The organism is Pseudalkalibacillus decolorationis (assembly GCF_024609785.1).
In the GTDB taxonomy this organism is placed as follows: domain Bacteria; phylum Bacillota; class Bacilli; order Bacillales; family Fictibacillaceae; genus Pseudalkalibacillus; species Pseudalkalibacillus decolorationis.
Window position 1 is genome coordinate 1 of the sequence record NZ_JANHJQ010000008.1, and the last position, 55,690, is coordinate 55,690.

Genomic DNA, 55,690 nt, shown 5'->3' on the forward strand with positions numbered 1-55,690 from the left:
AGTTTTCGGGGCTCCATCCCTTCAGCCATTTGGTTTTCGGCCCACTGTCTTGCTGTCTACGCTTAAAGATAGGAGTTACCTCCAACCCTCCAAGACTCGCTACAGGTGAATGGCTAGTTCTTACCTGATGGGGTTCCCACCCATTATGGAATATCACCTATGCTCGGACGCTCTATACTTTCTTAACGTGTAAAGAAAACTTGGCAAAGCCAAGCCTTTGGCGCCGGCTGAGCTTTAGTTGCGCTTATACTATAGAAAATATTTTTATACTTTCTTAACGTGTAAAAAGAGACTGACTCCACGTACGAATCAGTCTCCTAAACGTATTTGAAATAGTTTATCAATCGTTCCGTCAGATCATCCCTTTTCAAATAGAAAGACTTAATCGGAACATTTCACAATTGGTGCCCCTTTCATACTCATCTACTTTTCTTCATATCCGTCCTTTACGAGGTCAAGTTTACCGGTTTCTGGTGAAATAACGAGACCATGAACAGGGACATCTGCTGGCATTAATGGGTGCCGTCGAACGACATCCACACTGTTTTGCACACTCTCCTCCACACTGTCAAAGCCTTCTAACCACTTTTCGATTTGGATACCTGAGTATTTTATCGTATCAATCGTGTCTTCAGAGATTCCTCTTTCCTTGAACTTATCAATTAATCTTATTGGATCTACATTGCTCATTCCACATTGGTAGTGTCCAATAACGAAAACTTCATCTGCCTGCAATTCATACACGGCAACCAAAATACTTCTCATCACACTTCCGAACGGGTGAGAAATGACTGCCCCAGCATTTTTAATTAATTTAAAATCGCCATTGCGCAGGTTCATCGCTCTAGGCAATAATTCTACCAACCGTGTATCCATACAAGATACGACAACCATCCTCTTATCTGGGAATTTTGTTGTTTGATATACCTCATAACTCTTTTCCTCAACAAAAGTGTTATTAAAGTTCAGAATTTCGTTTAATAGTTGCATGCTCTGATTCCTCCATTTAAAAAGTGTACACATTCTTACTATAGCAAATCATCCTTAAGTTTGATATACTTCAGCCTCGAAAAGAATTCTTTAGAAAAGATTTAATTGGGATGTGCAACCGAAATGTAGATTTACGTTAAAGAAAACTTGGCAAAGCCAAGCCTTTGGCGCAGGCTGAGCCTTAGTTGCCCTTATACTATAGAAAGTATTTTTATTCTTTCTTAACGTGTAAAATAGAAACCAAGGAGGGAAACGATTTGAAAAAGATACAAGCTTCCATCTTAACAATGGTCATCGTCTATGATACAGACAAAGAACAAATTCTACTCTTAAATCGCCCAAAAGAAAATGGATTTCCAGGCTATTTGGGTCCTGGTGGTAAAATTGAATTTGGTGAAAGCTTTTCAGAAGGTGCTGTACGGGAGCTTTATGAAGAGACCGGAATTGTGGTTAAACCAGAGGATTTGAGCTATAAAGGTGTCGATGAATACATACTGAAGGATGATAATTACCGCTATATGGTGTTCAATTATATAACAACTACATTCAGCGGTAAGTTATTAGAAAATCCTCCAGAAGGTGAATTGCGCTGGGTGACATTGGATGAAGCATTTGAACTCCCAATGCAGTCTTGGTTTAAACGTCGATTGCCATTTTTCTTTGAAGACGGTACATTTGAAATCTCGATTCACTTAAAAGATTCCGAGAGCGAACCGTTTAAGGAAATCATTCGAAAAGTCGGTTAATATTCGTCAGCTATTTTTACCGGACTTTTTAAACAATCTCTTTCAACTATATGTAAATTCTCTCACTTAAAATATAGAACAGAACAGGGAGGCTTTTTATGAAAAAGTTCCAGCGAATTTGTGTCTTTTGCGGCTCCAGTTTCGGAGTGAATGATGCCTATAAAAAGAACGTTAAAGAACTTGGAACATTACTTGCGAAAAATCAGATCGAACTCGTGTATGGCGGTGGTAATTCCGGATTAATGGGAGAACTAGCACATGCCGTAATGAGTAATAATGGGAAAGCAACCGGAATAATCCCTCATAAAATTAATGACAGTGTTGAGCATTTAGAGTTAACTGATCTGATTGTCGTTGATACGATGCATGAACGCAAATCCAAAATGTATGAATTGGCTGATGCCTTTATTGCTCTACCCGGTGGAATTGGAACAATGGAAGAAATGTTTGAGGTAATGACATGGAATCAATTAGGCTATCACACTAAACCTCTCGGGTTGTTTAATATCGAACATTATTACGATCCTTTATTTGAACTGCTGCATCATATGCACCAGGAAGGATTTGTACGAAAAGAACACCTCGAACAAACAGTCATCGAAGATAACGCCGATCACCTGGTACAGCAATTGAATAGTCTCGAAATGAAAACATTCGATAAATGGTCCCGTTGAGCGTACTGACATTGCATTATGCAAAAGAGTTAAACTTAAATAAAACTCGGGGTGATTGCCGATCAAAAGAGGTAGACTCAAAAGTATCCGAATTATACGACTAACGTTGTTTTTTGCAATATCTAGGTTTAATAACATTAAAATGTTGTATTTCGGGTGCCTGACTTCTCTATTTTGCAATCATCCCCCAAGTTGATTGGTCCATATTTTATGAAACAATTACAAAGCACTGTAAAGCCTCCCTAAAACCGTATAAATCATTTTTTTCCGCTCCTTCACCAAAAAACGTAGCCGCGAAAAGGTAGTTTGCCGCGGAACCGAGGTGATTTGCCGCGATAAAATGGGTTTTGCCGCGGAACCCAGGTAACTTGCCGCGATAAAGTGGATTTTGCCGCGGAACTCAGATATATGCCTCGGAGATGGTTTTTGCCATAAAACGTCACCACCCAGTTTAGTGAAAAGACTTTTTCTTCTTAATAAGGACTGGAACCATCTAACCTAAAAAGCCGCTGACTCAAAAAAGTTTGTTGCGAACTATTGAGACAGCCGCTCATCACCGCTTATTTTTCAAGCATCATTTTTAGAACAAGCTTATCGGTTTCCTTGGTACCTTCGTTTCCAAGTCTGCAAAAGTTCTCTATACTTTTCTCAACATCATCATGAATGAAGCCATCAGTAGACTGGATCTCTTGGTTGTTCAATGCAAGGATGGCGGATTGCACTGCAGCATTCGTACATGTCGAAACCTTCATCGCACATCCTGCCTTAGCTCCATCACAAATCATTCCTGATACATTACCAATCGTATTTTGAACTGCCGCCTTTATTTGTGATACATCCCCGTCAAGAAGATAGGTAATTGCACCACTTGCGCCCATTCCTGCAGCAGTAACCCCACACAATGCAGAAAGCCGACCGAACTTTTCTTTGATGTGAATGGTTATGAGGTGGCTCAGCGCTACCGCACGCAGCATTTTCTCGTTATCAACACCAAGCTTTAGACCGACTGCCACAACTGGCAATGTAACCGCGATTCCTTGATTTCCACTACCCGAATTCGCCATTACTGGACTGAGTGAGCCAGCCATCCTTGCATCTGACCCTGCTGAGGCAAGGGACATTGCATAACTGACAAGATCATCAGAAAGAATCCCTTTTTTTACATTTTCTTGAATGGTTTTCCCAACATTGAGGCCGACATTGCCCTTTAGCCCTTCCTCTCCAATGGCTAGATTCAAGTCAATACTTTTCTGAACAAGGGCCAATTTGCTGACATCGACCTCTTTTACGAAGTCATAAATCGCATCAATTGTAAGGTGCTTTTCAAGTGTTGTATCTGAATCATTATCTGTTTTCTCAACCTGGTTTTGTTCATGAACACAATGATTATTAACCTCAATTAAACTTATATTTGTGTGGTCGTTAGAGATTACCACTCTAGAAGATTCGTTTTCACTTTGGAGCTTAATTTCGATGTATAGCTTGATGCTTGTTTGCGCAAGGTGAACTGCCACTTCTTTTTCCGAAATGAGGCGTAATGCATTCTCCTCGTCTTTTTGTTTCGCATTCGCCAAAACTTCAAGCTGCTTGGTTGGATCCCCTGCAACAATCCCGAGAGCCGCAGCAAAATCTAACCCTGTCGATTTTGTCCCCGGTATACCAACAGACTTAGCATTTTTGATTACATTTCCACTCGCAAACACTTCAACCTTTTGAATGTCTTCCTTCAAATAACTTTTTGCAGTTGCAGCTGCCAGTGCGATCGCAACAGGTTCGGTGCAACCAACGGCTACAACAAGCTCTTTTTGCAATAACCCCATAATGTACTGCTTATCCATGATGACACGTCCCTTCCACAAGATATCCTGTTCAAATTTTAACATAAATTTGAACAGGATTTTGAAATTGATTTGCTTTTCACAATAATTGTTTGTCGTTACCTTTTAGTTAACCCAAATTAATTTAAAGTTGACATATATTCATAGTTTTCGATATTCTTTTTATAGACGACAAGGATTGGAGGTTAACCAATTTGAAGTTGAAAGCAATTGACATTACACTTGCCGCCGTTTTTGCTGCGCTCATGGCTATTGGTGCAAACCTCACTTCTTTACTCGTAATTGGTAGTGTACCGATTACATTACAGACGTTTTTTAGTGTGTTGGCAGGACTTATTCTTGGAAGTCGTCTCGGAGCGATATCAATGACCGTATATATGTTTATTGGTTTAGCTGGAGCGCCTGTTTTTGCACAATTTTCAGGTGGATTAGGGTACACATTTAAACCTACATTTGGCTTTATATTATCATTTATTCTTGTTGCGTATGTTTGTGGAAAAATCATCGAGTCGAGGTCCAGCAAGAAAATGTTCCTAGTTGCTGCATTATTCGGTATGGCGATTAACTACATAGCAGGAACGAATTGGATGTACATGGCAATGAATGTCTGGGTTGAAGCACCTGAAGGATTCAGTTACGGAATGGCTTGGGCATGGATGTTAGCTCCACTACCAAAGGACATCATCCTCTCTATATGTGCAGGACTGATCGCCCCACGAGTAGTTCGAAGTTTAAGAAGAACTTCAAGTACACTGGATAACAAGTCAGTAGTGTGATTAGAAGTTATATTACATAAGAGGAGTGATCGAATGACTACAAAGTGGAATGAACTTGCAGAAAAAGTGATTGCTGGATACGAGCTTACGGATCATGAGGCTCTGTCCATCTTAAATGCACCTGATGAGGAACTTCTTCTTCTACTTCATGGTGCGTATCAAATCCGAAAAACGTATTATGGAAACAGTGTAAAGCTCAATATGATCATGAATGCAAAATCTGGATTATGCCCAGAAAACTGCGGTTACTGTTCACAATCAATCATATCGAAAGCACCGATCGAATCTTACAAAATGGTCGATAAAGATACATTGATGAAAGGTGCCGAACAAGCTCATAAATTAAATGTTGGAACTTACTGTATTGTAGCAAGTGGAAGAGGTCCCACGAATCGAGATGTTGATACGGTTGTATCAGCGGTTGAGGAAATCAAACAAAATTACGACTTGAAAATTTGTGCTTGCCTTGGGATCTTAAAGCCAGAACAAGCGACCCGATTGAAAGAAGCTGGTGTCGATCGCTATAATCATAATTTAAATACGTCAAAGTCGAACCATGACAACATTACGACCTCACATACATACGAAGATCGCGTTTCCACAGTCAACATGGCTAAGGATGCTGGAATTTCTCCATGCTCAGGTGTCATCGTTGGAATGAAGGAAACGAAAGAAGAAGTTGTCGATATGGCTCGAAGCTTAAAGGCACTTGATGCAGATTCAATACCGGTGAATTTTTTACATGCAATTGACGGAACACCTCTTGAGGGAACACATGAATTAGATCCTCGCTATTGTTTAAAAGTCTTAGCCTTGTTCCGTTATATCAATCCGACAAAAGAAATTCGAATTTCGGGTGGGAGAGAAGTAAATTTGAAGAGTTTACAACCACTCGGATTATATGCAGCTAACTCTATCTTTGTCGGAGACTATCTAACAACAGCAGGTCAAGAAAGTACGAAGGATCATGAAATGCTCAATGATTTAGGTTTCGATATCGACTATGTAAAAGTACCGGAAGAACCGGCAGAAATCTAATAAAGAAAACTTTTTATTCATTCTTACCTTATTATGAAAAGAAGGAGCATTTTCCGTGGCTCCTTCTTTTTGTATCATTTAAAAGTTTGTATGATCTGTCCTCCCCCTTTTTTATAGGAAACCTCTGCGAATGAACCATTAATGAATGTCAGCTGCGGTGGAATGTGTCCTAAATCTACATCATATAGAATAGGGACAGCCAAGTCATCGAGTGGCTTTTTGAACGCATCGATTAAGGTAAAGCCCCCTACATCCTCATAACCTTCTAACCTTCCAAATAAGAATCCATTACAATATTCGAACCATCCATTCATTCTCATCTGCCAGAGTGTTCGGTATAAATCAGTGGCATTCATATCACAGCTTTCAAAGTACCAAATGAATCCGTCCTCTTTATATTGTTCAATAAATTCAGTAACTGGTGCAAAGGGAGTTCCAACTAATTTACAAATTGTATCCAAACACCCGCCTAACAATCTACCAGTAAATAAAGATTCATTCTCTTCTTTCGAAAGCGATTTCCAATCTACTTTTTCAGTTAAATTATATGGAGGAAAGGACGTATCAGTTACCTTTAACCATTCCTTTTGATAGAATTCCATGTTTGTTTGATGGAAATGGGTACCTGATTTCGTTGCTAATCCTTGTAGGGCTTGCAGAACAGAAGCCTCAATAGGTGTATTTCCAAAATCCATAAAATTAGGACCGTGAGCAGTAGCGGTATTTGTCTTTAAAGTTAAAGGTAACAGCAACGTACTCGTATCTGAAAAGCCTAATATCCACTTAGGTTTAACGTTACCCAACTCTTCAAAATTAAGGTATGGGAGAATATCCATTAAGAACTGTCCTCCCCATGGTGGAATGATCGCCTTTACTTCATCATTTTTATATAAATTTAAAAACTCTTCAGCTCTTTGTTTTCGAGAAGTACTGGTTAATTTTATGTTGGATCGAACAGAGGGGGTTTCCAAACATTTATAGCCCAATGACTCAACTTGCCTAATCGCATTGTCCAGCTTTTTTTGAAAAACACCCGTTACTCCTGAAGATGTTGCCACAATACCAATAGTGTCACCTTTAAATAATGGTTCTGGATATATCAATATCAATCACCCTTTCAGTTAACAACTTTTCATTAATCTGACCCTTAAACTGGACTTGTTGATCTCTCCAATGAATCGTTTAACAAAGATTTCTATAAACAATACAATAGTTTCCATGTTTTCACAATAGGAATCATACTTTTATTGACTTCTATCATTTTTCCACCAATCTCCTACTCTACTTGTCCACACCATAACAATGTACAAGCATATATATAACTATCACCTTAAAAAGGGGGTGACTTTAGATGGGTCCGAAACACCATAAGAAAAAGAAGCATCATCACCATGATTGCGATAAAAGCTCAGGTAAGAAAGATTATGATTGCGGTTGCGATAAGAAAAAGAAAGATGATCATGACTGCGATAAATGCTCCAGAGAAAAGAAAAAAGATCATGACTGTGACAAGTGCTCCTGTAAAAAGGAAAAAGATCGTGATTGTGACAAATGTTCTTGGAAAAAGAAAGATGATTATAACTATAGTTACTATCATGAAAAGAAAAAGAAATACAGTTATGACTATGATTACGACCACAAGAAAAAAGACTGTGATTGCAGCTGGAAAAAGAAGAAGAAAGACTGTGATTGCCACTGTGACTACTGCTGTTGCAAAAAGAAAGACTACGACGATGGCTGGTTTACTTCTTGGTAGTATGTAAGGTCATTCTAGAATTCAAAGTATTGAGATACTACAACTGACCCATGGTTCACTATTAAACAAATGAAGATGATCTCACATGGGATCATCCTCATTTAAATTCTAGATATGGAGGTTTTCAATTGGATAAAAATGCTGCAGTAAATTATGGCGGTAATTCAGAAGTGGACGTACATGTTAATGTCGATACAACTGCTCTAGCGTATGCATATGCATGTTTCATGCACTCATCAGGACAAATGAATGATGAACAATTTGAAGAAATGTTAATCAAGCTAGACAAAATACTCGGTGATAAACGTGGCGTAAATTATCTAACAAACGAAGCAGAGGCTCACCAAATTCATCCACAACTTAATGAGAAAGTACGGGTATTCAGACCTAATCATCGTTTTTAAGCTTAAGAGCCTTCTTTAAACCATATATGGGGGAATATCTTCACCAAAAAAGTGACCGTAATGAGGTAGTTTTCCGCGGAATGAGATATTTTTCCGATAAAAAGTAATTTACGCGGAGCCTGAACACCAAGTATTGTGAGGTAACTTTTATCAAACAAATTTTAGATTTTCGAGCTGCTATTTATCTCATCATCTACGGATGAATCCATAGTTTCCTCAAGTCAACATGCCCAAAGGATTCAAATCGAATGTCCTTTATCATCGGGTGGAAGGATCGTCGTTTCACGGGATGATACATAAATAGGAACAGGTTGTTACGACGTATATATTCTTCAATCGTATCAATCCATTTATCTCTTCCGCTATAGTTTTCCTCCTTTTCCATTGCATCCAAATATTTCTCGATTTGTTCAAGATCTGTACATTTTAGAAATCTCCTAAATATTAAGGCCTCACTTTTGAATGCTCCTAAAAAGGATAGATGTAGATCCGTAGATGCTACTTCCCCCGAAAATAGTAAATCTGCATTTTTATCAACTATATCTGAATAGAAATCTTTAATGGAATAACTTTTGTAATCAAATGAAATTCCATATAATCTCGCCTTCTTAATAAACCATTCGGCTTCTTCCATCGCATTAGGATAATCCAATGAGTAAAGTGTTAACGTCTCCCCTTCATAACCTGATTCCTGTAACAAATCATTAATCCGTCCAGCATCCTTCTTTTGTGACATTGATTTCCACGGAAAATAACTGGTTGCTTCATGGATTGGTTCTCTTCCTAATTCTCGACTCATCTTTCGGATATCCAATATGTGAAAAATGGCTTCTCTAAATGATGGATGATGGACAATCGAATGCCGATGGAAATTGAAAGCAAGAAAACGGAAGCCAACTTCTATCTCCTCTTTTTCCTGAACGATTTCACTGTCTTCTTTCCCGCCAACTTGAAAAGTAGCCTTCTGTACTTGATCAAATGGAACATGCCAAAATTCAATATCATCAAGGAGCGGTCGCTCTAGAAAGTATTGATCAAAAGCTTCCAAGACTATCTTTCGATCAGATCGTTCTTTCAACTTAAAAGGACCCGTTCCAATCCACTGCTCTTCATCAAACGGCACATCTGCGGGTAAGACTGCAAGATAATTGGAACTTACGTATCGAATAAATAATGAATTCGATTTTTTCAAGTGAAAACGAATCACAGTAGAAGATGGGCATTCGATTCTTTTGATATCTTTTACAAGCCATTTATGTGGTGAGGTTTGTTGAAACCGTTGAAATGAAAATCGAATATCCTCACTTGATAACACCCTCTGATGATGAAAGCGAACTCCTTTCCTTAGATAAAACGTCCATGTTCTGAAATTATTCTCCACAAGCCAATGATGAGCAAGGTGCGGCTTAATCTTATCCTCCTTTTTATCGTAGCGGACTAGAGAATCACCTAATTGGTGAACAAGATAACTTTCAAAGGTAATGGATGCTATTGCTGGATCAAGCGTAGTCAACGGACGTGTAATAATTGAACGTAACACATCCTTAGAACTATTTGGAGATTGCAAACCAAACAACGCCTGGACGTCTTCTGAAACATTCGCAATCCAGGACTTTGGGATCGGTAACTGTAATAGCTGCATCAAGGATTCCATCTGCTCATCTCGTACATAATCGGAAACTGCGTCCTCGACTTCCTGTTGGAATCCCCGTGTAAAGAACAGCTTAGACGAGTGCCCTCTCCCCCTTCCTGGTTGATATGTATAATATCCTTGCTCTTCATACTTTCTCAATTTTCTTTTTACATTTTTCACTGTGCAAAACCAAATTTGTTCGAGCTCGCTTAACTTCATTTCAACCTGCTTTTCATGCTCTCTTGGGTATAAATGGGCACGCAACTGATAGTATGATAAATCTTTCATTACTCTCACCTCTCGATTGCTGATGTTCAATCATTTTTTGAACCACATAATAAAAGGGGACATTTTTAATCGTATTATACCCTTTTAAACCCCTTTTAGAAAATGCAAAATAATGTAAAGGGAGTGAGAGAGAATGTTTAGAGAATTACACCCGAACATACGGATTAGGATTTATACGTCGTTTTTAAGCCGAATTATCGGTTCTATGATTTTTCCATTCATGGCGATTTATTTTACAAATGCTTTAAGTGCAGTGTGGGCTGGTGTCTTACTAATGTTTAGCGTAGTTGTTCAGTTCTCATCTGGACTGTATGGAGGCTATCTTGCAGATATTGTGGGACGAAAGCGGATGATGGTCATAGGGGAATGGATGAAGGTCATCGCTTTTGCTGGGATGCTAGTTGCAAATTCACCATGGTTCACTTCACCATGGGCAACCTTTTCCATGTTAGTGATCATCGGTATCGCTTCCGGGTTTATTGGTCCTGCTTCTGAAGCAATGTTAATCGATGTCAGTACGAAGGATACACGTGCATTCATGTATGCAATCAATTACTGGGCAGTCAATATGTCGATCATGCTTGGATTAATCATCGGTGGTTGGTTATATAAAACCCATTTCTTTGAATTGTTGATCGCCCTATTAATCATGTCAGTCATTACACTTTGGATGACTGCTACCTTAATTCAAGAAACGTTTACACCAGAACCACAAGAAAGATCAACAAAACCATACGGATTGAAACCAATTTTACAAAGCTATAAAACGGTTATACAAGATTGGCCTTTCGTTTTATTTACACTTGGAGGCATCGCTATTTTAGCCATTGAATTTCAGCGAAACAATTATATTGCAGTAAGGCTTGAACAAGAAATCATCCCTCACACATTTTCTTTACTATGGAATACTGAATTGATGATTGATGGAGTTAAGTTGTTAAGTCTCTTAACAGTAGTCAACACAATCATTATTGTCTTATTCACAGGCATTGCAGCAAAATGGATTCGGAACAAACCTGAACAACCTGTCATGTATGCAGGATTTATCCTATTTGGTGTAGGCTATGGAATTTTCGCATTTTCCAATGATTTCGTAACCTTATTGATTTCCGTCATCATACTTTCTGCTGGAGAACTGATGTATGTCCCTACTCGACAGTCAATTCTTGCAGATATCGTTGACGATTCGCAGCGCGGAGCTTATATGGCATTTAACGGATTGGTTTTTCAAATCGGAAAAATGTTCGGTGCATTAGGAATCATTGTTGGTGAAGCAATCGGTGGAATTGGAATGGGTGTCCTTTATGTCTTATTTGCCCTGATTGGAGTATTGTTAGTACGCCTCTCCATCCAAATGAAAGAATCCAGAGGAAAACGATTAACGAGTCGAAAAGCAATTTGATTACTGAACAAAAAATAAGGAATGAAGTCAGATGATTTTTTCACCTAAATAAGTAATCGTTTCATCCAGGAGTCGGGCAGCACGTAGCCTGACTCCCTTTCTTTTCATCTATTAACGATATAGTATGTCACTGCAATAATGCTCATTAAAAAGGTTAAAGCATAAATGATAGTTAGTACACGGAGATTCTTTTTAACTGAGCTCTTTTCATAATCCTGGGAGCGTTTTAATTCTGCCTGAGTTTTATCCTTTACCAATTTATATTCCTTTGCCTCTTTATCTACTTTTCTCCCTACCAATATTGTTCCAATTAACGAAATGAGTCCTACGACTATCACTGCAATTGTTAAGTAGAAGTACATTATGAAACTCCCTTAATATTTGACTTGTCTAACCTTATTATAAAAAAGAATTCCCTCATTTGGATAGTCAGCAGATTTGAAAGAATGGTAAACTCTTTGAGGAGATGTTGAAGACATAAGTTTTAAAAAGAAAGGTGATAAAATTGAACGGCACAGCACATATGGCAATTGGAGCAACAGCGGGATTAATCACATCGAACACCTTTCAGACAGACCCAACTACCACTGCTATTTTAATTGGTTGCGGTGGAGTAGCGGGTTTACTGCCTGATATGGATATTGACGGAAAGCTGAGCAACACAATTACATTTTCACACAAGCTCATCCGTACACTTGCTCAACTCGTTGGTGTTTTGGCAATCATCTATAGTTTGATAGACAGAGACGCAGCGGAAAAATGGTACGGTGTAGCAATCGGCTTAGTCCTTATTGTAGGATCTTCCTTTATAACACGGCGGCTGATGTTATCACTATCTGGAATCGGTGTTCTAGCTGGTGGATTAACGTTATCGGAAAACTGGTTATTTTTATTGGGAGTCTATATTCTGATTGCCTCACTAGTCCCGCACCGAAGTTATACACATTCTATTGTCGGAACCGCCTTTTTTGTGATCATTGCGTATCAATTTGAAAACTTTTTGGGAATCGATGGAGTCTTTGTTAGCTGTTTCATAGGCTATGCAAGTCACTTAATTGCTGACATGAAACTGTTACCGGTTAACAAGCGTGGTATTAAACTATTTTTGCCGTTATCAAAAAAGGAATTCTAACCGGAGTTTGAAGTTGATGGAACAGACTACATCGTTTTCACAACGAGAAAAGGTTCAATACCAGAAGTAATCATGGAAGCGTGGCAGCATATTTGGGAATGGTCCAAAACGAATGAGCGTGCATTCAAATTAGATTTTGAACTTTATGATGAACGAGCAGTTGACCCCCAAAACGCTCAAATAGACATTTATATTTCTATTCCCTAATTATAGAAATTGGAGTGGAGAAAAGTTTCCACTCCAATTTGTCAGTACACACTCACATCTTGTTCCTTTGCAATTTTTTTGCGATAAACAAAGGCAGAGAGAATGATGCTGAATTCAAATAGAACCACTAAACATACAAGTACTAGTATATCCGATAGAAAGTCTGGCGGTGTTAATACAACTGCTAGTATTGTAAAAACAAAGTAACAAACCTTCCTCGATCTTTTAAGTCTAGCTGGATTTAATATTCCTAGTGCAGTCAGGAAAAGAACTACGACTGGCATTTCAAACAATATGCCAAATGGAACAGTCATCTGAAATAAGAAATTGAAATATTTTTCTGATGTATAAAAGAGCTGGAAGCCTTCGTTCGATAATCCTTGTAAAAAGCTAAGCACAGTTGGGAATACAATTGCGTAGCCGAACCCAACACCAAGTATAAATAATAGGAACAATGCTGGAATAAGCATTAGTGTAGCCTTTCGTTGCTTTTCTTCTAGTGCAGGTAACACAAACTTCCAAGTTTGATAAGCGGCTGTTGGAATCGTGAACGCAATGGCAACGACACCTGCAATTTTAAAGTAAATCCACAAAATATCGGTTGGACCTAACAATGCGAGCTTTGTATCAAGATCCCTTACAAGCCACTGATAAATATAATCAACGAACACAAATCCGAGTATGAAAAACAAGAGAAAACTTGCTCCGACAATCAAGATCCTTTTTCTTAACTCACTAAGGTGTTCGACCAATTCTGCCTCTTGATCCATTAGCTCAGCTCCCTTCTATATAGAAAACTTGGCTAGCGCCAAGCCTTAGCGCAGGCGATCGCCGTAGTTGCGTTTATACTATAGAAAGTATTTTTTATACTTTCTTAACGTGTAAAAGAAGAAAAGAGGGCAACCTCTTTTCTCCCGAATTCATTATTGTTTCTTTTCTTTTGGACTGCTGTCATCTGAGGATACGAGATCCTTTGTTGCATTTTTAAATTCCTTAAGCGTGTTCCCAAATGCTTTTCCGATTTCCGGCAGTTTAGCTGGGCCAAAGATTACAAGTGCGATGATCAAAATCAAGATTAACCCTGGAATTCCAATGTTAAATGGCATTTGTCATTCTCCTCCCTTAAAATCCTGTAATAGCAACGACACCTGGTCGTGGCATTTTATCTCCAGAGCGATGCGGCCACATGCTCGTTGGATTCGATAGACTTTCTGTTTCCTCACCTGGATGTTGGATGGATAAGAATAATGTTGTTTCATCTGGTGTAAAGGATGGACCTGTAAGTTCTGCATCTCTTGGTGCGGAGGCGAATTGAAAGGCAACACCTTCGTCTTTACCTGCAGTCGGGATAGCAAACATTCCGTTGTTGCCAAACGGTTCCCATATCCCATTGTTCAACTTACTGCTGGAAATATCGGTAACGGTCCACAGGTTTCCATCCTCATCAAATGTAAGGTTATCCGGTGCACTGAACCCACTTTGGATTCCACCCGCTGCAAAGATTGCAAATTGGAATTCAAGGGAACCATGGTCGTTATCTTTTTCAAAAAATCTAGTAATATGACCATGCATGTTTCCATGACGATCATTGTTCGTGTGTGCGATGAAGATTGATCCATCAAACGGGCTTATTTCAACGTCTTCAGGGCGATCTGTTGGAGTTCCGCCAATCAATATAGAAGCTTCATGACAATTCACAACTACATCGGCTTGTGTTTGGAACTTGTTCAATATTTCCTTATCGTCTCCGGCTGCATCTCTTACTGCTTCAACAGTAAGCGGTAGCCATGCACCTTTACTCAGGCTTGCAACATAAAGCGTTCCCTCTTCTAGTAGGTTTGCGTTCTTTTTACCGGCATTTGGGTCGTATTTTTCTTTACTAATAAACTTGTAAACGCATGCATCCTTCTTGTCGTCGCCCATGTAGACAACAACTCGTCCATCCTTCGCTAATCCCATGCACGTATTCTCATGGTTAAAGCGTCCAAGTGCTGTATGTTTTCGCACCGCAAAACGTTCATCAAATGGATCCACTTCAACGACCCAACCGTAATGGGTCTCATTTAAATTTGCTACCTCTGCTGTATTTTCGAAGTTTTCCTCGCACGTTAACAGTGTGTCCCAAAGTGTTTTACCCCCAGAACAGTTGGCAAACGTCCCTTGAACCATTGAAACGCTCCCAATCGCATGAGAGTTCTTAGCTGGTCCTGTAAGTTGAATAGGAGTTAGTCCAGAAACGCGTCGAGCAAATTTAGAAGTCGTATCTAGCTGCCAACCATTTTTTCCTTTTACAACTTCGATTATCGATCCACCTTGGTTATACAGCACCGTTTGGATTTGGGAAGCACTATGGTTCTCCAATCTTCTACCAAACACAAAGAGATCATCTACATATTCATGGTTCACCCATAAAAGACCGCGTTCCTCTTCACCTTTATGTTTATGTGTTTGCTGGTTATTAATTGGAAAGTAAAGTGTAAAATCGTTATTAAAACCGAACGAATCTCCTCTATGATTGATCGGATCACCATATGCTGCGATTACGTTATATTGATATCCTTTTGGCAACACAAGGTCGTCTTTGCTTGTAGGTTCAATCGGCTTAAATTTAAGTGGGCCGTTTTTCGGCTTCTTCTTATTCGGCTTGTGAAAATGTCCTTTCGCTTGAACCTTTTCTACCACTCCATTTAGACCTGTACTGGCAGCAGCAAGGGCTACTGTTCCTGTTCCTACGTATGTAAGAAATTTCTTGCGATCCATCTTAGTTGACAATCTCATTCACTCCTTATATCTGGCTACAGAACTAATCATAAGGTGAAATTGTTAACCTACTATTAATCTAGTTTTAATTTTGTCGAATAAACAGAAAGATAGTAACCTTCTACCTGCTTCATTTTAAAGAAAGAGCACATAAAAGAAGGTAACCATCGTACTTTCGGCTACCTTCTTTTATGAACCTGATTTCGAATATCTATATATAAATTCCGCCAGTAATGCATAAGTCCTATTCGGTTTGTTTAAATGTAAAGTTCATGTGAATTTTTGCTTACTATTATTAAAAGAATCAAAGTTACGCAGTTACGACAGCCTTCCTAATTGGTAGAGATGAGCTGCTAGCGACAGGATAGACGACAAGGTCACTGTTTTTTAACGTTAAACGTTCAAGCTCTGACCTGTTTGTTTTGATTAAACGAGCAGTAACATGTTTTCCTTGATCACTAATTGATTCTTCAAACAGCGTAACCCCTTCAAATGGGTCATCTGAGTTTCCGATGACAAACCAGGTTTGTGTGCTATCTTCAGAAATGCTTGTTAATGTTCCTCCTTTTAAAGGATCCGATTGCTGTTCTCCATTAATCACAGTTACGAAATCTTCAATGATTGCACTTGCCGTTGGAAACTTCCCTGCACCTGGACCTTGCAGCTTTAATTGACCAACCAGGTTTCCTGTTAGAGCGATAGCATTGTCGACCCCTTCAACGGAATATAGTGGATGGTCTTCTGAAACAACTTTTGGTCCCACCTCGACTTTTAAGTTTTTATTCTTATAGGTTAATGATGCGACATGCTTAATCCTAAATCCGAATGATTCAGCGAGGCTGATATGATTTAAAGCTATGTCCCGGATACCTTTACGAGTGATGCTTTCCCAATCAGGTTGTTGGCCGAATAACAACTCAGAGAGAATCACGATTTTATAAAAGGCGTCATGTCCGTCAATGTCATTGGAGGGGTCTGCTTCTGCATATCCCTTGTCCTGTGCCGATTGAAGCGCATCCTGAAATGAAGATTGCGTATTACGGATATCACTTAAAATGAAGTTCGAAGTTCCGTTTAGTATGGCTTCGATCTGTACCACCGAATTGACCTTCAGAAGTTGTCGAAGGGTACCAATTATTGGAATACCACCTGCGACTGATGCTTCATACGAAACGCGCACATTGTTTTCCGATGCTCTTTGTTTCAACTCTCGACCTTTATGTGCAAACAATTCTTTGTTGGCAGTAATGATATGACAGCCCTTATCAATTGCTTTCGATAAGTACGTATAACCAGGTTCAACTCCAACAATTGCTTCAATAACCACATCAAGATCCGGTATCGCCAATATTTGATTGATGTCTGAAGTAACTAAGATCTCCGGATTGATGTTCCGTTCTTTCTTCTCGTCATGTATTAAAACACCTGAAACTTCAACACGTTTACCAAGTAAAATGTCTAACCGTTCTTGATAAGATTGGATGATTTCATATACACCGCTACCAACTGTTCCGAAACCCAGAAGTGCCACTTTGATTTTCCCCATTTTTCCCCTCCTGTTTGTAATTAAATACTTTGTTTAGTTCACCTGTTCTACTTTATGACTTGTTGCAACCTTGATCGCTTGGTCTAAATCGTCAATAAGATCGTCGACATGTTCAATTCCGATCGATAGACGAATGAGATCTTCAGTGACTCCTGAAGTTACGAGTTCATCTGCATTTAATTGCTGGTGGGTAGTGCTCGCAGGATGAATGATTAAGCTTTTCGCATCTCCAACATTCGCAACATGTGACCACAGACTGACATTGTTAATCACTGCAACACCGGATTCTCTACCACCTTTTATTCCAAAAACTACGACCGATCCGGCACCCTTAGGTAAGTATTTTTTTGCCAAATGATAAGATGGATGTTCAACTTGCTCCGGATATAAGACCCAACTTACACCTGGATGGTTTTCTAAGTAGGAAACGATTTTTCTCGTATTTGCCACATGCTCTTTTATACGAACATGTAACGTTTCAATCCCAAGTGCAATTTGGTATGCACTATTTGCACTTAATGCTGGGCCGGTGTCTCTTAATAGTTGCACGCGTGCTTTGATTATAAATGCCGTTTCAGGTAAAGCTTCTGCATAAACGATTCCATGATAACTATGATCCGGCTCCGTGAACCCAGGAAACTTCGGTGAGTTCCAATCAAATTTCCCTGCATCCACAATTAAGCCGCCAAGTGTCGTGCCATTTCCTCCTAGCCACTTTGTAGCCGAATGGACAACAATATCAGCGCCGTGCTCAATAGGTCTGCATAAATAAGGGGTCGCAAATGTGTTATCGATGATCAAAGGAATGCCAAATTCGTGAGCAATGTTGGCGACTGCTTCAATATCGAGTACATGCAAGCCTGGATTCCCGATTGTTTCGGCAAAGATTGCCTTTGTTTCTGGCGTGATCGCGTTACGGAAATTCTCAGGATCGGCCGGATCGACAAAGTGCGTTTTAATCCCGTACTTTGGCAGTGTTGTTGCGAAAAGGTTATAGGTTCCCCCGTATAAAGTTGAAGCCGAAACAATCTCGTCACCGGCATGAGCGAGATTCAGAATCGAGGTGGAAATCGCTGCCATTCCACTTGCGACTCCAAGAGCTCCAATACCACCTTCCAGCTGGGCAACCCGCTCTTCAACTACATTCACAGTTGGATTCCCAATTCTGCTATAAATATAACCCTGTTCTTTCAAGGCAAATAGATTCGCCGCATGATCAGTATTTTCAAATTTGTAAGCGTTAGACTGATAAATCGGAAGTGAACGTGCTCCTGTTGCAGGGTCTGCCTCTAGCCCTCCATGTACACCAACTGTTTCTAAACGAAAATTCTTATTCTCACTCATTACCGTCACTCCTCTGTTTTTTTAGTAAAATTGATGACTTAACTCGTTATTCACCGTTCAGCACTGCCTTTTGTCCTATTAACTCGTTCTCATAAGGCTTTCTTTTCAGCGTTGATCCCGCTCTTTACCAAGTTCGTTTGTTTCAGTTTGTTCCGGAGTATATACCCCCACTTCTCAAATTCAACTAGAAACCCGTCATGACCAAATTTCGTTTCTACCTCGAAAAAGTTAGCCTCTACTTGGTTTCCACACGATAAGACCAATTGTTGAAGCATTTCTGGAGTGTAGATCAAATCATTACTAAAACCAATTGCAACAATCGGTGCTTGGATATGTTGAACAGCTTCCTGCCACCCTCCCCTTCCTTTTCCAATATCGTGAAGGTCCATTGCTTTTAATAGGTACAAATAACTGTTTGCATCGAAGCGTTGTGTTAACTTTCCCCCTTGATAATTGAGATAAGATTCAATCTCGAATGCTGGATCTCGGTGGTGCTGGAGCCCTATCGGAAACTCCTTACGTTGAAACCTTTCACTGAACAATTGATCGGTCCGATATGTCAGCATTCCTATCATTCTCGCAAGTGCCAACCCGTTTTCAGGACCAAGACCCTTTGCATAATTCCCATCGTTCCAGTTCGAGTCGTTCAGAATCGCAGTCCGAGAAATATGGTTAAATGCGATTCCGAAATCACTAAGTCGAGGTGTTACAGCAAGTGGGAACAGTAACTCCATCAGCTGAGGATATTGGATCCCCCATTCGAGAACCTGCATCCCACCGAGTGAACCGCCAATGACTGCTTTTAAATGATGAATTTTTAATTTTTGTAAGGCTAGAAATTGTGCATTGACTATATCTTTTATTGTGATGAACGGAAATTGTCCTTGATAAGGTTCGCCGGTAATTGGATTTTCGGAGGTTGGTCCAGTTGAGCCATCGCATCCACCTAGGACATTAAACGTTAAGACTTGATACTTCGTCGTATCGATATAGCCTCCTTGGTTAATTAGCCCACTCCACCAACCTGGGTGTTCATCATTACCGACTGTATACTGGTTACCGGTTAAGGCGTGACATACAAGAATCACCGGGGCATCAATTGGTCCTGCCCGTTCAAAAGCCAATTCGACCCTGGGAAGTGTAGTGCCAGATTCTAACTTGATGTCACCGATTTTGACAGTTCCGTTTTCATAAAATAGTTGCTCGGTCATGGTATTCCCCCTTTAAACGATCCAGTTGTTACTCGCAAATTAAAGTTAAAACGCATAAAAATTCCTGTTTTTAGCCATCAAAAAAGCCTCCCTGAGATTACAGAGAGGCAAAATGTACACATTTGTCTCTCTCATCTCTCAAAGCTTTACGCTTTGTTGGATTTGGCACCATTTCAAACAAATGTTTGACGGTTGCCGGGCATCATCGGGCCAGTCCCTCTGCCTCTCTTGATAAGAGTTTAAAAAATCATTTAATTTAGTTTTGTGAAATTATTATGGATTGTAGCACGCTAAAAAAATAGTGTCAACGGTTATTTATTATTAATTTTCAGACGGTACCTTCACACGTACGTGTTCCATCACATTATTAATTATTTTCAAACCGATTTTGTCAGCGTTGGTTAAAATTGATTCCGGATGAAATTGAACTGCAAAAATTGGTAAGTGTTGATGTTGCACTGCCATAGGTACATTTTGTTCCGACTCCCCTACAAGATCAAGACTTCTAGGAATCGATTCAGCAAATAAGGAATGGTATAGACTTGCTCGAAATTTGTCCGGTATTCCCTTCCAAAGTGAATCCGTATTGTCCACATGTACAACTGTTGGTTTTCCATGCTGAGGTGTTTTCAATATAGTAATCTTCCCGCCAAAATACTCGATAATTCCTTGAAAACCTAAACAAACTCCGAAGATCGGCAAATCCTTTCTCAAACATATCTCAATCGTTTCAGAAATTTTGAAATCCTCTGGTCTTCCAGGTCCAGGTGACAAAACAATCAGGTCATAAATAGGATCTTTCCTAATCTCCTCCCTTGCCAGATGGGCTCTTAATGTTCGGACTTCCGCTCCAGTTTGTCGTAAAAAGTCTGCTAAGCTATGGACAAATGAATCCTCATGGTCAACGAGCAAAACCTTTTTACCTACACCTGCCCGATACCCCTGTTCATCACAAGGTCCATCATTGTCAGTTGGCTTTCGAACAGCCTGGATTAATGCGGCTGCTTTCGTTAATGTCTCCTGTTCCTCCGCTTCAGGAATCGAATCGTATAACAATGTTGCGCCAGCTCTTATTTCAGCAACACCGTTTTTGATGTTCATCGTTCTTAACGTTAATCCAGTGTTTAAATCCCCGTTGAAGCCATACCACCCGACAGCACCGCCATACCACCCTCTCGGTGATGCTTCATGATCTTCAATCCAGCGAATCGCCGCTTTTTTCGGTGCCCCAGTAATCGTAACAGCCCACATGTGAGTCAAAAAGGCATCAAGCGCGTCAAATTCTGGACGAATTCGGCCTTCAACATGGTCTACTGTATGAATTAAATGGGAATATAGCTCAATTTGACGCCTCCCAATCACCTTCACAGAACCGGGCTCACAAATTCGGGATTTGTCATTACGGTCGACATCGGTACACATCGTCAGTTCATCTTCATCCTTTGTCGAGTTTAATAACGTTCGTATTTGTTCGGCATCTCCCATCGCATCTTCGCCTCGTTTAATCGTTCCTGAAATTGGACATGTTTCAACTCGACTTCCTTCTGTCCGTACATACATTTCAGGGGAAGAACCAACAAGGTACTCATTTCCGAGATTGATGATAAATCCATATGGACTAGGATTAATGTCCTGTAATCGTGTGAAGACCTCAGATGGGAGCTGCTCACACTTTTCAAAAATCGAATGAGAGGGAACGACTTCAAACAAATCTCCTTTTTTGAAAGCATCCTTCGCAATGTTGACTTTTTCAGCATACAATCCAGGTTGAAACGTTTGTGGGGGATTCTCCTTCGAAAAAGTTGGTTGGCGATAAGTCCCACTTCGCTTTAATCCATTTGTCACTTTCCCTGTAGACGGAACTTCAAACTCATAGGATAGCTGATAAGCTGCTTTTAGGTCATGATCCACAACAATTAATTGATCAGGAATAAACAAAACGAGATCATTCGATTCTTTACTACGATCATGCTTCAAAGGGATCGGTTCAAACTGAAAAAGCAGGTCATACCCAAATGCCCCATATAAACCAAGAAACGCATCTTGATCAGATTCAAATAGAGTTTTAACCGCTCGTATGACCGTGAAAATGGAAGGTTGCATACTGCGCTTTTCTTCTTCATATACTTGATGATTGTCTATCACTCGACCACTCAGCACATTACCCTCAAGTGTTACAGAACTAATTTCATCCAGTTTCTCCAATGCTCCATAAATCGATGATAATAAAATTTCACCTCTTACGTTTTGTGCCTCGAATACAAACGTTCTACCCTGCGCACTGAATTCCATCATTGGGTTATAAAATCCAACATCCCAACGAGTGTATCGGCCAGGATATTCATACCGGCTGGAGAACAGTGCACCTTTTCGATAATCAATTTCTTTTAAGATACCATCCGTCGCATTTTCATATTCGAGTACTTTCTTCTGTCTAGATATATGGATTCCACCACTCGTTGTATAAGAGGTGTTACCAATTCGGTCCTGGTCATGCGTTAATATACTCATATACTATTTCCTCCAATGATGGAGAAGAGGAAGGATATATTTTCTCTAGCTCTTCTCTACTAATCTCAACAACCTCGGCTCACTCTACTCTTCTAATTAATTCGAAATCGTATCTCTGCTATTTCTAAAGCATCAGCAATATCATTCACATATCAAGCAACACGAATTAAGTCCAAATGACTTTACTAATAGTAAAAATTGATCGTTGAATAAGCCTGTTGTATTCAGGAATTTTAAAAATATATGTACTTCAAGGTGGAATAAACCTCTGTTGTATAATCGGAAAGGACATCTCTATCACACTCCCTTTTCAGAAAGAAGATAGAGCTGAGGAAAATTTAAATGGACTTGGAAAAACGATTGATTGGAGAGGGTCCATATCAATTCTAGTTTAACCAATATACTCTATTGTTCTCGCCTCAACTCTTCTAACTAAGCTCTACTCATCTCAACTGAAACTAATTTAAAACGTAATTACATCCTAGATGAGGTAATTAAAGATGTCAAGGTATTATCTGAATCTAGATGCTAAGTTAACTTTACTTTTATTAGGAATTTTCAGGAACTAAATTGGAAAATAACGATACAATATTATCAAATAATTACTCTTTCATGCTTTTTATAGGAGGTAATCATGGAATCCTCACAAAGTATTTTAGACCAAATAAGCGTGAAAATGAAAATCATGCAGACCTTAATCGGGATAATGGTTTTATTCATTATTGCAGGAACATTGTTAAGCTATTTACAAATGTCCCCTAAGGTTGTCAGTTATATCGTTCCCTTTGAAATTTCAACTCCTGAACAAATACCGTTTGACACGGATGAAAGTTACGCAAGCATTGTCAGCCTTGAAAAGGTAAAGGTTATTTATAAAAATAAAAACGAAGAATTAGTCCTTTGGATTACTACAGATATTGGCTGGAATAATGTTTCTGACTGGGAAGAGAAAGTGAACCTAGAAGATGGGACCGAAGCCTATTACACAGAATTCCAAAATACCAAAATGCTATCTTGGCAAAATGATGGATTGGAATACGCCTTAGATTATTCTGGTACAAAAGATGTTGGTGAAAGAGAATTATTAAAGATTGCAGATTCCATCAAATAATTTTATTAAAAAGAACCAGATACTCCTAAGATTCTTGTTCATTTGGAGTGATCTGGTTCTTTCAATGCTGGAATCAGCTATTATTTAGTGAAATCGGCTTCAGTTTGGCTGTAATTTCTTCGCGTTGGTCTTCAAGGAATGGTGGAAGAGCCAGTGATTCTCCGAGGTGTTCAGTTTTCTCATCTGTATCGAAACCTGGACCATCTGTTGCGAGTTCAAATAATATCCCATTTGGTTCACGGAAATAGAGCGATTTAAAGTAAAAACGATTAACAAAGCCTGAATTCGGGACGCGAGCACCACGAATTCGACTGATCCATTCATGAAGCTCTTCTTCATTATCGACTCGGAATGCAACATGATGAACACCGCCTCTTCCTTGCCGTTCTGGCGGTAGATCACTACGTTCCTGGATGTGAACCTCTGCACCCGTTCCACCTTCTCCTGTTTGATAAACGAGCAAATCCGGCTCACCTTTCACTTGAGAAGGATAGTTACCCGCTTCTTCAAAACCAAGAAGTTCTGTTAAAATCGTTACCGTCGGACCAAGATCATGAACAGTTAAATAAATGGGGCCTAAACCCTGGATACCGTATTCACTTGGAACCGGGCTCTTATCCCAAGAAGTTCCTGAAGCGACACCAACGTTATTTTCATCCGATACAAACATCAATCGTTGACCTTCAAAATCTTTGAAAGTGAATGTTGCCCGTCCAGCGCGTTCAACAATCTCATCATGTTGTATACCTTTTTGCTCGAAACGTTTTTTCCAGTAAGATAATGCCTCATCACTGGGAACACGAAGTGAAGTCGTTGAAATGCTGTTTGTTCCTTCATGATTTTGTGCGATCATCGGGATTTCAAAAAAGGTAAGTTCGGTCCCTGGATTTCCTTTTTCATCACCATAAAATAAATGATAAACAGACGTATCATCTTGGTTAACAGTCTTCTTTACAAGTCTCATTCCCAAAGTGTCTGTATAGAAATCTACGTTTTTCTGTGCTTTGGCTGTTAATGCAGAAACATGATGGATTCCTTTTAGTTGCATACTATATCACCCCTTTTTAAAAGCGGAAGCGCCCCGTTCAGGTGTGATAAAGAAAACTTGGTAAACGCCAAGGCGATTACCTTAGTTGCCCTTATGCCTGTGGTGCAAGCGCTGGAGATTCTGTAACACAACACGCTTTTTGTGTTTGTGGAAGAATCGAAGCGACCTCGAACACCTGGGCGCTGAAGCTAGACATTACATCTTTGCATCAAATTTTTATACTTCCTTGTAAAAAGGATGTGTGGGAGAGGACCTCTCCCACAATCCTCACCTATTATTGCTGGCCTTGATTCACCCAAGAAGCTACTGTTATTGTACGTTTTGCTTGGTGCTTAACAGCTGCTTCAACATCTTCAATCATGTTACCATCTTGATCGACAGAGACACTCGTTCCATAAGGGTTACCGCCTGCCGCGAAAAGAACTGGATCTGTGTAACCTGGTGATGCTACAATTGCACCCCAGTGGTGCATCGTTGTATAGAGGGATAGAATCGTTTGTTCTTGACCCCCGTGCGGATTTTGTGCGGACGTCATTGCACTAACGACTTTATTCGCAAGTTTTCCGTTGAACCAAAGTCCACCAGTTGTATCGATGAACGATTTGAATTGAGCTGGAACGTTTCCGAAACGAGTTGGTACACTGAAAATAAATGCGTCTGCCCACTCAAGGTCATCCAGTGATACTTCTGGTACATGCTTCGTTTCTTCATAATGCTGTTTCCATGCTGGATTTGATTCCATTACACTTTCTGGAACCGTTTCTGCTACTTTAAGTACTTTAACCTCTGCCCCAGCCTCTTTCGCTGCTTCCTCAGCCCATTTTGCCATTTTGTAGTTTGTACCGGTTGAACTGTAATAGATAACTGCTACTTTTACGTTACTCATTGATAAATCTCTCCTTTTTAATCTTTGATTTAATTTTCCTAGCATTCCCATATTAATTACCACCATTCTCTAAGCTTAAATAGTTTTATCTAGGTCTTTTTAAAGAAAACACCTCCCCTAACTTTGCATAATTACTTCCTGCGAGGCGACTAACCGGCAGTAGGCCTGATGCATCAATTCGACCTTCCTCATACAACTCATCAAGGATGTGATAACACACAATTCTCCCAATCAGTAAATCACAGCTCGTCTCACCATTTCCGAGTTCAATCGCTTGCTCCAACTTACACTCGAAACGGATTTTCGCCTCTTTAACACCAGGTACCTGAACCCTGTTACTTTCAACAGGTGTAAGGCCCGCCTCATCTACTTCACTTTGGTCAGATGGCAGATTTGCGGCAGTTTTATTCACCTTATTTACATAGAATTCATCGGTAATATGCACGACGAATTCACCCTTGAAAATTGCATTGTGAGCTGTATCCTTCTGTTGTCCCTCTTGCCGTTGCACAGACACTGAAATCATCGGTGGATCGGAGGAAATGATATTAAAATAGCTAAACGGTGCCCCATTTAACACCCCCTTTTCTGATAGTGTTGTTACAAACGCGACAGGACGCGGAATAATACTTCCCGTTAAAAACTTATAGTTGTCTCGACTCGATAAAGTTTTCGGATCAATTGTTATCATCGAATCATCCTTTTTGGTGAAAGTTGTCTTTATACCACCATGCAGCGGCATCCACTTCTGACCCGGTTAATTGGTGACCGAAACTTTCCCAATGAACAGTCACGTCGGCACCTGCCTCTTTTAACATGTGTATAAGTTCTTCAGTTTCTTCCGGCTTACAAATCGGATCGTTTTTCCCTGCACCAATAAAGACTGGTATACCAGTTAAATCAGGTAAGTCAATTCCGCGACGAGGTACCATCGGATGGAACAAAATCGCTCCCTTTAACGATTGTTCATAATGAAATAGAAGGCTTCCCGCTATGTTAGCACCATTCGAGTATCCAACAGCGATGACTTGATCACGATCGAACTCCCTTTCACCAGCTGCTGTATCGAGAAATTCATAAAGCTCCCTTGTACGGAAAATCAAATCTTCTTCATCAAAAACGCCTTCTGACAATCGTTTGAAAAAGCGTGGCATACCATGTTCACTAACATTTCCTCGAACACTCAAAACAGATACTGTATCATCAATCATACTCCCGACCGGTAATAGATCATGTTCCGTCCCTCCTGTCCCATGTAAAAGTAGGAACGTGCTTTCATTTTGAGTACTCTCTTTTTGAAAAAGATGCTTCATGATTGATCCCCCTTTTTTATATATGGAAGTGTTACAGGTAATAGAATTTGTTCAATTTGAGCACGGTTCGGCTCGAGCCAGGATGGTAATTTCAAGCTTTCCCCAAGCGATGCAACAGGCTCATCATGGGCAAAACCTGGTGGATCTGTAGCAACTTCAAATAAAATCCCACCTTTATCTAAAAAGTAAATGGCATTAAATCCAGAAAGACAATGCATTTTCAGGGACAACAAAGCTTGTAACTCCTACTTGTCCTGTTCCTATACGGCCTTTATATGCTCCGGGCCACGGAAAAAAAGTCATGATGCTTCCCGGACGCCCTGTTTCATTACCAAAATAAAGATGATAAGTTCCTGGGTCATCAAAATTCACTGTTTTCTTAACCAGCCTTAACCCTAGAACCCCAGAATAAAAATCTATATTTTCCTGCGGGTCACCAACGATTGCAGTTATATGATGGACTCCAGCGGTTTGTTTCATACGAATTCACTCCCTCTTTAATGTCAATTATTTTATATTCATATATCTTGATTTCAAGATATATGACAAAAAGTAAGGTCAGACGCAATTAAATCATGATTGTGCGAGACCGACCTTCTTTAATAGTACAATTAGTGTTTCCTTTTCCTCATTGGTGAGGTTTTGAAACATCGCTTCAATTGATTTTGAATGCTCAGGGAAAATTTCATCCATAAGCGCTCTCCCTTTATCAGAAATATGCGCATAAATGACACGACGATCTTCAGGACATCGTTTCCGCTCCAGGTAACCTTTTGCCTCAAGCTTATCAACTACATAAGTGATGCTGCCGCTTGTGATCAGGATCTGTTCCCCAATTCGTTGAGTCGGTTGCTCCCCTTTATGATAAAGCAACTCTAATACCGCAAACTCGGTAACACCTAATCCGTGGCTTCGAATGTCCTTCTTTATATGTTCCATCACAGCATGGTTCGTTCTTGAAAGGACAACCAGCGATTTTAAAGATAAATTAGTTGCCTTCTTTTCGTTATTATTCATCAGCACCAAACCTTTAATTGAACTGTTATCTTGATTTCAAGATTAATAGTATCAAGATATTTTTATTTTGTCAACACTACTGTCCCATACCCACTACCAAGGATTTAATCGGCATAGACCGGCACACACGGAATGACTTCACATATAGTGGAATAAGGCGAAATCTCAGAACTAAAGTGGGTGCATAACAATGGCTCTACCAGTATACTCGATTTTGATTGATTCAAAACAATATTACAACCTGACGAGAAACATTTGGTCAGCTAGACCGGTCGAGGCTCAAATTAAGATTGCAGACAGTGTATTTGATATTGACCTGCTATACCGTGGCTCCCATATTCGGGAATTCTCAAAAAAATCGTACCAACTCATCTTTCCAAAAACAACTGCAGGGGTCAATGAAATCCACTTAAATGCTGAATATATGGACAAATCTTTAATCCGAAACAAACTATCTCTCGATTTTTTCTCAAGTATCGGCGTGTTATCACCAACATCAAAACACGTTTTGCTATCTATTAATGAAGAAGACCAAGGTATTTATTTGCAGCTGGAATCTGTTGATCGAAACTTTTTAAAAAGGCGAAAGTGTCCGGTTGGACCAATCTATTATGCAGAAAATGACGATGCCAACTTTTCCTTGAAAAGTCCTATTGATAAAGATGTTAAAAAGTCATTCGAATCTGGGTATAGTCGTAAGGAAGGTTCTGCAAGAGATGATCTTTCTTTGCGGGAACTTATTTATAAAATCAACACACTTTCAAATTCTCAATTCGAAGATGGAATTTTAAATTATGTGAATATTAATAAGTATTTACGCTGGTTGGCTGGAGTTGTCTGCACGCAAAATTTCGATGGGTTTATTCATAATTATGCCCTTTATCAGAACCCGAGGACAAATTTATATGAAGTGATTCCATGGGATTACGATGCAACTTTTGGGCGCGATATTAACGGTGATGAATTGGAATTTGATTACATTCCAATCACAGGTTACAACACGTTAACCGCACGTTTATTAGATACTCCTTCATTTCAGAGAAAATATGTTACGATTTTGGAAGAAGTTCTTAGTGATCAATTTACTACCCGAATTTTAAATAAAAAAATAAACAAGATGCATAGAAGACTTAGACCTTATGTACTCGAAGACCCTTATCTAGCAGCATCCGTTGACCAATTTGATGCAGAGTCTGAATTAATACTAAACTATATTGATAAACGCAATAAGTATTTAAAAGAACATTTGACTGATCTAACCTGATTGATTTCGTTGGAAAAGCTAATGACTCCCAGCGTTAATCACCAGGAGTCCTGTATGTGCTTTCTCATAATGAAGGAAAGTGTAAGGTTTTTACATGTTGTAGGTTTGTATAGATTGTTTGGTTTCTTGCCAAAACCAGCTCAATTTGTCCATTTTCTATTTTGATCAACTTTCCTATTTTATTCGGATCCTTTCCGAGATCAAAGACAGCAGCTTTCCCAATATTTCGTTTGCATTGCTCTTCGAATGTTCTTGATAAAGGTGTACTAGTTGGGATAAGAGGAAGTTCTTCATTATCTAAGGAATAGGGTCGGTGACTTTGTTTATAAGGTTTCAACCATTTTAAATGCTGTAAGGGAACATACAGCGTTTTATGAACGGGTGAGAAAAAGACAAAGTAATCGTTCATCACATTCGTTACATATCCATGTATCGACTGGTTGCTTGTCACAAAGATTTCTGTAAAAACACCTTTTGCGTTGTTCAAAGTATTTCTAAGTGAGATCGAATCCTCTTGATTTCCAATCGGATCCTCATCTGGTTTTGAAATTTCACCAGTGTCGTTCTCACAGTTGAAATTAATGTAATGCACGTGAATTAACGGGATATACAGAAAATCTTCTCCGTCATAAATCACAACGATATTCGAACCCGTATCAATCAATATTCCTGATATTACAAGATTTCCACTCATAGTTACTTGAACTAGTTCTCCGATAAAATTTGCGAATATATTCAATGTTATCCTCCCTCCCTTATTAGTACATGTTTAAAGAAAAGCGCAAGCGCCATGAGTAGCCACGAAGGACACTGGAAGGCCATCGAGGAGGCTGTCGCCGCCGCAGAGGGACTGAAGTGATCCGAGGGGCTAGGCGCTGCAGCTAGACATCGCATCTATGCAGCAATTTTTTATACTTTCTTAACGTGTAAAGAAATGAATCTGATTTAACTTCCTGTTAGCCCTAACTGAAGACCCAGTTTGACCAAAGATAGAGACTAATCAAACTAACAAGCAATCCAATCGGAATCGTGACAATAGCTGCTTTAATATAAGTTTTCCAGCTAACGTGTATGGAGTGTTCCTTTAAGATATACATCCATAGTAATGTTGCTAGTGTCCCTGCTGGTGTTAACAATGCTCCAATATCACTCCCAAGAATGTTGGCTAGATAGGTGACTTGAAGGGTATGGGGATCCAACCCCATCTCCGTTAGTGTAAGTGTCCCGATCATAACAGCCGGTAAGTTATTAAAGATGTTGGAGAGTACTGTTAGCAATCCACCCATCGTCATGATTGCATAAAACCGATCTGAATGAACGAGTGTGGAAAGGTTTTCGACTAAAATAGAGGTTAGTCCAATATTTTGCAATCCATATACTAGGATGTACATGCTGAAGGCAAATAGGAGAATATGCCATGGGGTTTTCTGAAAGACATCTTTTACTCCTGTCCCTTTTCTGGACCAACGTATTGCAATTAAGGCAATGGCACCAACTATTGCAATCACCTCTAGTGGAACTCCAAGCGGCGTTATCAGGAAGAATGCACCACGTGTTAAAACGATTACAACCATGCAAATTTTAAACATCGTCCAATCTACCTTGGTATCTACTGTTCGATTGGATAATGGGTGTGGATATGATCGTGATTTCCTTTGGTAGTTCCTCATTGTCAAATACAGATCAGGAAGCGTTTTCGGAATATCTTTTTTAAAATAGAAGAATAAGAGGATAACTGTTGTTAAGATCCCAATCATCGAGGGGACAAACATTAAGGTTACGTAGTTGTTAAGATCCAATCCGATAATTTCAAGTGCGATCAAATTCGCAATATTACTGATCGCAATCGGAGCACTTGAAGTTGTTGCGGTAATTGCTCCCGGCAAGAGAAATGCAACCTTTTGATGTGATTTTAAATTAAGCATATTAACGGTCTTGATAATAATCGGGGTCGTTATAAGGATGCTTCCATCATTGTTAAAGAACAGCGTCATTAAATAACAGAGTAAATTAACGTAGATGAATAATCGTATACCTGATCCTTTCGCTTTATTAACCAAGTTATAAGCTACCCAGTTAAAGAACCCGATGCTCTCAAGGACAATCGACATGACAATCGATGATAGAATGGTAATGGATGGACCGCTAACCATATTAAAAATATCGAATAAATCTGTTAGCGGTACAACACCCAATAGTAGAAATAAGCTTGCCCCTATAACGGTCGGAATCGTCTCATTAACCCTTCCAGACATCCATACCATTACAAATATCGTTAAAGAAAAGATTGAAATCGTCATCAATGAATGATAATCAAGCATTCGTTTTCGCCTCGCATTTGAAGGAGGCGGAATCTAGCGGAATCGGTTTACGCTCAATATGAACGTTTGTCTGGTGACTATCCTGGTTATTCTCTTTTGTGTCTTTAGAAGGCTTTAACAGTATATATAAAAAGTATCCCTGAAGGAATATATATAGTGTAACTAACAATCCTCATTCCTCCTTTCATAAATACGAGTGCGCACTCGACTACCTGGTATAGGTTTTCAAAAAAACGGCAAGGCCGAACCTTGGTATCGGCTGAGCCTTGATTACAATTACACTCGGCTCTTAAACTTTCCCCGGTTTTACTACCGGCAAAAAGCTCGACTTCCTAATGTGTAAAATTATCGTTCAAACCATTTACCGGTGAGGGAGAAATTAGGATAGTTTAAACCAACCTTTACGTTCTAAGCTAGATAGAGGCTTTTGATATTTTGAACTGTCTTTGTGAGAACGTCCTTTTGATCCTCTGGATTTTTTGCTATTACCATACGGATCGTTGTGCATATATTTATCGGATCCGGAACGATGTGCTTCTTTTACAGCATCGTAAACTTTAGACCTTTTATTGTCGTACGAAGACTTTTTCTTGTCATCAGAACATTTATCTTTTTTACCTGATGATTTCTTGTCGTAAGAACATTTATCTTTCTTGCCTGATGACTTTTTGTCGTCAGAGCACTTATCCTTCTTGCCTGATGACTTTTTGTCGTCAGAGCACTTATCTTTCTTGCCTGATGACTTCTTATCATCCGAACACTTATCTTTCTTGCCTGATGACTTTTTGTCGTCAGAACTTTTATCTTTTTTGTCTGATGATTTCTTGCCACCTGACCTTTTACCTCCAGAAGATCTTTTACCAGAATGATGCTTTGCTGATTTTGCAGAACTTACACTTTTAAGGTGCCAGATGGATAAGAATACAATCTCATCACCGACTATTAGTTCCAAATGCTTTTTGGAAATTTCGTTGACAACACCTTCAATACTTTCAGGGCCGCCTCGGTTCACCTTAACCTTTCTGTGCTTGAATTCTTTTAAAATATCCGAAAAGCATTCTCCATCATGAAGCTTCACCTTGCGAGAAGTTTTCCAGTAATTGTTTGCATTAATGGATACCCCTTTAACATGATCAAGCTGATAATAGATCACTTCATCTTTCTCAGTTTGAATAGCTATGAAATCTGACTTTACAGCTAGTAATCTACCAGACCGTGATTCCGGCCCTCCTAAATTCACTTTAACCCATTGACCCTTTAACCCAGCGACTTTATCGACAGACGTACTGTATTTCATTAAGCTTCCTCCTTGATAATAGTTTGTTTGAGTACTCTTGTCCTTGCAGTATATGTGCCATGTCGTGAAGGAGATATAGCCATTCGCATAATTCTTGTAAAAATGGTTATATGGATGACAGACAGTTGTCCCACATTGAGATTTTAAAGAGGTTTAATAGGGACAAAAACCATGATTTAAGGAGGGGAAATAGTGTTTGCGCGAGTGAAATTCCGCGAATGACGAGATTGATTTGCTTAAGGTGGAGGTTTACAGGATATATGAAGGCTTATGCCGTGGTAGGTAAATGGTTATGCGGGAACTCCTATAAGAGAATGATTAAAGAGAGGTTCTATTTAAAGTTTGTTTATATTTACCTAGTAGATTCTTATAATGTAAGCTAAGAAAAACCTGAGTGAAGGAAGAACACCTCCACTCAGGTCCTTTTTTGTTCAAAGCACATCCGATAGCTTGTAATCTACGCCATGTTTTCCTTTGTAGTACTCAGGACATTTCGCCTCCTCCACAGATTTCGCAGGAAAACTTTGGAGGTACAGAGGGATCTCCTCCTCCATCCATCAATATTCATACCGTGACCGAGGGCTGTATTCTTGTGCTGCATCTTGTACTAAAAGGGGATGAATCCTCCTTATTCGTGCCCCTGAGCTGCAGCTTGTGCTCAAAAAGGGAACGATTCCTCACTAGTCGTGCCCCTTGGCTGCATCTAGTGCTCAAAATGGTACCGATTCCTCCTTATTCGTGCCCCTGAGCTGCAGCTTGTGCTCAAAAAGGGAACGATTCCTCCTTATTCGTGCCCACGAGCTGCTTCTTGCGCACAAAAAGGGAACGATTCCCCCCTATTCGTGCCCCCTTGGCTGCATCTAGTGCTCAAAAAGGGAACGATTCCTCCTTATTCGTGCCCACGAGCTGCTTCTTGCGCACAAAAAGGGAACGATTCCTCACTATTCGTGCCCCTTGGCTGCATCTAGTGCTCAAAAAGGGAACGATTCCTCACTATTCGTGCCCCTTGGCTGCATCTAGTGCTCAAAAAGGGAACGATTCCTCCTTATTCGTGCTATTGCCGCCGGAAGGGGACTGAAGTGATCCGAGTGGCTGGGCGCTGGAGCTAGACATTGCCTCTCTGCATCATAAAAGAGACGTGCATTTGGATCACTATCAATCGTAAACACTTCAATATCCAATTCTTTTGCTGTGGCCATAACATCAGACCAGATTCTTTTTCCATACCCTTTCCCGATATAGTCATGGTGGATATAGAGGAAATCTAGACGATTCTTCTCTACTTCTTTTATAAAACTGAAGAAACCTACGATTGTATCTCTATTTTCCAAAACAAAAACGTGATTACTGTTTATATAGCTCTCGTCAATTGTTAACACTTCCACACAATCGTTTATAAATTCTTCGCTATAATCCCAGTGTGATTTCGATTTCAATGCGAGATCACTTAATAAGTGTACCTCTTCTCTCCTCGCTTTTCGCAGTTTCGGCATTTTATGTAATCCTCCCTCTAATAAAACTATCTTTACTTTTCACAGCCACCATTTGTGTTGAGGCAATAACCGCACATTTACATCCATATTCGCAGAAAACCAATCTTTAATTTGTGTTTTCATGACGAGGTATTCTGATGCTGAGTGGGAAACACCGATTAACGACATGGAACTATTCGGAACGTATTCCATCATTTTTTGATACTTCATACGTCCGTAATCGTTATCAATATGACAGTGGACCTCTCCGGTAATATAGGCTTGAACTCCTTTTGACTCTGCTTCTTCCATAAAAGCTACCTTATCCCCACAACCAGCCACAATTGCAATTTTATTAATTTGTTCATGCTGCTTCCCCTCAAAATCAACGTATGGGATTTCAAACAAAGATTCTAAATTTTTTATTAAAGAAGAAGTTGATGTTGATTCAATTTCACAAATAAGCCCAATCGATTTACCTTCTTCATATATAAATCGTTCTAGCAACCTCGCATTCAATTGCGTAGCAATCGCCATGTGCAACTATTTCAAGTAGTATCTCGCTCGATGGGTATTTTGTCAATATTTGGTCTGGGACTATCGCTGTTTTTGTCGCTAAATGAGAAGCGCATTTCATTGCCTTTCAATAATTTCTCGTTCTATAATAGGGGTAATGAAAAAGAAGAAAGAAGGAAACAACATGCGCCGTTTGATCCAAAGCCTCTTTTTTCTCGCAGGGCTCCTCATTTTCAGCTATGGAATTTCGACAGCGATTCAAGTGCAGTACTTAGGATTACACCCATGGGATGTTTTGAATATTGCCATGTTTGATAAGTACGGGCTCACCATCGGAACGTGGTCTGTTATTATTGGTGGAATCCTTGTTGCCTTTTCTTTAATTATTGATCGAACGTACATAAGCATTGGAACGTTTTTAAACGCGTTCCTTGTTGGACCAATGATTGATTTATTTTTATTTCTTGATTTCTTCCCGCCTGATGGTGTTAACGTTGTTTTTGACATCATTGTATTATGTTTTGGGATCACACTCATGGGAATTGGTGGCGGGGTTTATAATTCCGCAGGATTAGGTGCCGGCCCACGGGATGGTTTCATGCTTTCGATTTCAGATAAAACAGGGTTTTCGATTAGCAAAGTACGGATAATCACTGAAAGCGGTATGCTTATTATAGGCTGGTTGCTCGGTGGACCTGTATTTGTCTTTACATTCATCTATACCTTCATTCAGAGTCCGATCTTTCAAGTTTCCTTTTTACGAAGCAGCAAACTAGTTAGACGGCTTACACAGAAACCCGATCAAAAAGAAGTTGCAAAATCGGTATAATTAGGCACTAGAAAGGAACGTGACATATGACCTGGAAAATCAGTGCAACAAACGACCTTACAACATCCGAATTACACACGATATTCCGAGAGCGAGTGAAAGTTTTTGTCGTGGAACAAGAATGTCCCTATCAAGAAATAGATGACCATGACCTTCATGCTGATCATGTTTTTAAAATGGAAGGAAACGAATTGCTTGCTTACGCACGTGTTCTTGATAAAGGGGATTACGTCGCATTTGGTAGAGTACTCGTAAACAAAAACCACCGTGGGAAAAGGCTTGGTGAGGAATTACTTCAACAAGTCATGGACTTAATTAAAACGAAATTCGATCAACGAGTTGTGAAAATCGAAGCTCAAGCCCACCTGGAGAAGTTTTATGGCGCATTCGGCTTTATGAAAAATTCCGATGTATTCTTAGAAGATGGTATTCCACACATTGAGATGATTTGGAAAAAGTAAGATTGGATTGATCGTACTGCAGAAAGAATGAGGAGGGTTTTCAAGGCTACGCTACCGGAAAACCCTCGCTTTTTGCACGTTAAGAAAGTATAAAAATACTTTCTATAGTATAAGCGCAACTACGGCGGCCACCTGCGCTAAGGCTTGGCGCTAGCCAAGTTTTCTTTATTTACATGTTAAAAAAGGATAAATATTTTCAATACAAAGATACAACCTACGCCAAAGGCTTGGCTTTGTTCAAGCTTTCTTAATCCTTACTTTTCAAGTCTCCGCTCTGAACGTTTTTCCTAATTCTTTTCCCTGAGCAAAGTAATGACGGAAATTATAAATTAATGGACTCCACTTTTCAGGGTTTACATGGTGCTCGCCTGTGATAATTTCCTCATGTGCATGAACGTGAATGACTTCCGTCTCAACAATGGCAAGATCTGTGCAGTAACTAGGTCTACGTATCATTTTAACGGCTGCTTCGATTTGCAGTGGACATTCCTCTATTCGATCTGGTTGAACCGTATTTGAACGTACTCGTGTTAAACCACTTACCTCAAACTTATCTTTCTCGTATGTAAAACCTAGTTCTCGTTTATACTCCGGTACTTCTCTTTTCCCCGTGTATGGAGCAAGATGTTCAACCTGCTCCCATAATGTAGGATCAGGCAAATTGATGATACATTCTCGATGCCTTACTAAATTTTCGTATGCTTTCCCGCCAATACCAATTCCTAAGACAATATACTTATCCAAAGCCCATGAGGATGACATCGGACTAATATTTGTTGTACCATCCTCGTTTAATGTTGATAGCAATAAAACTGGTGTGCCATAATATAAGATTTTCGGTTGAATTTCCTTTGTTGCCCTTTGTACAGTTTTAATCATACAATCCTCCCCTTTAATCCTTTAGACACATTGTAATAGATTAACATTTCGATTATCATCGAAGTATGAATGTAGAGGAGGAGATTCCATGAGTCCTGATCTTACTAAAGTCGTTTCTATTTTAAATGATTCATCACGTGCCGCAATCCTAGATGCATTAATGGACGGGAAACCTCATCCCGCCAGTGAACTTGCCTTAGTTGCAAAAATCAAACCTCAGACAGCGAGTTTTCATTTAACTAAAATGCTTGATATAGGAATCATCGATGTTGAACGGCATGGGCGCCATCGTTACTACAAGCTGATCAATAAAGAGGTAGCTGAACTGATTGAATCCCTATATTCAGTGTCTCCACAATCCAAACCTAAATCATTCAATCAAGTACACGAATATAAACAGATTCATTATGCACGAACCTGTTATGATCATTTAGCCGGCTATGCTGGGGTACAAGTTACAAATGCCTTAAGTCAGAATGGTGTCTTAGAGAAGCAGTCACTCGATTTCGTTGTTACCAAATCTGGAGTGGATTTTTTCAAAAGCCTCGATATTGATGTCGACCTACAACAGAGCAAACGCCGTTCATTTGCACGCTGCTGTCTCGATTGGAGTGAACGCGAACATCATCTTGCAGGTGCACTCGGAAACTCCCTACTCGAATCAATGTTCAATCGAAATTGGATCAGGCGGATTCCGAAAACAAGAGCCATTGAGGTCACCGTTGAAGGGAAAAGAGAAATGAATGAACTCCTCTCAATTGAGCTTTAGAAGAGGAGCTTGTCGTTAAAGCATTTTTGTGCCATAATGAAGGCGGAAAATCGAATAGTATTAAATTGTTTTCTAGGGTTCCGCAGCTTTAAGTAGTACTGCTGGTCTGGTCCGAGAGAAAACACACAGTGATTCACTGTGCACACGGAGGGACAAAAGCCTAGGAGATTCGATACAATCTCTAGGCTTTTTTTTCATTCAATTCGGTAATACTAACAACTATTGTAAGGAGTGGGTTTTATGAACAAAGAATGGCTAAAAGTTTTTATTGCTGCTTTTTTTGAAGTCTTTTGGGTAATTGGTCTAAAACATGCCGATGACTTTTGGACATGGTCGGGTACAATCGTATGTATTTTTATTAGCTTTTATCTCATGGTTATGGCTGGACGCTTCCTCCCGATTGGTACGGTTTATGCTGTGTTTGTTGGACTTGGTACATTCGGAACTGTAACTGCTGAAATTCTCTTTTTCGATGAGCCGTTTAAAATCACAAAACTGCTTCTCATTCTTGTATTACTCGGAGGCGTCGTCGGTCTAAAGCTAGTTACTAAAGAAAAAGAAACAGAAGGAGCAAAATAAAAATGAGCTGGATTTATCTTGTTTTAGCTGGAATTTTTGAAATGATAGGAGTTGTAATGATCAATCGCCTCCATACACATAAGAATCTCCAATCATTCTTATACATGCTGGTTGGATTCGGGGCAAGCTTTCTTTTTCTTGCTTTAGCAATGGAGAAATTACCGATGGGGACAGCATACGCAATCTGGACAGGAATCGGCGCATCGGGTGGAGCTATTCTTGGAATGATTTTATTTGGTGAAGAAAAAGATTGGAAGCGAATACTGTTTATTATTATGGTGCTCGGATCAGCGGTCGGGCTTAAATTTATCTCAGGTTAAAAATAAAAGGTATTATTTATAACAATTAAAGGAAATGTAATCATAAACGAAAAAATATAGACAAAAATGGAGGTTTTATGATGGAACCTGAAGAAAGATGGAAGACAGCTGCTATCGCGATGGGGAGCGATATGAAAGTACAGATGATGGGTAATGGTGGTGAAAAAGCAACCCCAACTGTTGAAAATGCGGAGACAGTCCAGGCAATTATTAATGAATGGCCAGCTATGTCAAAGAAAGTAGCAAATACAACAACTGAACAATACGGTCCTCCTAATGAAGCGATACCAAGCAGATTAATTTGGTATAACAATGGGCCGTGGAAACGAACGATTGTCTATCGTGATGAAATACCTCATGACTTTCCGCAACCTCACTCTGATGTAATCGAGCAATTTATCGACTATAAGGTTCCGATTGATCTGTTCAGTGAACTTGCCAAGTTTGACGGTAGCGTTATTGTTGAAAGAACAAAGGGTGAAGTGTCATCGCGGTGTGATATGGAGGCCGCCAATATTCTTTCTTTAAATCTAATGAATGATATTGTGAAAGGTAAACTAAATGCTGAAAAAGCACGGGAGATCTATTGTGAAGTCACCTCGGCTTATATGATGAATCGACCAGCACCATATGCAGAAAAGCTTCAATTCAGCACGCTGTCATCATTGGAAACGATCGATACAGACCAAGTAATGATTGGAAAGGCAATGGCGAACCAGGCGATGGAAAAGGTAGACGATATAGTGGATGAAGACAACCGGCAGGATGATGTGTACCATTAATTGAATTAAAAGTATAGTCGTTATAAAGAAAACTTGGCTAGCACCAAGCCTTAGCGCAGGTGATCGCCTTAGTTGCACTTATACTATAGAAAGTATTTTTATACTTTCTTAACGTGTAAGAAAAGCGCAAGCGCCCTGCTTAGCCACGAAGGTCACTGGAAGACCGAAGAGGAGGCTCGGCCCAAACAAGTTCGGCCCTGCGTGGGAATATACATGGAGTACTTCAGTNAAGCGCCCTGCTTAGCCACGAAGGTCACTGGAAGACCGAAGAGGAGGCTCGGCCCAAACAAGTTCGGCCCTGCGTGGGAATATACATGGAGTACTTCAGTGTGTTGCCGCCGCAGGAGGCCTGAAGTGATCCAAGTGGTTGGGCGCTGAAGCTGGACATTACATCCATGCCGCAAACTTTTATACTTCTTTACGTGTAAAGAAAACTTGGCTAGCACCAAGCCTTAGCGCAGGTGATCGCCGTAGTTGCGCTTATACTATAGAAAGTATTTTTATACTTTCTTAACGTGTTAAAAACGCTTGGACCACATCAGCCCAAGCGTTTTTTCCATTTATAACTGTGGTTCTTCGTAATAGTAATCTACTAGACCCTTCTTTCTATCTAGTTTCCGTACCAATATTCATGTTGTTCGATTTCAGCGTCATGTTCGGCATCCCAATAATCGACACTATAAGAGTAGTCATAATTCATGATACAACGAATACCGCTCCCCTGTGCATCATGGGGCAAACCAAAGTTATGTGAAAACTCGTGCTGAGCTGCAGATGATGTAGCTGATCCTTGGTCAAGGTTAACACTTAAAGCGCTTCCACTTGGAGCCGAATTATAAACGTAAGCAATTCCTCCCGCAGTGAAATTTCGATCACCTGTGAATCCAGCTACGAAATCATACCCGTAACCATCGAAATCTCTACCAACATCCTGTAGGATTTGAGAGCTGCTTCCACCTTGGGAGCTCCATTGTGCGATAGCTTTGACTTGAAAATCAATGGCATGGTCGCGATTAAACGCATTGTCAGCACGTTCGATTATGTTTTGTATACGAGATTGCCAGTCACTATATTTTGCTCGATATTCTTCATCTGCAACTGCTAGAACTGTAACAGTCCGAGTTGCAGCCAATGATTTCATTTCAGTATTAACGGATTTTTTATTACTTTTAAATGACTTTTTCCCAATAACTTTTCCATTTTCATTCAGAATCTTTGCAGTTGTGTCAGCCTCGACTACTGCAGGTTTAGAATTCTTTTTGATAAACTTCTTATCTGCTTTTGGTAGTATTTCAATTTGTGGAGCTTGTTTAGGACTAGTGTCTTGAGCATAAGATAACGACGGGACAAGAGTTAAAGAAAGACCTAGAGACAGTGTCAATACTGCTTTTTTCAATTTCAAATTAAGTTCCTCCCTAATGAATATCCTAAAAAATTTAGCGCGCGCTTTAATATAATAGATTAGATATTTCTTCATAAAAACCCTTTATATTCATATTGGGAAAATAGCTTGTAATTACAGGTGTTATTACAGGTGAATTTTCCACATATTTCCCAATTTTTATATGAAAAATGGGCTAATTAACGTTCTTCTGGAAATTTTTAAAATGTTTAGGCATATTTCTTTACATAGGGATTAGTAGTAATTACCATAAAAGTGTTTACATCTAATCTATTTGGGAGGGAAAGTAATGTATGATGTTATAGTAATTGGCGGTGGCCCAGCTGGTGGCAGTGCTGCCCTCTTTACAAGTAAAGCAGGTAAAAAGACGCTACTGATCGATAATGGGAAAAGTGTCACAAAACGCGCATGGCTTGACAACCACTATGGTGCAGATGCAATTTCAGGACCTGATTTAGTTGAAATAGGAAAGAAACAAGCAGAGAAATTCGGAACAGAATGGGTGGAAAAGTCTGTCTCAGATGTTCAAAGTGTGGATGGAAAGCATACTGTTTCAACTGAGGATGGTGAATCATATGATGCACAACATGTCCTTCTAGCAACTGGAATGTTAGTGAATGTGGCTCAACATATCGGAGTTGAAGTAATTCCAGGAACCGAGCCACGGATTAAAAACATTATCAAAGTGGATGAACAAGGAAAAACGAACAAAGAAGGCATTTGGGCTGCAGGTACAGTAGCTGGTGTTAGTATGCATACAATTGTAACTGCTGGTGACGGTGCGAAGGTCGCGATTAACATTGTAAGTGAAATAAATGGTGAGCGTTATGTAGACCATGACATGATAAAGTAAGTGTTTGACGATGTTCCTTTAGGAGCATCGTTTTTTATTCTACGTTAAGAAAGTATAAGTGCAACTATGGCGATGACCAGCGCTAAGGCTTGGTGCTAACCGAGTTTTCTTTAAAAAAAGGGCGGGAATGACCCAATTCAGAGCCATCCCCTAAGATATAGAACAAAGTGTTCAGCAGATTTAGCGGAGGTCGCTATAAATCTAGTATAAGGAACAAACGTTCGTATGTAAAGCATCATTTTCTTTTTTCTTAAAAACCCCTCCTCTATCAACCAATAAATATATAATAATCCTGTGTATGGAAAGACTTGAAGCCGCAAGATTCATATAGTCCCAGAGCATGAGCATTTTTCGCTTCAACCTCGAGAAAGATCGGATATCCTACTTGATGTTCTTTCATTATGATTTTCATTAAGGCTTTCCTTCCAATTCCTTTCCCTTGGCATTCCGGAAAAATGGCAAATCCATAAATCCATGCCTCTTCATCCATGTGACTAACTCGTATCTTGCCGACTGTATTTCCCTCGGTCTCGATCATATAACGCTTTTGTGTACGGTCCCGAGTTATCCGAGTGTTATATTCGCTAGCGCTCATTTCCTCAAAGCCGAAACAACGGACATCTAATTGAATTTCAGCTTCCAGATCCTCAGGTAGAGTAGGTCGAATCGTAACACTTTCCTCTACAACTAGATCCATCTCTGACCACTTCATCTGATATTCCGAAATCGAATATTCACAAGAAATACGTTTCAAAAATTCTTTAGCAGATTTCGAATTAGAGGGGGCATTCAATAAGATCTCCTTATAATTTTGCTGTCGGATACCTTGTAACGCTTCATTAAATAGATTCGTAAAGATCCCTCTTCTACGGAAATCAGGCCGTACCATGCCGCACAATTCAACCTTATTCCCAAAGCCATAAAGCCCTACAAATGCAACTAGCATCCCATTCTCATAATATAAAAAGTCATTCTTTTCATTTTCATCCCGACTTCGAAGCATCTCCCAGTTCAATTTTAACTGGATTTGATCTTCTGCCTCACATACTCGTTGTAGTTCCTCGATATCTTTTAACTGTGGTTGATTTAACATCTTACTCCTCCAATAATTTCTAATCTAAAATTGTCCATCCTATTAATTCTTTATTTTCGTTGAAATCCCTCGAATACACTTCTTGATATCGAAAATAATAGGCGCCAAAAGCTTAAATATGTTCAATTTATCCTAATGTCTTCAGAATTCGTACCTAAATCCATGCCTATCTCCAGAAAAAGACCTTGGTTATTTCGAAATTCTAATCGGATCTTTGAATCACGAACGGTTAAAAACGGACTTGTTGAACTGTTTATCAAAGCCTTCTTCCGTAATAGCTCTCAAATTTTCAGCTATCTTCAAATTATTGGTGTATCGGTTACTGCTATTATAATACTACCACCGATTTGGATGAAGTGGCTTATGTATGTCTTATTCCTTTTGATTATGAAAAAGTGGCTGGATTCAATCTGGTCAATCGTTACCTCCAAACCACTGTTAGTTGCGCTTTCACCAGAAGAAGATGGGATGTTCAGTGCACAAAAGCAGGTTTTAAAGCTTTTCCTTGCACCCGCTTATATCCTCGTTGGACTTATCGCAACACTCGCCACTATGGTTGCCTATATCTTTTAGATAAGAAAAGCGCAAGCGCCCTGTTTAGGTGTGACAAAGAAAACTTAGTCAGCGTCGAGCGTATGCGAAGATGATTGCTTAGTTGTACTTGTGCTTGAGAGTGCAAGCGCTGGAGATTCTGCAACATAACACGCTTTTTGTGTTTGTGGAAGAATCGAAGTGACGATCTGCGCAACTGGGCGCTGGAGCTAGACATCCCATCCATGCAGCAAAATTTTATACTTTCTTCCCTCCTTGGAAAAGATTCAGGGCTGACTCTAATCATGAGCCAGCCCTCTTCTTCAGTTCAATGATATTACGTTGTACTAAACCTTCTTCCCGATGAGTAATCGCAGTCCATGATAAATAAGAACAGCTGCAAAGACAAGCACAGTTAGAATGCCGATAATATTTAGAGCAGGTCCGAAGCTATCAAGAAATGTGCCTTCAAGTGAAACTTCTAGCAAAAAGAACCCAGCGATTAATGCAGCGAAGTAAGTGAGAATCCCCTGCATTGTGACACCCCCTTCCCCTTCATCATTAATTTATGATGGGAATTGAGTGATGGTGCATCGAGCTAATGAATGGTTATTTTTAAATTTATTCCAATTTGAAAAATTAACCATGCTGCTCCACCTCTTTATACTTCGCGCTTTTGTTCAGCTTTCTTTTTCTGATTTTAAGACCAACATAACCAAGAATGCCCAACACAAGTGCAATTAGCAGGAATGTCTGGGAATTACTCATAAATTGATGTACGGATTTCACATTACCACTTCTGCCTAACCAAAGCATAACGAAAGTCAATGGGAAAATACCGATAAACGTTAATGCCCCGAAAGTTAGCACCTTTACCTGGCTTACTCCAGCTGCATAAGAGACATAATTGCCAATCCCGAATGGTCGAGCTACCGCAATCGTCCAACTTCCGAACTTTTGAAACCATTTTTGTGCCTTTTCTACCTTATTGCGATTTAACTTTTCTTTTAACTTATCCTCAAGTTTATAACCGATTAGATAGGGTATGAAACTGAAAACCGTGTATATAAAGCTTGCAGATAAGGATAAAGTAATTAATTCTATCCAAGACGGATCTAACAAATACCCATACAATAAACTAACAAGTACGCCTGGAAATGGTAGTGAGGAAGCCTCAATCGCCATACTTGTAAACAATCCCCACATACCGAAGTCTTTAAGAATATCTATAATGAAATGGACCATTGTCATAGCTCCTTTTACTCGTTTCTTTACACGTTCCCTTAAATACTGAATGCTAATCTATTGGGTCATAAGCTTTCCCGTACTTTAAAACATAAAAGATAGCGAGTCCGTCACTTGGATGGTCCTTTCGATATTCTACTGGAAATAGAGCAAAGAAGATAAAGTATACAGAAAAATAAACAAACTGATAAAAGAATAAGGAGCTTGTTAGTACGCCTTTCAGGATCAAATAGTTGACGATTAATACTGTCACCGCATTAAAAAGAGTGCCGCCTGAGTAAATTAAAACATGCACCCACTTGCCCCGATTTGCAACATTCTCATAATGGCACCAAGCATCGAGGAAATAAATTTTACGGATTTCAAACGCTTTATATTGGAATAGTTTTTTTCCCACTCCAAGGGTGAATTTAATTTTCGCTCCAAACAATCTTGCAAAAAACACATGCCCTGCCTGATGTACAATCGATACTATTGGAAAAATGAGGAAAAACCCAACGAAGAACTTCCAAAGATCAGTAAACCCGAACAATCCCCACCCTCCTTTTTTAGGTAATCCACCTTAACTGCTTATAGGAAAAGCGGAAGCGCCCTTTTTAGATATGATAAAGAAAACTAGGTTGGTTAGAAAGTTAGAAAAAAGACAGCCCTTTGAAGACTGTCTGTATCTTGTTACTATACAATTCCACGTATGATTCGACGTTTAAACCTGATTTTTTTAGAAGTATGTGTTTGGGGGCTCTTTACTAGCTTGATCTTATTTCAGTTCCCTGTCGATTCTTCATTCGCTTTTTGAATAATGGATTTGTAAATATCATCTAGTGGCATAACAGAACCTTTTTCATCTTTAAAAACGACATGCTTTCGTTCAAAGTGTATAGGTGAATCAAGTCCTGCTGCTGCAGAAATTCGGAATAGCCCTTTTCGTAATGTGATTAAGTAATTCGCTACCCGATACTTCTTTTCCTCGATCACCAGCCCATTTTGCAAATGTGGGTCAGATGTTGCGACACCTACAGGGCAGGAATTCGAGTGACATTGCAAAGCTTGGATACATCCAACAGTTATCATGAATGCACGAGCTATGTTTACAAGATCAGCACCCATAGCTAAGGCTATCGCAACACGATCTGGGGAGAACAGTTTTCCTGAAGCGATAAGCTTAACCCGCTCACGGACACCATACCGGCGAAGAGCAGAATCAACCAATGGGAGAGCTGCTTTGATCGGTAAACCGACACTGTCAGCCAATTCTTGATAAGAAGCTCCTGTTCCTCCCTCACCCCCGTCAACCGTTATGAAGTCCGGCCCTTTTCCACTTTCTTTCATATAATGCGCTAATTCCTCTGCTTCATCACTGCTTCCGATAACGATCTTCATTCCAACTGGCTTTCCGGTATGTTCTCGGATACGTTCAATAAAATCAAACAAGGAAGCAAAATCACCAAACTCTCTGAAACGGTTTGGGCTATCGATTGATTTGTATGGTTCAACCTTTCTGATTTCAGCGATTTCCTTTGTTACTTTTTCCGCATCAATATGGCCGCCGCGCGTTTTTGCACCCTGGGCCAATTTTATTTCAAACGCCTTTACTTGAGGAATTTCACTTTTCGCTTTCAATTCGTCCCAATCGAAGTTTCCTTCTGTATCCCTCACACCAAATAGCCCTGGCCCAATCTGCATAATAATGTCTACATCACTTTTTAAATGATAAGGCGCAATCCCACCTTCGCCTGTATTCATCCATGTTCCTTTCGCAATTCCAAGGCCTTCAGATAACGCCGTAATCGCATGATTTCCAAGTGATCCGTAGCTCATAGCAGACATTCCGACAAGACCTTTCAATCTAAAAGGCTGTTTAGTGTTTTCTCCGATCACAACAGCATCTTCATCATGTAGTAAATAAGCGGATGATTGATGTTCCTCCCATTTCTCTTCACGCGGTGTAAATAGGGGTTCTTTCAACAAAATATAGCGATTCGTCAATACTTTTGTATCCTGATCCATTTTTAATTCCTCAGTTATTTTTGGAAACATTGAATTTCTAACGTAAAACCCTTTTTCCTCAAAATCACGTTGTGAACCATATCCAATAACATCACGCTTGTACTTTGCGCTCCTGACAATATGTTCGTAATCGTTACGGGAAAATGGTTTGCCTTCGTTATTATTATTGAACAGGTATTGACGTAATTCTGGTCCAATACTTTCGAGGAAGTACCTCACTCTTCCAATCATCGGGTAATTTCGTAGGACTGGGTGTTCCTTTTGGGTACGATCGACCATATATAAATAACCGATTATCGCTACTATGATGACTAAAATTAAAGCGACTGCCACAAAGCTTATAATTGTTAAATAATTTGCTGTATTCATGAAATGTTCCCCCTGTTTATGTAAGGTTCAATGGCGAATCCGAATGTCCAAAACTGATCGAAAATAAAACGGGCTAAAGAGATCGTATTGTAGGTTATTTTTAGCAAAATAAGCAGTTTTATACGGTTGCTTTTGTAACCGATTGATATTTTATGGGATTTATTGAACATGAAAAAAGAGTGCTAAATCAAATCGATTCAGCACTCCAACTAATTCACTGGTAGAACATACAGTTTAAGGTAATTTCATATGACGGTTTTTCCCCTGCATAACTTGAAAGACTCCATATAAGAAAAGGCCAATTGCTACGGCTCCAAGAAGGATTTGACCGAATGGTTGAGCTGCAATCTTTCCAAGTGCTCCGTCCAATCCAACTATTTTATTTGAATCGGCACTAATGGCTGTTCGAAGGATAAAGTATCCGATGATCAGAAACGTAATTCCTCTCGCAATTAATCCAAGCTTGCCAATTTTACAATTAAGCCTTCTTTCATGTGAACTCATTTCGTTTGTTTTAAATTGAATCATAAACCTTTCTTTATATCCGTTATAGATTTGATAACAACCAAAGCCAATGATAATAATACCCACAATCCCTATAATCCATTGACCAAATGGTTGGGCTAAAAGCTTTGCAGTCCACGTTTGTTTAGATCCACCCGTGCTCCCGGCATGCAACGCAATCTTTGCTGCTTTTAACGCAATAACTGTATAGATAGTTGCAGCTATTAAATAGGAGAAGCGGGTGAAAAGCCCTTTAAAGTCAGTACCTTTGTTCTCCGGGTCTAGAAAAACTTGAATGGCTTGCCACATTACATAGCCGATTAACCCTACAGCAACAGCCCACAACAAAACCTCGCCAAATGGCTTTTCAGCAACAGATGCAAAGGCTCCACTCGTATCCGTCGTCTTACCTCCTACTCCTGCAGCTGCCATCATTGCTAAAATTCCAATTAATATATAAACCATTCCCATAGACATATATCCAAACCTTGCAAATCCTCTAATCCAAGGCTTTACATCATTACTCGCTTGCTCTGCTTTACGTTTTGCTTTGATTTTTGTGGAGTCGTCAATAACATCCATGCCCATGTTCCCCTTCCCATCTCACGAAAAAAGTGAGTGATAGAAAGATACCCCTAAATCGCGAAAACCAAACACTGGGGCCAGGGACAGACTACAAATGCTGTTGATCAATACTTAAGACTTAAACTTTCCTCATCGCGATTTACTTTCAACTGAAAAGTTTTTCAATGTGCAAAAGGAAGAAAGGCCATTTTTAGACACCTCTCTTCCTCTTAATTGGGCAGGTACCGCAATAACCGATTCCTTCAACATCTTCTTTTAATTTATAGTACATACAGCACGTTTTTCGGGTTGGATCCAATTGTAGCTCTTCTCCAATTTTTAAATAAGGTTGCAGCGGATTATCTTTTAATCCAAATACTTCACCGCTCGTATTTTTCAAGAAGTTGAAGTCGCTGTATAAGCTCTCAACCTTAAGCGGATCCCGTTCTCTCGCTAATGTTTTCCGGTAAATTGAATTTATCCGAACAGCCACATTCTCCCAAAGGATCGATGACGGAACACGGGACGTTTTTTTCAATATGTTCAAAACTGGTGTAATATGAGATAAGAAAAGGTCGCGTAGTACATGTTCACGCCATAGTCCGCGCTCCATGCTCTTTATTTCCTGCCATTTACACATTTCTGATTGAATATATAATTTACGTTCTTTACTTAATGAACACGCTTTAATCGGTAGGTCAAGGGCACAGTTGAATTTAACCATATTATATAAAGTAGATGATACGACGAGATAAGCATATCGTTTAGAAAGCATTGAAGCTGCAACGGCTAAATTAGGTGCTTTCATTTCAATCATTTGCTTCTGAAGAAACGATAAACAGCTTTCTTCATTCAGTAAATCTGATATTGCAACCTCTATCGGCCTCTCATCCTCCAAAAGTATATCGAATGCTTTAAGCTCTTCCATGCTTATACTACTCATCACGACCATCCTTATATATAAATTTGGATTCTTAAATCCTATGCCCTTCTTAGCTCTTCTTTCTTTTCTTTTTCGATCGTCGCATCTAATAACTTTTTATAACTCAAATGGTTTACTTTATAAATCCCATCTTGATTAGCGATCACATAGTCACCGGATTCAAATACCACACCGCCGACACTTACCGGCGTGTTTATTTCTCCCTCAAGTTTTAATACCCTTGTCGTTTTCGGGGAGACCGATTCATAAAATACTGGTACACTACTCTCTTTTAAATATACAATATCTGTTACCGCTCCACCAACTATAACTGCGGATAATCCGATTTCTTCTGCTTTTCTAGCTCGGAACTCCCCCCAGCAAGCATGAGTTTTATTTCCGGATGTATCAATGACCAGGATGTCGCCTTCTTTAGCTTGCTCAAGTGCCGTATTTAATGGATAACCATCCCCGTTGGATAATTTGACCGTCACGACTTCCCCGAATACGTTGTTTATAGGTATATTACAGTTATAGTTTGATAGGAAGCCGAAATCTGTAAAGTGACCGATCGTCGACGTGCTGATCGCTTTGAATTTCTCAATATCTTCGTTGGAATACTTCTTTATTCTATCACGAATTACTAACATGGAGACCTCCTTCTCTCATACCTTGATCCAGCTATCCTACTCTTCACCATTGACTCAGACATTAGACTTGAATTTTCTGTGTTACGCTCATATTTATTGAGTTGCACTCGTATTTTTTGAGTTACGATCGTATTTTTCGAATTGCGCTCGTATTTTTTGAGTTACGACCGTATTTTCCGAATTGCGCTCGTATTTTTTGAGTTACGACCGTATTTTTCGAATTGCGCTCGTATTTTTTGAGTTACGACCGTATTTTCCGAATTGCGCTCGTGTTTTGAGTTACGACCGTATTTTCCGAATTGCACTCGTGTTTTGAGTTACATTATGAGAAAATCATTAAAATAGTAACAATATTGAGGATTATTTATACTCTCCTTAGACTTAAAAACGGATTGTGTCCAACACCTTTTCCAGATGGCATGGCGCCAGGTACACCGTCTGATTCTAATAATGGTCGAATGATTAATTTGACCGGCCACTCTTTACGTTCAAATAATTCATAATAAAGTACTTCACGATCCGCTTCAGGAATATCGATTGTATGAAGCGATTCTCTTAATTTCATTTCAGTAATCTGCCAAAACGTTTCTTCTGGAATATCATATACCTCCGATAACGATTCCATGATTGCAGCAAGATTCACTTGAGTTCCTAGGGATTGGACATAGTAAATCAATTTTTCAATCGTTTCATTGTATAAACTGTTTGAATATCCAGGTCGAATATGGTATTCCGGATCTTTAATTTGATGTTTATCTAAATACGGTTGATGGAGACGTACTGAATCATGATCTCTAAATAAAAATCCGACGATCTTTTTATTTTTCAGTACAACACAGCAATTTTGACCATGTATTTCTGGTACAATCCCGATTTTGAATAACCTCATTGTAATATCATAAAACGATGCGGCTAACTCCGTATAAAAGCTGATGACATCTTCATTTGATAGATTTCCATCTAATAGTTCGGTTAAAAAATGATGCCCATGCAATGTAACACCTAAAGAAGACATCGGTATGATTTTATAATCCTTTTTCATAATTTCTTCCGGATAAATTCGGACCTGAGCGGCCAAGTGACGAGGATGATCATCAAAAAGACCCATCGATTGCGGCAAATACCCCCACCAGTTTTTTTCTTCGCACAAGAAGACTCGATCACCAAGCGTCTCATCACACGCGATTGCTTCCCGGAACATTCGCTCTCCAACGATATTGAAAGCGCTATTCGTCAATACTAGCGAAAAAGCACCCATCAAGATCGCAAGTAAAACAGAATGCTTTTTCAATTTAGCTAAGGTAATCATTCTCTCTTATCATTTGAGTTTGAAAATTTTTCTCCGTACTTAATATGGTCATACCGCAACACTCCTTTTCAACGAATAACAAGCCTAATGCACTTGAGAATGATTTTCAATATCACTGTTACATTATCTAGGTTAATTGATAATGATTATCATAGTCAATACTCATATTGATAAATGAGGAAAATTACCTAAGGTTATTTAGGAAAAGAGTTAGTGAGGACTACTATAACTTAAAGAAAACTCAACTGCTTCAGTGTTTTACACTCACGTTCAATCACTGATGATTAAAAAATTTGGGAAAAAGAAATGGAAGCCTGATAACCACCTTAACTAGGCAGCCAAGCTTCCATCCTATCAATAAAGAAGGTGGTTGAGGAAATAAGCACCACTCTATATCTTTACAAGTTTCGATTTTTATATAACAGATAAATGAAAAATGGAGCGCCAATTCCAGATACAAATACCCCCGCAGGGAGATCAAGCGGTAAAAACGCAGTTCGGGCTACGACATCTGCCAAAACCACAATTAATCCACCTATCAAAGCTGAAACTGGGACAAGACTTCCAAAGGATCGGCCAACTAGTTTTCTAGCAATGTGAGGTGCAATTAAACCTACGAAAGCAATACCACCCGCAAATGCAACTGCAGAACCTGCTAAAGCTACACTAATGAAAAGCAAAACAAAGCGATGCAATTGAACTCTTGATCCCAAACCTAAAGCCACTTGATCTCCTAATTCCTGTACATTGACCGTTCGGGAAAACAGAAGTGCAATTGGAACGAAGATCAGCACCCATGGTAACATCGCATAAACATTTTCCCAATTTGCTCCATAAACACTTCCCGTCAACCAAATATAAGCTTCACTTGAAGAATACGTAGGACTTAGAACAATCATCATCGTCACAAGAGCACCCGTAACTGCTGCAATCCCAATTCCAATGAGCACGATTCGAATCGGAGTGACACCCTTTTTCCAAGCTAAAAGATAAATTACGAGCGAAACAACCCCAGCGCCTGTAATAGCGACAAATGGAAGCCACTTAATACTAAGATCTGAAAAGTATGTAATAAACATAACAGCAGCTACAGAGGCTCCACCGGTTATACCAATGATATCAGGAGAAGCTAATGGATTTCGGATAATCCCTTGTAAAATAAGTCCCGAAACACCGAGTGCAATTCCTACGAGCAAAGCAAGAATCATTCTTGGGAGTCTAAGCGTATTGATTACAAATGTGTACTCACCATTCCCTATCCCCAGTAAATGCTCGATAATTGCTATAGGATTGATCACCGTGCTTCCAACTGATAATCCCATTATAAAAAGCAATGCTGATAGACAGAATAACACCAAAAATATCATAACAGCTTTCTTTTCAATCAAAAGGGAAATGGTATTGGATCGATTCCGTATTGAATGATATTTTTTCATTCCGATTTAAACCCCCTGCGTGCAAGATATATGAAAAATGGGGCACCGATAAAAGCTGTCATGACACCAATCGGCATTTCTTCAGGCATAATGATAAATCTTGCTGCTACGTCTGCCAATAACAATAAACTTGCACCTAATAATGCACTATAGGGTATGATCCATCGATAATCGATCCCGACAAGTGATCGAACAATATGAGGAATGATTAAACCAATAAAACCGATGGAGCCTCCAACAGCTACGGAACCTCCAGCCAGAAAAATGATAACCAGTCCAATCAAAACTTTAATTAAAATGGTCCGTTGCCCCAAGCCCTTGGCTATCTCATCTCCCGAAGTTAAGATATTGATCGGGTTCGCTAACAAAAGTGCGATAATACCTGAGCCGATCATAAACGGCAAAATCGGTTCAAGCATATCTATGGTTCTCCCTGAAACGGACCCAGCCAACCAAAATAATATTCCTTCTAAATTTTGTTCGTTAAGCACTAACAGTCCTTGTGTAAATGAGCCAAAGAAAGCTGTAATAGCCGTACCAGCTAATACGATTTTTATCGGGGACAAACCATCTCTTCCTAAAGAGCCCAGAAAAAAAACCATGACGGCGGCAATACCTGCTCCCAAAAAAGCGATCCACATAAAATGGACTAATGAAGTAACAGAAAGGAAAACGGACGAAAAGACAACAAAAAATAAGGCGCCGGCATTGATACCAAAAATACTTGGAGATGCCATAGGATTCCTTGTCAACGCTTGCATCAATGCGCCTGCTATCGCAAGACTGGCTCCAATTACTGTAGCGATTACTGCCCGTGAGATTCTTGTCGTTGTAATAATAATATGTTCGGTCGAGGATTTGTCAAAATGGGTAAAAGCCTCAACAGCTGTCCGAATCGAGATTGGTGTCTGTCCAAACACAACACTTGATATGAATGAAATCACAAAAATGCCTAAGCCGATGACAAAACCCCAAATTTTTAGTGAGGTACGAGGAAATAGGTGTGTCATTTTCTCACTCTTTTCAAAACGGTTTATTTTATATGTAAAATCAATTAGCTGCATAGATGCGACTTCTAGTTGCAGCACCTAGGTGTTTTTTCTTTTGTGATATGACAAAAATAGGGGCATAGAATCCCCTATTTTTGCTTCTTAAATATGCTAAGTTTATTTTTCCAATTCAAAATGATCATAAATTTGATCGAGCATGTTGTTTGCGGAAATATAACCCCCACCCATGTTCCAAGCGACATCATCTACCATATAGGTCTGGTCTTTTTTAGCAGCATCTAATTCTTTCCATAACGGATGGTTGGTCCATTCTTTAAACGTCTTTTCGATTGCTTCAGCTTCTGTATCATCCGAATTGAACATGAAGAATACATCCGCATTCATTTTTGGAATGCTTTCCTTACTAGTCAATTTAAGTACGACTGTACCCTTATCCGCTTCTTTTTGTTGAAATTCAGGACGTGCAAAGCCAAGCTCACTTAAAATATCTCCCGCATAGCCCGTTATATAAATACGCGCATGATCCGCTCTGAAGTTAATGACCGAAACCTCAACAGGCCATTCATCCCCTAATTTCTCGGAGATTTTTTCTTTGAAATCAGCCACTCGATTATCCCAATCGGAAAGAAGTTCCTTCGCCTTTTCTTCTTTATTTAATGCTTTTCCCATCAATTCAGTAGTCTCTTTAAACTTAAAAACCGTTTCATGTGTTACGGTTGGAGCAATTTGTGATAATTTATCGTAAACCTTTTCATGACGTAATTTTGAAGCAATGATTAAATCCGGTTTAAGCTTTGCAATTTCTTCTAAGTTCGGTTGTGTTTCTAAACCAACATGCTTGACACCTTCCAGATCGTCTCTGAGATACTTGTACATTGGTTGTTCAACCCATGAATCCACAACTCCTACTGGTGTGACTCCTAAAGCAACCGCAACATCAGTAGCACCTTGATATAATGTAACAACTCTTTTTGGTGTGCCCTTAATTTTAGTGGTCCCCATCGCATGGGTTATTTCACGAACACCCTCTTCTTTTTGTCCCGTTTTCCCTTCGTTCTCATTAGGTTGTTTTTCAGCTTCTTGACTACTACACCCCGTTAAAATCAAAACAAAGGTTAAAATGATCACAAGGAAAGAAAATATGTTTTTTCTTCCTGTTAAGTATGTAATTGCTGACATGCAATTTCCCCCTTTTTTTATCGGCACTGATAATGAGAATTATTATCAGTGCCAAGTAAGATTATACAATGTTTACTTTTTTAAATCAACGGTTTCTTTTTATTTTTTTTAATAAGCATTTATCAGCTGATTATCCATGATGTAGAGCAGCTTGAAGCACATAAAAAAGAGTGCTAAATCAGATTGATTTAACACTCCCTTAATTTTCTCCTATAACTCACATTTTAAGGTAGTTTCATATGACGGTTTTTCCCTTGCATAACTTGAAAGACTCCATATAAGAAAAGACCAATGGCTACGGCTCCAAGAAGGATTTGACCGAATGGTTGAGCTACAATCTTTCCATGTGCTCCATCCAATCCAACTATTTTATTTGAATCTGCGCTAATGGCTGTTCGAAGGATAAAGTATCCGATGATCAGAAACGTAATTCCTCTCGCAATTAAACCAAGCTTTCCGATTTTACAATTAAGCTTTCTTTCATGCAAACTCATTTCGTTTGTTTTAAATTGAATCTTTCTTTATATCCGTTATCACTAGTGTTGCATAAATAATATCGGAAAATTCAATCTATTTACTTTCATGGTTCAGAGCCAAAAAGGTAACCGCTCCAATAAAGGTGGCCCATCCATTTGGTTTTTATTTACAATTAGACATTTTGCGACAGAGACAGATTTTTTGTTAAGGTACGACTTTCCCTTTGATTTTTCGAATCCAGATGTGTGCCGGTTTCCAAAGTGCTGCTTTTAATAACCGGCTAATTTGTAGGGTTTTGCGTTTGCTTATTGTTTCAAGTTGCGCGAGCACATGCAAACAATACACGATAAGTACGATGAATACTTGATTATGCACCGCCCATTCGCTTTGACCATAGAACTTTTTGATAGTCAAATGTTGCTTGATCCATTTGAAAAATAGTTCAATCGCCCAGCGTGATTTGTACATCTCTGAGATTTCTTCGGCACTCAAATCGAAACGGTTGGTGATGAGTTGGAGTTCATTCCCTTTTGAATCGATGACTTTTAGTAAGCGAAAGCTATTTTCAGCACGATNTCAAATGTTGCTTGATCCATTTGAAAAATAGTTCAATCGCCCAGCGTGATTTGTACATCTCTGAGATTTCTTCGGCACTCAAATCGAAACGGTTGGTGATGAGTTGGAGTTCATTCCCTTTTGAATCGATGACTTTTAGTAAGCGAAAGCTATTTTCAGCACGATTTTGCGTCGTGCCAATCAACACCATTTGGTCCGATAGTACATCGGAATCCTCTGGTAGTTTGAACGCTTCTATTTCGCGAATGACTGCGTTTTTACGCAGTCTTGATAGGAAAAAGTAGCCCTCATCTGTCATGCGATCGAAACGTTCATAATCCAGGTAGCCACGGTCAAAGACGTACATGCATTCTTTATCGTCTACCATGACTTCAAGCTGACTGCGATCATGTTCTTTCGCATTGGTAAGGACAGCTTTTTCAGGATACGATACGCCTTTTTCC

General features: G+C 39.5%; 54 protein-coding genes, 6 pseudogenes and 2 riboswitches. Of the genes and pseudogenes, 19 read left to right on the plus strand and 41 right to left on the minus strand.

Features of this window, described 5'->3' with window-relative positions:
- Positions 1-423: 423 nt before the first annotated feature.
- On the minus strand, positions 424-990 hold the full coding sequence (locus tag NON16_RS09005; protein ID WP_257348557.1) for a beta-class carbonic anhydrase: 567 nt from the start codon (positions 988-990) through the stop codon (positions 424-426).
- Positions 991-1,247: 257 nt separating this feature from the next.
- On the opposite strand from NON16_RS09005, the gene NON16_RS09010 reads away from it, so the two are divergent.
- Complete coding sequence (locus NON16_RS09010; protein ID WP_372508774.1) at positions 1,248-1,736, plus strand: NUDIX domain-containing protein; 489 nt, start codon at positions 1,248-1,250, stop codon at positions 1,734-1,736.
- Positions 1,737-1,834: 98 nt separating this feature from the next.
- Positions 1,835-2,410, plus strand: coding sequence for an LOG family protein (locus NON16_RS09015; protein WP_257348558.1), 576 nt, complete (start codon positions 1,835-1,837; stop codon positions 2,408-2,410).
- Between the two features lie 560 nt (positions 2,411-2,970).
- On the opposite strand, the gene NON16_RS09020 is transcribed toward NON16_RS09015, so the two are convergent.
- A complete protein-coding gene (locus tag NON16_RS09020; protein ID WP_257348559.1) occupies positions 2,971-4,248 on the minus strand; it encodes an L-cysteine desulfidase family protein in 1,278 nt (425 codons plus the stop codon).
- Between the two features lie 245 nt (positions 4,249-4,493).
- Here NON16_RS09020 and NON16_RS09025 point away from each other — a divergent pair, with 245 nt between their 5' ends.
- Positions 4,494-5,024: a biotin transporter BioY gene (locus tag NON16_RS09025; RefSeq protein WP_257348837.1), complete on the plus strand. Its 531-nt coding sequence runs from the start codon at positions 4,494-4,496 to the stop codon at positions 5,022-5,024.
- A gap of 33 nt (positions 5,025-5,057) precedes the next feature.
- Entirely contained in the window at positions 5,058-6,062 is a 1,005-nt protein-coding gene (gene bioB, locus NON16_RS09030; protein ID WP_257348560.1) for a biotin synthase BioB, read from the plus strand.
- 74 nt (positions 6,063-6,136) lie between these two features.
- Here the strand turns inward: bioB and NON16_RS09035 are convergent, their stop codons facing one another.
- Positions 6,137-7,165, minus strand: coding sequence for a S66 family peptidase (locus tag NON16_RS09035; RefSeq protein ID WP_257348561.1), 1,029 nt, complete (start codon positions 7,163-7,165; stop codon positions 6,137-6,139).
- A gap of 288 nt (positions 7,166-7,453) precedes the next feature.
- Between NON16_RS09035 and NON16_RS09040 the strand changes: the two genes are divergently transcribed.
- Positions 7,454-7,825, plus strand: coding sequence for a hypothetical protein (locus NON16_RS09040; protein ID WP_257348563.1), 372 nt, complete (start codon positions 7,454-7,456; stop codon positions 7,823-7,825).
- A gap of 121 nt (positions 7,826-7,946) precedes the next feature.
- Positions 7,947-8,222 (plus strand): hypothetical protein, encoded by a 276-nt coding sequence (locus NON16_RS09045; protein ID WP_257348564.1) that lies wholly within the window; start codon positions 7,947-7,949, stop codon positions 8,220-8,222.
- 193 nt (positions 8,223-8,415) lie between these two features.
- Here the strand turns inward: NON16_RS09045 and NON16_RS09050 are convergent, their stop codons facing one another.
- The gene (locus NON16_RS09050) at positions 8,416-10,143 is read right to left on the minus strand and encodes an ABC transporter substrate-binding protein (protein WP_257348565.1); all 1,728 of its coding nucleotides are present in this window, start codon (positions 10,141-10,143) and stop codon (positions 8,416-8,418) included.
- A 133-nt stretch (positions 10,144-10,276) separates the two neighbouring features.
- On the opposite strand from NON16_RS09050, the gene NON16_RS09055 reads away from it, so the two are divergent.
- The gene (locus NON16_RS09055; protein ID WP_257348566.1) at positions 10,277-11,545 is read left to right on the plus strand and encodes an MDR family MFS transporter; all 1,269 of its coding nucleotides are present in this window, start codon (positions 10,277-10,279) and stop codon (positions 11,543-11,545) included.
- Between the two features lie 104 nt (positions 11,546-11,649).
- Here NON16_RS09055 and NON16_RS09060 read toward each other — a convergent pair whose 3' ends face one another.
- Complete coding sequence (locus tag NON16_RS09060) at positions 11,650-11,907, minus strand: hypothetical protein (RefSeq protein ID WP_257348567.1); 258 nt, start codon at positions 11,905-11,907, stop codon at positions 11,650-11,652.
- Positions 11,908-12,041: 134 nt separating this feature from the next.
- Between NON16_RS09060 and NON16_RS09065 the strand changes: the two genes are divergently transcribed.
- Positions 12,042-12,677: a metal-dependent hydrolase gene (locus NON16_RS09065; RefSeq protein ID WP_308216595.1), complete on the plus strand. Its 636-nt coding sequence runs from the start codon at positions 12,042-12,044 to the stop codon at positions 12,675-12,677.
- A gap of 18 nt (positions 12,678-12,695) precedes the next feature.
- A pseudogene (locus NON16_RS09070) lies at positions 12,696-12,884 on the plus strand (GyrI-like domain-containing protein); the annotation flags it as partial.
- A 41-nt stretch (positions 12,885-12,925) separates the two neighbouring features.
- Here NON16_RS09070 and tatC read toward each other — a convergent pair.
- The 7 genes from tatC to NON16_RS09105 form a co-directional block, all read right to left on the minus strand.
- Complete coding sequence (tatC, locus tag NON16_RS09075; RefSeq protein WP_257348570.1) at positions 12,926-13,654, minus strand: twin-arginine translocase subunit TatC; 729 nt, start codon at positions 13,652-13,654, stop codon at positions 12,926-12,928.
- A gap of 153 nt (positions 13,655-13,807) precedes the next feature.
- On the minus strand, positions 13,808-13,990 hold the full coding sequence (tatA, locus tag NON16_RS09080; RefSeq protein ID WP_257348571.1) for a twin-arginine translocase TatA/TatE family subunit: 183 nt from the start codon (positions 13,988-13,990) through the stop codon (positions 13,808-13,810).
- 16 nt (positions 13,991-14,006) lie between these two features.
- Entirely contained in the window at positions 14,007-15,662 is a 1,656-nt protein-coding gene (locus tag NON16_RS09085; protein WP_257348572.1) for a PhoX family protein, read from the minus strand.
- A gap of 292 nt (positions 15,663-15,954) precedes the next feature.
- Positions 15,955-17,190: a homoserine dehydrogenase gene (locus tag NON16_RS09090; protein WP_257348573.1), complete on the minus strand. Its 1,236-nt coding sequence runs from the start codon at positions 17,188-17,190 to the stop codon at positions 15,955-15,957.
- Positions 17,191-17,223: 33 nt separating this feature from the next.
- Positions 17,224-18,534: an O-acetylhomoserine aminocarboxypropyltransferase/cysteine synthase family protein gene (locus tag NON16_RS09095; protein ID WP_257348575.1), complete on the minus strand. Its 1,311-nt coding sequence runs from the start codon at positions 18,532-18,534 to the stop codon at positions 17,224-17,226.
- A gap of 89 nt (positions 18,535-18,623) precedes the next feature.
- Positions 18,624-19,745: a homoserine O-acetyltransferase MetX gene (metX, locus tag NON16_RS09100; RefSeq protein ID WP_257348576.1), complete on the minus strand. Its 1,122-nt coding sequence runs from the start codon at positions 19,743-19,745 to the stop codon at positions 18,624-18,626.
- Between the two features lie 128 nt (positions 19,746-19,873).
- A riboswitch (SAM riboswitch) is annotated at positions 19,874-19,983 on the minus strand.
- An 83-nt stretch (positions 19,984-20,066) separates the two neighbouring features.
- Positions 20,067-22,256, minus strand: a complete 2,190-nt coding sequence (locus NON16_RS09105; protein WP_257348577.1) for an anthranilate synthase component I — start codon at positions 22,254-22,256, stop codon at positions 20,067-20,069.
- 634 nt (positions 22,257-22,890) lie between these two features.
- On the opposite strand from NON16_RS09105, the gene NON16_RS09110 reads away from it, so the two are divergent.
- Positions 22,891-23,367 carry a DUF4367 domain-containing protein gene (locus NON16_RS09110; protein ID WP_257348579.1) on the plus strand — a complete coding sequence of 159 codons (477 nt, stop codon included), beginning with the start codon at positions 22,891-22,893 and terminating at the stop codon, positions 23,365-23,367.
- A 73-nt stretch (positions 23,368-23,440) separates the two neighbouring features.
- On the opposite strand, the gene NON16_RS09115 is transcribed toward NON16_RS09110, so the two are convergent.
- From NON16_RS09115 to NON16_RS09140, 6 genes and pseudogenes are all read right to left on the minus strand, one after another.
- Positions 23,441-24,415: a ring-cleaving dioxygenase gene (locus NON16_RS09115; protein WP_257348581.1), complete on the minus strand. Its 975-nt coding sequence runs from the start codon at positions 24,413-24,415 to the stop codon at positions 23,441-23,443.
- Between the two features lie 274 nt (positions 24,416-24,689).
- A complete protein-coding gene (gene wrbA / locus NON16_RS09120; RefSeq protein ID WP_257348584.1) occupies positions 24,690-25,301 on the minus strand; it encodes an NAD(P)H:quinone oxidoreductase in 612 nt (203 codons plus the stop codon).
- Between the two features lie 85 nt (positions 25,302-25,386).
- Entirely contained in the window at positions 25,387-25,992 is a 606-nt protein-coding gene (locus NON16_RS09125) for a flavin reductase family protein (protein WP_257348585.1), read from the minus strand.
- Between the two features lie 4 nt (positions 25,993-25,996).
- Positions 25,997-26,614, minus strand: a complete 618-nt coding sequence (locus tag NON16_RS09130; RefSeq protein ID WP_257348586.1) for an alpha/beta hydrolase — start codon at positions 26,612-26,614, stop codon at positions 25,997-25,999.
- A pseudogene (locus NON16_RS09135) lies at positions 26,611-27,094 on the minus strand (VOC family protein). The gene NON16_RS09130 and the pseudogene NON16_RS09135 overlap by 4 nt, the downstream one beginning before the upstream one ends.
- A gap of 93 nt (positions 27,095-27,187) precedes the next feature.
- Positions 27,188-27,631: a MarR family winged helix-turn-helix transcriptional regulator gene (locus tag NON16_RS09140; RefSeq protein WP_257348587.1), complete on the minus strand. Its 444-nt coding sequence runs from the start codon at positions 27,629-27,631 to the stop codon at positions 27,188-27,190.
- 190 nt (positions 27,632-27,821) lie between these two features.
- On the opposite strand from NON16_RS09140, the gene NON16_RS09145 reads away from it, so the two are divergent.
- Complete coding sequence (locus NON16_RS09145) at positions 27,822-28,895, plus strand: CotH kinase family protein (RefSeq protein WP_257348589.1); 1,074 nt, start codon at positions 27,822-27,824, stop codon at positions 28,893-28,895.
- Between the two features lie 64 nt (positions 28,896-28,959).
- Here NON16_RS09145 and NON16_RS09150 read toward each other — a convergent pair whose 3' ends face one another.
- The 5 genes and pseudogenes from NON16_RS09150 to NON16_RS09170 form a co-directional block, all read right to left on the minus strand.
- The gene (locus NON16_RS09150) at positions 28,960-29,634 is read right to left on the minus strand and encodes a DUF2642 domain-containing protein (RefSeq protein ID WP_257348591.1); all 675 of its coding nucleotides are present in this window, start codon (positions 29,632-29,634) and stop codon (positions 28,960-28,962) included.
- A gap of 223 nt (positions 29,635-29,857) precedes the next feature.
- The gene (locus tag NON16_RS09155; protein WP_257348592.1) at positions 29,858-31,216 is read right to left on the minus strand and encodes an arsenic transporter; all 1,359 of its coding nucleotides are present in this window, start codon (positions 31,214-31,216) and stop codon (positions 29,858-29,860) included.
- 379 nt (positions 31,217-31,595) lie between these two features.
- Entirely contained in the window at positions 31,596-32,513 is a 918-nt protein-coding gene (locus NON16_RS09160) for a hypothetical protein (RefSeq protein ID WP_257348593.1), read from the minus strand.
- A gap of 1,016 nt (positions 32,514-33,529) precedes the next feature.
- A complete protein-coding gene (locus NON16_RS09165; RefSeq protein WP_257348594.1) occupies positions 33,530-34,006 on the minus strand; it encodes a GNAT family N-acetyltransferase in 477 nt (158 codons plus the stop codon).
- A gap of 39 nt (positions 34,007-34,045) precedes the next feature.
- A pseudogene (locus tag NON16_RS09170) lies at positions 34,046-34,522 on the minus strand (Nif3-like dinuclear metal center hexameric protein); the annotation flags it as partial.
- Positions 34,523-34,658: 136 nt separating this feature from the next.
- Between NON16_RS09170 and NON16_RS09175 the strand changes: the two are divergent.
- Both NON16_RS09175 and NON16_RS09180 read left to right on the plus strand, forming a co-directional pair.
- Positions 34,659-35,330 (plus strand): YczE/YyaS/YitT family protein, encoded by a 672-nt coding sequence (locus NON16_RS09175; RefSeq protein WP_257348595.1) that lies wholly within the window; start codon positions 34,659-34,661, stop codon positions 35,328-35,330.
- Positions 35,331-35,356: 26 nt separating this feature from the next.
- The gene (locus NON16_RS09180) at positions 35,357-35,791 is read left to right on the plus strand and encodes a GNAT family N-acetyltransferase (RefSeq protein ID WP_257348597.1); all 435 of its coding nucleotides are present in this window, start codon (positions 35,357-35,359) and stop codon (positions 35,789-35,791) included.
- 261 nt (positions 35,792-36,052) lie between these two features.
- On the opposite strand, the gene NON16_RS09185 is transcribed toward NON16_RS09180, so the two are convergent.
- Entirely contained in the window at positions 36,053-36,670 is a 618-nt protein-coding gene (locus NON16_RS09185) for a flavin reductase family protein (RefSeq protein WP_257348598.1), read from the minus strand.
- A gap of 88 nt (positions 36,671-36,758) precedes the next feature.
- Between NON16_RS09185 and NON16_RS09190 the strand changes: the two genes are divergently transcribed.
- From NON16_RS09190 to NON16_RS09205, 4 genes are all read left to right on the plus strand, one after another.
- Positions 36,759-37,439, plus strand: coding sequence for an ArsR/SmtB family transcription factor (locus tag NON16_RS09190; protein ID WP_257348599.1), 681 nt, complete (start codon positions 36,759-36,761; stop codon positions 37,437-37,439).
- Positions 37,440-37,500: 61 nt separating this feature from the next.
- A riboswitch (guanidine-I (ykkC/yxkD leader) is annotated at positions 37,501-37,608 on the plus strand.
- Between the two features lie 71 nt (positions 37,609-37,679).
- Positions 37,680-38,018 (plus strand): DMT family transporter, encoded by a 339-nt coding sequence (locus NON16_RS09195; RefSeq protein ID WP_257348601.1) that lies wholly within the window; start codon positions 37,680-37,682, stop codon positions 38,016-38,018.
- Positions 38,019-38,020: 2 nt separating this feature from the next.
- Positions 38,021-38,338 (plus strand): DMT family transporter, encoded by a 318-nt coding sequence (locus NON16_RS09200; protein WP_257348603.1) that lies wholly within the window; start codon positions 38,021-38,023, stop codon positions 38,336-38,338.
- Positions 38,339-38,418: 80 nt separating this feature from the next.
- Complete coding sequence (locus tag NON16_RS09205; protein ID WP_257348605.1) at positions 38,419-39,120, plus strand: hypothetical protein; 702 nt, start codon at positions 38,419-38,421, stop codon at positions 39,118-39,120.
- A 610-nt stretch (positions 39,121-39,730) separates the two neighbouring features.
- Here NON16_RS09205 and NON16_RS09210 read toward each other — a convergent pair.
- The gene (locus NON16_RS09210) at positions 39,731-40,516 is read right to left on the minus strand and encodes a zinc-dependent metalloprotease (protein WP_257348839.1); all 786 of its coding nucleotides are present in this window, start codon (positions 40,514-40,516) and stop codon (positions 39,731-39,733) included.
- A gap of 295 nt (positions 40,517-40,811) precedes the next feature.
- Here NON16_RS09210 and NON16_RS09215 point away from each other — a divergent pair, with 295 nt between their 5' ends.
- Positions 40,812-41,375 carry an FAD-dependent oxidoreductase gene (locus tag NON16_RS09215; protein ID WP_257348606.1) on the plus strand — a complete coding sequence of 188 codons (564 nt, stop codon included), beginning with the start codon at positions 40,812-40,814 and terminating at the stop codon, positions 41,373-41,375.
- A gap of 268 nt (positions 41,376-41,643) precedes the next feature.
- On the opposite strand, the gene NON16_RS09220 is transcribed toward NON16_RS09215, so the two are convergent.
- Complete coding sequence (locus tag NON16_RS09220) at positions 41,644-42,468, minus strand: GNAT family N-acetyltransferase (protein WP_257348607.1); 825 nt, start codon at positions 42,466-42,468, stop codon at positions 41,644-41,646.
- Positions 42,469-42,555: 87 nt separating this feature from the next.
- Between NON16_RS09220 and NON16_RS09225 the strand changes: the two genes are divergently transcribed.
- Positions 42,556-43,041: an ABC transporter permease gene (locus NON16_RS09225; protein WP_257348840.1), complete on the plus strand. Its 486-nt coding sequence runs from the start codon at positions 42,556-42,558 to the stop codon at positions 43,039-43,041.
- A gap of 305 nt (positions 43,042-43,346) precedes the next feature.
- On the opposite strand, the gene NON16_RS09230 is transcribed toward NON16_RS09225, so the two are convergent.
- The 15 genes and pseudogenes from NON16_RS09230 to NON16_RS09295 form a co-directional block, all read right to left on the minus strand.
- On the minus strand, positions 43,347-43,535 hold the full coding sequence (locus NON16_RS09230) for a hypothetical protein (RefSeq protein WP_257348608.1): 189 nt from the start codon (positions 43,533-43,535) through the stop codon (positions 43,347-43,349).
- Between the two features lie 103 nt (positions 43,536-43,638).
- Positions 43,639-44,244: a DedA family protein gene (locus tag NON16_RS09235; protein WP_257348609.1), complete on the minus strand. Its 606-nt coding sequence runs from the start codon at positions 44,242-44,244 to the stop codon at positions 43,639-43,641.
- A 52-nt stretch (positions 44,245-44,296) separates the two neighbouring features.
- Positions 44,297-44,776, minus strand: coding sequence for a hypothetical protein (locus NON16_RS09240; protein WP_257348611.1), 480 nt, complete (start codon positions 44,774-44,776; stop codon positions 44,297-44,299).
- A gap of 230 nt (positions 44,777-45,006) precedes the next feature.
- The gene (locus NON16_RS09245) at positions 45,007-46,620 is read right to left on the minus strand and encodes an FMN-binding glutamate synthase family protein (protein ID WP_257348612.1); all 1,614 of its coding nucleotides are present in this window, start codon (positions 46,618-46,620) and stop codon (positions 45,007-45,009) included.
- A gap of 234 nt (positions 46,621-46,854) precedes the next feature.
- Complete coding sequence (locus tag NON16_RS09250) at positions 46,855-47,706, minus strand: DUF1206 domain-containing protein (protein ID WP_257348614.1); 852 nt, start codon at positions 47,704-47,706, stop codon at positions 46,855-46,857.
- A 193-nt stretch (positions 47,707-47,899) separates the two neighbouring features.
- Positions 47,900-48,631: an IucA/IucC family C-terminal-domain containing protein gene (locus tag NON16_RS09255; RefSeq protein ID WP_257348616.1), complete on the minus strand. Its 732-nt coding sequence runs from the start codon at positions 48,629-48,631 to the stop codon at positions 47,900-47,902.
- A 38-nt stretch (positions 48,632-48,669) separates the two neighbouring features.
- The gene (locus NON16_RS09260; RefSeq protein WP_257348618.1) at positions 48,670-49,260 is read right to left on the minus strand and encodes an RraA family protein; all 591 of its coding nucleotides are present in this window, start codon (positions 49,258-49,260) and stop codon (positions 48,670-48,672) included.
- Between the two features lie 364 nt (positions 49,261-49,624).
- On the minus strand, positions 49,625-50,569 hold the full coding sequence (locus NON16_RS09265) for an IucA/IucC family C-terminal-domain containing protein (RefSeq protein ID WP_257348632.1): 945 nt from the start codon (positions 50,567-50,569) through the stop codon (positions 49,625-49,627).
- 398 nt (positions 50,570-50,967) lie between these two features.
- Complete coding sequence (locus NON16_RS09270) at positions 50,968-52,005, minus strand: FecCD family ABC transporter permease (RefSeq protein WP_257348633.1); 1,038 nt, start codon at positions 52,003-52,005, stop codon at positions 50,968-50,970.
- A complete protein-coding gene (locus tag NON16_RS09275; protein WP_257348841.1) occupies positions 52,002-53,015 on the minus strand; it encodes a FecCD family ABC transporter permease in 1,014 nt (337 codons plus the stop codon). The genes NON16_RS09270 and NON16_RS09275 overlap by 4 nt, the downstream gene beginning before the upstream one ends.
- A 156-nt stretch (positions 53,016-53,171) precedes the next feature.
- Complete coding sequence (locus NON16_RS09280) at positions 53,172-54,194, minus strand: ABC transporter substrate-binding protein (protein WP_257348635.1); 1,023 nt, start codon at positions 54,192-54,194, stop codon at positions 53,172-53,174.
- A gap of 224 nt (positions 54,195-54,418) precedes the next feature.
- Complete coding sequence (locus tag NON16_RS09285; protein WP_257348637.1) at positions 54,419-54,682, minus strand: DUF1206 domain-containing protein; 264 nt, start codon at positions 54,680-54,682, stop codon at positions 54,419-54,421.
- A gap of 193 nt (positions 54,683-54,875) precedes the next feature.
- Positions 54,876-55,082, minus strand: a pseudogene (locus tag NON16_RS25630) (IS4 family transposase); the annotation flags it as partial.
- Positions 55,082-55,181: pseudogene (locus tag NON16_RS25840) on the minus strand (transposase); the annotation flags it as partial. The pseudogenes NON16_RS25630 and NON16_RS25840, both read right to left, overlap by 1 nt.
- Positions 55,182-55,248: 67 nt before the next feature.
- Positions 55,249-55,690, minus strand: a pseudogene (locus tag NON16_RS09295) (IS4 family transposase); the annotation flags it as partial.

What these genes read in the sequence shown, in the direction of transcription:
- NON16_RS09005 (WP_257348557.1), bottom strand. Translation starts at nt 990, where the DNA reads ATGCAACTATTAAACGAAATTCTGAACTTTAATAACACTTTTGTTGAG.
- NON16_RS09015 (WP_257348558.1), top strand. Translation starts at nt 1,835, where the DNA reads ATGAAAAAGTTCCAGCGAATTTGTGTCTTTTGCGGCTCCAGTTTCGGA.
- NON16_RS09020 (WP_257348559.1), bottom strand. Translation starts at nt 4,248, where the DNA reads ATGGATAAGCAGTACATTATGGGGTTATTGCAAAAAGAGCTTGTTGTA.
- NON16_RS09025 (WP_257348837.1), top strand. Translation starts at nt 4,494, where the DNA reads ATGGCTATTGGTGCAAACCTCACTTCTTTACTCGTAATTGGTAGTGTA.
- bioB (WP_257348560.1), top strand. Translation starts at nt 5,058, where the DNA reads ATGACTACAAAGTGGAATGAACTTGCAGAAAAAGTGATTGCTGGATAC.
- NON16_RS09040 (WP_257348563.1), top strand. Translation starts at nt 7,454, where the DNA reads ATGATTGCGATAAAAGCTCAGGTAAGAAAGATTATGATTGCGGTTGCG.
- NON16_RS09050 (WP_257348565.1), bottom strand. Translation starts at nt 10,143, where the DNA reads ATGAAAGATTTATCATACTATCAGTTGCGTGCCCATTTATACCCAAGA.
- NON16_RS09055 (WP_257348566.1), top strand. Translation starts at nt 10,277, where the DNA reads ATGTTTAGAGAATTACACCCGAACATACGGATTAGGATTTATACGTCG.
- NON16_RS09060 (WP_257348567.1), bottom strand. Translation starts at nt 11,907, where the DNA reads ATGTACTTCTACTTAACAATTGCAGTGATAGTCGTAGGACTCATTTCG.
- tatC (WP_257348570.1), bottom strand. Translation starts at nt 13,654, where the DNA reads ATGGATCAAGAGGCAGAATTGGTCGAACACCTTAGTGAGTTAAGAAAA.
- tatA (WP_257348571.1), bottom strand. Translation starts at nt 13,990, where the DNA reads ATGCCATTTAACATTGGAATTCCAGGGTTAATCTTGATTTTGATCATC.
- NON16_RS09085 (WP_257348572.1), bottom strand. Translation starts at nt 15,662, where the DNA reads ATGAGATTGTCAACTAAGATGGATCGCAAGAAATTTCTTACATACGTA.
- NON16_RS09090 (WP_257348573.1), bottom strand. Translation starts at nt 17,190, where the DNA reads ATGGGGAAAATCAAAGTGGCACTTCTGGGTTTCGGAACAGTTGGTAGC.
- NON16_RS09095 (WP_257348575.1), bottom strand. Translation starts at nt 18,534, where the DNA reads ATGAGTGAGAATAAGAATTTTCGTTTAGAAACAGTTGGTGTACATGGA.
- metX (WP_257348576.1), bottom strand. Translation starts at nt 19,745, where the DNA reads ATGACCGAGCAACTATTTTATGAAAACGGAACTGTCAAAATCGGTGAC.
- NON16_RS09105 (WP_257348577.1), bottom strand. Translation starts at nt 22,256, where the DNA reads ATGAGTATATTAACGCATGACCAGGACCGAATTGGTAACACCTCTTAT.
- NON16_RS09110 (WP_257348579.1), top strand. Translation starts at nt 22,891, where the DNA reads ATGGAATCCTCACAAAGTATTTTAGACCAAATAAGCGTGAAAATGAAA.
- NON16_RS09115 (WP_257348581.1), bottom strand. Translation starts at nt 24,415, where the DNA reads ATGCAACTAAAAGGAATCCATCATGTTTCTGCATTAACAGCCAAAGCA.
- wrbA (WP_257348584.1), bottom strand. Translation starts at nt 25,301, where the DNA reads ATGAGTAACGTAAAAGTAGCAGTTATCTATTACAGTTCAACCGGTACA.
- NON16_RS09125 (WP_257348585.1), bottom strand. Translation starts at nt 25,992, where the DNA reads ATGATAACAATTGATCCGAAAACTTTATCGAGTCGAGACAACTATAAG.
- NON16_RS09130 (WP_257348586.1), bottom strand. Translation starts at nt 26,614, where the DNA reads ATGAAGCATCTTTTTCAAAAAGAGAGTACTCAAAATGAAAGCACGTTC.
- NON16_RS09140 (WP_257348587.1), bottom strand. Translation starts at nt 27,631, where the DNA reads ATGAATAATAACGAAAAGAAGGCAACTAATTTATCTTTAAAATCGCTG.
- NON16_RS09145 (WP_257348589.1), top strand. Translation starts at nt 27,822, where the DNA reads ATGGCTCTACCAGTATACTCGATTTTGATTGATTCAAAACAATATTAC.
- NON16_RS09155 (WP_257348592.1), bottom strand. Translation starts at nt 31,216, where the DNA reads ATGCTTGATTATCATTCATTGATGACGATTTCAATCTTTTCTTTAACG.
- NON16_RS09160 (WP_257348593.1), bottom strand. Translation starts at nt 32,513, where the DNA reads ATGAAATACAGTACGTCTGTCGATAAAGTCGCTGGGTTAAAGGGTCAA.
- NON16_RS09165 (WP_257348594.1), bottom strand. Translation starts at nt 34,006, where the DNA reads ATGCCGAAACTGCGAAAAGCGAGGAGAGAAGAGGTACACTTATTAAGT.
- NON16_RS09175 (WP_257348595.1), top strand. Translation starts at nt 34,659, where the DNA reads ATGAAAAAGAAGAAAGAAGGAAACAACATGCGCCGTTTGATCCAAAGC.
- NON16_RS09180 (WP_257348597.1), top strand. Translation starts at nt 35,357, where the DNA reads ATGACCTGGAAAATCAGTGCAACAAACGACCTTACAACATCCGAATTA.
- NON16_RS09185 (WP_257348598.1), bottom strand. Translation starts at nt 36,670, where the DNA reads ATGATTAAAACTGTACAAAGGGCAACAAAGGAAATTCAACCGAAAATC.
- NON16_RS09190 (WP_257348599.1), top strand. Translation starts at nt 36,759, where the DNA reads ATGAGTCCTGATCTTACTAAAGTCGTTTCTATTTTAAATGATTCATCA.
- NON16_RS09195 (WP_257348601.1), top strand. Translation starts at nt 37,680, where the DNA reads ATGAACAAAGAATGGCTAAAAGTTTTTATTGCTGCTTTTTTTGAAGTC.
- NON16_RS09200 (WP_257348603.1), top strand. Translation starts at nt 38,021, where the DNA reads ATGAGCTGGATTTATCTTGTTTTAGCTGGAATTTTTGAAATGATAGGA.
- NON16_RS09205 (WP_257348605.1), top strand. Translation starts at nt 38,419, where the DNA reads ATGGAACCTGAAGAAAGATGGAAGACAGCTGCTATCGCGATGGGGAGC.
- NON16_RS09215 (WP_257348606.1), top strand. Translation starts at nt 40,812, where the DNA reads ATGTATGATGTTATAGTAATTGGCGGTGGCCCAGCTGGTGGCAGTGCT.
- NON16_RS09220 (WP_257348607.1), bottom strand. Translation starts at nt 42,468, where the DNA reads ATGTTAAATCAACCACAGTTAAAAGATATCGAGGAACTACAACGAGTA.
- NON16_RS09230 (WP_257348608.1), bottom strand. Translation starts at nt 43,535, where the DNA reads ATGCAGGGGATTCTCACTTACTTCGCTGCATTAATCGCTGGGTTCTTT.
- NON16_RS09235 (WP_257348609.1), bottom strand. Translation starts at nt 44,244, where the DNA reads ATGGTCCATTTCATTATAGATATTCTTAAAGACTTCGGTATGTGGGGA.
- NON16_RS09245 (WP_257348612.1), bottom strand. Translation starts at nt 46,620, where the DNA reads ATGAATACAGCAAATTATTTAACAATTATAAGCTTTGTGGCAGTCGCT.
- NON16_RS09250 (WP_257348614.1), bottom strand. Translation starts at nt 47,706, where the DNA reads ATGGATGTTATTGACGACTCCACAAAAATCAAAGCAAAACGTAAAGCA.
- NON16_RS09255 (WP_257348616.1), bottom strand. Translation starts at nt 48,631, where the DNA reads ATGAGTAGTATAAGCATGGAAGAGCTTAAAGCATTCGATATACTTTTG.
- NON16_RS09260 (WP_257348618.1), bottom strand. Translation starts at nt 49,260, where the DNA reads ATGTTAGTAATTCGTGATAGAATAAAGAAGTATTCCAACGAAGATATT.
- NON16_RS09265 (WP_257348632.1), bottom strand. Translation starts at nt 50,569, where the DNA reads ATGATTACCTTAGCTAAATTGAAAAAGCATTCTGTTTTACTTGCGATC.
- NON16_RS09270 (WP_257348633.1), bottom strand. Translation starts at nt 52,005, where the DNA reads ATGAAAAAATATCATTCAATACGGAATCGATCCAATACCATTTCCCTT.
- NON16_RS09275 (WP_257348841.1), bottom strand. Translation starts at nt 53,015, where the DNA reads ATGACACACCTATTTCCTCGTACCTCACTAAAAATTTGGGGTTTTGTC.
- NON16_RS09280 (WP_257348635.1), bottom strand. Translation starts at nt 54,194, where the DNA reads ATGTCAGCAATTACATACTTAACAGGAAGAAAAAACATATTTTCTTTC.